A 57,671-nucleotide genomic window follows, 5' to 3' on the forward strand; every position below is an offset into this window, starting at 1 on the left:
CGCGCCGATCAGCGGCACGGAGATCCGGGCCCTGGACATCGACGTCTACCGCCCCGGCGACGACAGCGACGGCGTGATCCGGGTCGGCGAGCCGTCCCGCGGGACGGCGACGGCAGGACGGCGGACGGCAGGACCGCCGGACGACTCACGACTCCTCGGCCGGCTCCGGCAGCAATTCGGGCTCACCCAGCCACTGCTCGGGGCCGGCCGGCGCGTACGCGGCGTAGCTCTCCTCCTCGCGCAGCCGCCGGGCGGTGCCCAGCACGAACACGTCCGGGGCGTGGTCGAGCACCCCGCCGGAGGGGTCGTCGCTGCCGTCCCAGCGGACCGGGTCGCGGTCCGGGTAGAGCGCGTCGCGGACGACCAGGGCGACCAGGTAGAGCGTGCCGATCAGGTGCAGTCCGATCGCGAAGTGGTACCAGGCCTGGCCGATCCCGTGCTGCTTGGGCCCGGTGACGAAGCCCAGGTGGGACCAGATGCCGAGGGTGTAGAGCACCTCGCAGGCCTGCCAGATCAGGAAGTCCCGCCAGCGCGGCCGGGCCAGCACCGCGAGCGGCAGCAGCCAGAGCGCGTACTGCGGCGAGTACACCTTGTTGACCAGCACGAACAGCGCGACCACCAGGAAGGCCAGCTGCGCGAGGCGCGGGCGGCGCGGCGCGGAGAGGCCGAGCCACGCTATGGCCAGGCAGCCCAGCACCATCAGCACGCCGACGTAGAGGTCGAGGTCGGCCAGCGCGACGCCGCGGATCTGCATCAGGATCAGCCAGAACGAGCCGTAGTCCTCGCCGCGGTGCTTGCTGAACACGTAGAAGGTCGACCAGCCCTGCCAGTTGGCGAGCATGATCGGCAGGTTGACCACCAGCCAGGCGCCCAGCGCGCCGCCCAGCGCCACCCGGAACTCGCGCCACTTGCCGGCCCGCCAGCAGAGCACCAGCAGCGGGCCGATCAGCAGCAGGGGGTAGAGCTTGGCGGCGGTGGCCAGGCCGATGAAGACGCCGGCCCAGCCCGGCCGGGAGCCGGCCCACCAGGCCATCGCCACGGCGGCCAGCGCGACCGCGAGCAGGTCCCAGTTGACCGTGCCGTTGAGCAGCAGGACGGGCGCCAGCGCGAACATCAGCGCGTCCCAGGGGCGGCGGCGGTGGGTGCGGGTGAGCGCCACGACCGCGATCACCGCACAGGCCATGAGCAGCCCCGCGTTGACCGCCCAGAACCACTGCTCCTGGCTCCGCTGGTCGCCCCCGCCGGGCGTCAGCCAGGCCGCGACCTGCATGAACAGGCCGGTCAGCACCGGGTATTCGAGGTACTGCAGATCCCCCGAGGAGCCCGGGACGCGGTCCACGTACGGGTGCAGCCCGGCCGCGAAGCCGCGTCCGGAGAACAGGTGCGGGATGTCGCTGTAGCAGGCGTGGATGTACTGCGGCGAGCCCGGCTGGAACCAGGCCTGCTGGTAGCAGGGCAGCTTCTGCGCCATGCCGAGCACCGAGACCACGATCACCGCGAGCGCCAGGAAGCGCGCCGGGATCCACCAGGAGACGCCGAGCAGCGCCCGGCGCCCGGGCGGCCCGCCGATCACCTCGCTGCCGGCCGCCGCCACCGGGTCCTCGTCGGCCGGGACGACCACGGTGTCGGCCGGCGGGGCGGCCGTGGCGACGGCTGCCGGGGTGGGCCCTGCGGCGGCGCCGGGCCCTGCCGGGCCGGCGGTTTCGTCACGATCGCTCGACGTCATGCCGGACATCCTGCCGCACCATTCCCGCCGGGACGAGGAGGACCCCGCAACGGTCTGCGGAGGTTCCGGGGGCGACTCGGTCCGGGCGGGTCCGCGAACCGTGACGAAAACGGCGGTGGCGGCCCTCCGAGGAGGACCGCCACCGCCGTTGTCGCTTCAGCACTGTTGCCGCTGCACCGCCGGGGTCGCTAACCCGCGAATCCCGGTGGGCCGGGGGTGGAGCTCTGCGTCGGCTTGCCGCTCGGGCCGCCGCCCGGTGTCGTGGGGCCCGTCGTGGTCGGCTGCGGCGACGGGCAGCCGGGCAGCCCGGGCACCAGCAGACAGCTGTTGGTCGGGTGCGGGGGCCTGCTGGTCCTCGTCGGGGTCGGCTGCGGGTCGCCCGGGCAGTCCACTCCCGGCACGCAGGCCGGGGTCTGGGTCGGCTGCGGCTGGGCCGGCTGCGTCGGCTGCTGGGTCTGCGCCGGGGCCGACGGGGCGTCGGTCGTGGTCGGCGTCGGAACGGCCGTGACCGTGGACGGCGCACCGGAGGAGTCGACCTCGCTGCCGACCGGCTGCGGGGTCGGGAAGTCCAGCTTCTTCTCGTTGGCCAGCGCGGCCTTCATGTACCGGGTGAACACGTCGGTCGGAATGTCACCACCGTGGATGGACGCCTTGCCGCCGGTGCCGTTGAGCGACTGCCGCTCGTGCTTGGACGGGTCCTCGCGCCACATCGCGACGCTGGTGACCAGCTGCGGGGTGTAGCCGACCCACCAGGCCGACTTGTTCTGGTCGGTGGTACCGGTCTTGCCCGCCACCGGGCGGCCCAGTGCGAGGGTCTTGGTACCGGTGCCCTTCGCCGCCACGTTCACCAGGACGTCGGTGACGTTGTCGGCGACCGCCGGCTCCAGCGCGACCTTGGGGTCCTTCTTGCCGAAGCCCGGGCGCTCGACGCCGTTCAACTCGACCTTGGTGACCGAGTACGGCTCGGACTCCTTGCCGCTGGCCGCCAGGGTGCCGTAGGCGGTGGCCATCCGGATCGGGCTGATGGTGGAGGTGCCGAGCGGGAAGGTCGCGGTCTTCGGGTCCGCGAGGCTCTCCTTCCGGACACCCATCTGCACCGCGATGTCGGCCACGTTCTGGCCGCCGACGTCCTGGTTGAGCTGGACGAACGGGACGTTGTACGAGTACTGCATGGCCTGCCGCAGCGAGACGTAGCCGTGCTTGCTGGCGTCCTCGTTCTTCTGGTGGTACGGCTTGCCGTCGTCGCCGATCACCAGCGAGCCGTCCGGCTTGCGGATCTCGGACATGTCGTCGGCCAGGTAGCGGCTGTCGGCGTTTATCCGCTTCGGCTTGCCGTCGTCGCCCTTCGCGGTCTGCACGCCGACCTGCATGGCGGTGGCCAGCACGAACGGCTTGAAGGTCGAGCCGACCTGGACGCCGGAGGCGTCGGCGTTGTTGTCGAAGTGGCCGTTCTCCACGCCGTCGCCGCCGTAGAGGGCGACGATCGCACCGTCGCCGGGGCGGATGCTGGCGGAGCCGAACTGGATGTTGGTGTCGTTGTCCGGGCGCTTCTGCGGGTCGAGGTTCTCGGCCTTGACGTCGTCGACGGCCTTCTTCAGGGCGTCGACCTTGTCCTTCTCGAAGGTCGTGTAGATCTTCAGGCCGCCCTTGTCGATCACCTGCTGGGTGATCGTCTTGTCGCTGTTCATCACGTACTTGTTGGCGGTGTCGACCAGGTAGCTGATCTCACCGTTCATGTTGGAGCTGGGCTTCAGCGGGATCGGGCCCGGGAAGGCGCTGCACTTGGCCCGCTCCTCCGGGGTGACGGCCTTGATCTTCACCATGTTGTCGAGGATCCACGACCACCGCCCCTCGGCCCGCTCCTTGTTGGCCGGGTTGGTGGGGTCGTAGTAGGCCGCGCCCTTGAGCAGGCCCGCCAGCATGGCGCTCTGGCAGAGGTTGAGGTCCTTGGCGTCCACCCCGTAGTACGCCTGGGCGGCGGCCTGGGCCCCGTTCGCGCCGCGACCGAACCAGCTGGTGTTCAGGTAGCCCTTGAGGATCTCGTCCTTCCCCTGCTTCTGGTCGATCTTCAGCGTGATGAAGAACTCCTTCACCTTGCGGCTGAGGGTCTGCTCCTGGCTCAGGTAGGCGTTCTTCACGTACTGCTGGGTGATGGTCGAGGCGCCCTGGGTCTCCCCTCCCTTCGCCATGTTGTAGACGGCGCGGAGCATGCCCTTGGGGTCGATGCCGTGGTCGGTGCGGAAGTCCTGGTTCTCCGCCGCGATCACGGCGTTCTGCAGGTTGGGGCTGATGTCCGGGAGCTCGACGATCTGACGGTTCGTCTGGCCCTTGCGGGTCATCTCGGAGCCGTCGGCCCAGTAGTAGATCGTGTTCTGACCCTGCACCAGCTTGTTCAGCTCGGGGATCTGGGTGACCTGGTACAGGTAGAACACCAGGCCGACGAAGCAGGCGAAGACCAGCAGGAAGCCGCTCAGCCACTGCTTCCAGGACGGCAGCCAGCGCCGGAACCCGGTCTTGCCGAACCTCGGGTAGTCGATGAAGCGCTTCTTGCCGGGCCCGGCGGCCGCGGTCGCAGTCGCGGCGGCACCGCTCCGGCCGCCCCCCTTGCCCTTCTTCTGCGCGGCCTTGCGCATCTCCGCCCGGGTCATCCGGGGCTGCTGAGCCGTCTCCCGAACGCCCGGCGGGCGCCGACGACCGATTCCGGACGAGCTCAGCTCGTCCGGATCCGGCCCTCCCCGACGGTCACCGCCTCCCGGGGGCTGCTGCCCGTCACCGCCCGGGTCGGGCGTCCTTCGCCGTCGATCGCTCATCTTCCAGCCACTCCTCGCCAGGCGTCTCCAGCCTGAAGGCAGGGTTCACGTCGGATGCCCGCAAACCGCCCTGACTCCCGGAGGTGGTCCTCGTGCACACGCGACAGCGTACGCAGCACGGAAATACAACTAATCGGGCATCAGTCGCCAATAACCACAAAACGGCGACAGATCATTACACGGCCGTTGCCAAGCTCACCCGCGCGTCGGCTTGTGATCACATTCACGCGCGCCCCCCTTGCTCGTTCCGAAGGCCGGGTTTACTGTTCTCGATATATCGAGCCGATACATCGAAGCGGAATACCGCCGGATGCACCGGCCGGACGAAGGCCGAGAGGGAGGAGGACCGCGGCAGTGGGCAGGCGCTCAGGAGTGCTGGAGTTCGCCGTTCTCGGCCTGCTCCATGACGCTCCGATGCACGGCTACGAGCTGCGCAAACGGCTCAACATCCTGCTCGGCACGTTCCGGGCGCTCTCCTACGGAACGCTCTACCCCTGTCTGAAGAGCCTGGTCGCCCAGGGTTTCCTGGTCGAGGACAACCCGGACGTCGAGTACGTCCCGGCCACCGCGCTCAACGGCAAACGGTCCAAGATCGTCTACCGGCTCTCCGCCGAGGGGAAGCAGCGCTTCGAGGAGCTGCTCGCCGACTCCGGCCCGGACGCCTGGGAGGACGAGCACTTCGGCGTCCACTTCGCGTTCTTCGGCCAGACCGACCGGGCCGTCCGGATGCGCGTCCTGGAGGGGCGCCGCAGCCGGCTGGAGGAACGTCTGGAGCGGATGCGCAACTCACTGGCCCGCGCCCGCGAGCGGTTCGACGACTACACCGTCGAGCTCCAGCGGCACGGACTGGAGTCGGTGGAGCGCGAGGTCCGCTGGCTCAACGAGCTGATCGAGACCGAGCGGTCCAACCGCACCGGCCGGCCCGGTCCCGCCACCGGCGGCAACCCAGCCGCCGGACCCCCCCACACTTCGGACGGCCGTGGCCAGGAGACCGGGTCCCCGGACCCGTCCGGGCCACCGTACGACCGCCCGGGGCGCTCCGCCCAGGAGCGCTGACACCGCGCCAGCCCTGTGCCGCGCGGCAGGAGTGGGCGCCTCGCGCCCTTACACAAGCAGTCATCGAAGATGCAGGACGAGTGCCGCCGGTCACGGCGGCCCTCATGAGATCACAGGGAGCAACCGGAATGGGTTCGGTTCGCGTAGCCATCGTGGGCGTCGGCAACTGCGCCGCGTCGCTGGTGCAGGGTGTCGAGTACTACAAGGACGCCGACCCGGCCGGCAAGGTCCCCGGGCTGATGCACGTCCAGTTCGGTGACTACCACGTCCGTGACGTGGAGTTCGTCGCCGCCTTCGACGTCGACGCCAAGAAGGTCGGCTTCGACCTGGCCGACGCCATCGGCAACAGCGAGAACAACACCATCAAGATCTGCGACGTCCCGCCGACCGGCGTGACCGTCCAGCGCGGCCACACCCTCGACGGCCTGGGCAAGTACTACCGGGAGACCATCGAGGAGTCGGACGAGGCCCCGGTCGACGTCGTCCAGGTCCTCAAGGACCAGCAGGTCGACGTCCTGGTCTGCTACCTGCCCGTCGGCTCCGAGAGCGCGGCCAAGTTCTACGCCCAGTGCGCCATCGACGCCAAGGTCGCCTTCGTGAACGCCCTGCCGGTGTTCATCGCGGGCACCAAGGAGTGGGCGGACAAGTTCACCGAGGCCGGCGTGCCGATCGTCGGTGACGACATCAAGTCGCAGGTCGGCGCGACCATCACGCACCGCGTGATGGCCAAGCTCTTCGAAGACCGCGGTGTCATCCTCGAGCGCACCATGCAGCTGAACGTCGGCGGCAACATGGACTTCAAGAACATGCTCGAGCGCGAGCGCCTGGAGTCCAAGAAGATCTCCAAGACCCAGGCCGTCACCTCGCAGATCCGCGACCGCGAGCTGGGCGCCAAGAACGTCCACATCGGTCCCTCGGACTACGTGGCCTGGCTGGACGACCGCAAGTGGGCCTACGTCCGCCTGGAGGGTCGCGCGTTCGGTGACGTCCCGCTGAACCTGGAGTACAAGCTGGAGGTCTGGGACTCCCCGAACTCCGCCGGTGTCATCATCGACGCCGTCCGCGCCGCGAAGATCGCCAAGGACCGCGGCATCGGTGGCCCGATCCTGTCGGCCTCCTCGTACTTCATGAAGTCCCCGCCGGTCCAGTACTTCGACGACGAGGCCAAGGAGAACGTCGAGAAGTTCATCCGCGGCGAGGTCGAGCGCTGAGCACCGACCGCTGAGCACCGAGCGTCGGACGCCGAGCGTTGAGCGACTGATCGCCCGATGACTCCGCGGAATGGCCCACGATCACCGGATCGTGGGCCATTCGCCTTTTCCCGGCCAATGTTTCACGTGAAACAGCTGCCGGTTCCATGGCACTCTGGGCGGGTGGCGATCACCGAGAACGGCAGCACCCACCAGTCCGCGCACCGCGCCACGCTCCTCGACCTGCTCCGGGGCCGCGACTTCCGGCGGCTGCTGACCGCCCGGGTGCTCTCCCAGCTCTCGGACGGGGTCTTCCAGGTCTCGCTCGCCGCCTACGTGGTCTTCTCCCCCGAGAAGCAGTCCTCCCCCGCCGACATCGCCTCGGTGCTGGCCGTGATGCTGCTGCCGTTCTCGGTGATCGGCCCGTTCGCCGGGGTACTGCTGGACCGCTGGCGCCGCCGCCAGGTGCTGTACTTCGGCAACCTGGCCCGCTTCGGGCTGGGCCTGGTCACCGGCGCGCTGCTGCTGGCCGAGGCGCCGACCGAGCTGTTCTTCGCCTCGGCCCTGTTGGTCACCGCGCTCAACCGGTTCATCCTGGCCGGCCTGTCCGCCGCCCTGCCCCGGGTGGTGGAGCAGGACCAGCTGGTCACCGCCAACGCGCTCTCCCCCACCCTCGGAACGGTCGCCGCCGCCTCGGGCGGATTCATCGGCTTCCTGCTGCACCAGGTGACGACCCCCGGGCCGAAGGCGGACGCCGCGCTGGTCACGGTCGCCTCGCTGCTCTACCTGTCGGCCGCGCTGGCCGCCCGCCGGATGGACCGCGACCTGCTCGGGCCGGAACAGCACGGCGACCGCCCGGCGCTCGGCCAGGCGCTGGTCCGGGCCGCCGTCGAGCTCGGCGCCGCGGTGCGCCACCTGGTGCGGGACTGCCGGCCCGCCGTGCACGCGCTGGCCGCCGTCACCGCGGCCCGGTTCTGCTACGGCGTGCTGATCGTGGTCGTGGTGATGCTCGCCCGGTACACCTTCAACGACCCGGCCGACCCCGCGGCCGGACTGGTCACCCTCGGCCAGGCCGTCGGCCTCTCCGCCGCCGGCTTCTTCGTCGCCGCGGTGGTCAGCCCCTGGGGCACCCGGAGGTTGGGCCTGACCGGCTGGATGACGGCCTGCCTGGTCGCCCCGGTGGTCTTCGTCCCGGCCCTCGGCCTGAGCTTCACGCTGGTGCCCTGCCTGATCGCCGCCCTGCTGCTCGGAGTCGTCACCCAGGGCACCAAGATCTGCGCCGACACCGTGGTCCAGGAGTCGGTCGAGGACGAGTACCGCGGCCGGGTCTTCGCCATCTACGACGTGCTGTTCAACGTCGCCTTCGTGGCCGCCGCCCTGGTCACCGCGCTGGTGCTGCCGCTGTCCGGCCGTTCCGGCGCGGTGGTCGTCGGCGTCGCCGCGGTGTACGCCCTCACCGCGGTCCTCTACCTGCGCGCCGCGCGGCGCGGCTCGCTCGCCTGACCCGGCCTCACGGATCTCCCGGACTCGGGCCCGACGGCGTCCGACCGGGTCGCTAAGGTGTCAGACCTGTCGGAGCGACAGCACTCTGTCTCGGGGGACGAACTGATGAGCACACCGCCCAATCCGTACGGGCCGCCGCAGCCCGCTCCGGCCGGGCCGTCCGCCGGCTCCCCGTACGGTGCGCCCGTTCCCCCGCCGTCCGTCCCGTACGGACCGCCGCCCGGCTACGGGGCGCCGCCGCAGCCCGCCCCGGCCGGTTTCGGACCGCCGCCGTCGTACGGGCAGGCGCCGACGGCACCGCCCGCCAAGCGCAGCGGCCTCTCCAGGCTGAGGACGGTCGGCCTGGTCGGCGGTGGACTGGCCCTGGCGGTCGGGTACTTCGTCGCCGGACCGAGCGCCAGCAGCGCCAAGCCCGGCGACTGTGTCCGGGTGAGCGGCACCCGCAACGTCGAAATCCTCAAGTGCAGTGATGCCAAAGCGAATTACCGCGTACTGTCGAAGTTCGAAGGCACCGGTGACGTGACCCGCTGCCGACAGACGCCGCAGACCACGAGCACCGTCGCGGGCAAGAGCGGCCGCCGCTGGAACACCAAGCGGTACGTGCTCTGCCTCGGTCCGCTGGCACCCGCCACCACCGGTGTCCCGCCGGTGAAGAAGTCCTGAACCTTCCGCCACCCAGTCCACGGGGGACCACTTGTCCGTTCCGCCTCCGCCTCCGCCTCCGCCCCAGCCGCCGTACGGTCCGCCGCCGGGCGAGGGCAACCCGTACTCCTCCGGCGGTGCCTACGGCGCTCCGCCCCCGCCCGGTCCACCCGGCCCCCCCGGATACGGCTACGGCCAGGGCTACGGCCAGGGCTACGGCTACCCGAGCGCCCCGCCGCCCGAGCAGCCGTACGGCTACCCGCACCCGCAGCCCGCACCCGGCTACGGGTACCCGCCGCAGGGCCCGGCGGAGGGCCTGACCTGCCGGTTCTGCGGCGGCTACCCGGCGGTGAACGCCACCGTCCGCGGCCACCAGGGCCTGATCCTGGCCTACCGGATGCTGCGGATGTCCGGCCCGTTCTGCCGCACCTGCGGCACGGCCGCCGTGCGCGACATGTCCGCCCGGACGCTGGTCCAGGGCTGGTGGAGCCCGGTGTCGTGGCTGCTCACCCCGATCACGCTGCTGATGAACCTCGGCCCGCACGGCCGCTTCGGCCGGCTGCACCCGCCCGTCCCGGGCAGCCACGGACCGCAGCTCGACCCGGGCGCCCCGCTGACCCGCCGCCCGCACCTGGCGATGCTGCTGGTGCCGGTCTCGCTGGCGGTCGCCGTCGCCCTGGCCGCCACCGGGGTGCTCGGCCCGTCGACGAACGACCCGACCGACCCGATCACCGCGGCGCCGTCGCCGTCCGTCTCCACCGTCACGCCCTCGCCGACGCCGGCCTTCCCCTCGCCGGTCTTCCCGTCGCCGACCTTCACGATGCCGGTGGTGCCGAGCATCACCCTGCCGCCGGTCACCACCCCGACCGACGACACGGACAGCGTGGACACGGCCAAGGCGGGCGACTGCCTGCGCAACGAGAACGGCCTGGTCGGTGCGACCGCCGACACCCACCCGAAGGTCTCGGTGCTGCCCTGCACCGACACCACGGCGCAGTACAAGGTGATCTACAAGTACCTCGCCACGTCCGACGAGAAGGTCTGCGAGAAGCAGTCGAAGGCGGACACCTGGTACACCCGCACCTACACCAACTTCCCGTCGCTGAACTACGTGCTCTGTCTGAAGAAGCTCAAGTAGCCCGCCGCACGCGCGAGGGGTGGCCCCGGCCGAGTGCCGGGACCACCCCTCGCGTCGCGTCCGGAACCGGAACGGGACCGGGACCGGGACCGGGAACCGAAGCCGGTTCCGGCACCGGACCGGGCGTCAGCCCTGCTGCCCGGCCCACCAGGCGCGCAGCGCCGCGACCGCCTCGTCGTGCTCCATCGGGCCGTGCTCCAGCCGGAGTTCGAGCAGGTGCTTGTACGCCTTGCCGACCTGCGGACCGGGCTTGAGGCCGAGCAGTTCCATGATCTGGTTGCCGTCCAGCGCCGGGCGGACGGCGTCCAGCTCCTCCTGCTCCTTCAGCTCGGCGATCCGCGTCTCCAGACCGTCGTAGGTGCGCGAGAGCGTGGCCGCCTTCTTCTTGTTGCGGGTGGTGCAGTCGGAGCGGGTCAGCTTGTGCAGGCGCTCCAGCAGCGGCCCGGCGTCGGTGACGTAGCGGCGCACCGCCGAGTCGGTCCACTCGCCGCCGCCGTAGCCGTGGAAGCGCAGGTGCAGCTCGACCAGGCGCGAGACCTCCTCGGTGAGCTCCTTGGAGTACTTGAGCTCGCGCATCCGCTTGCGGGTCATCTTGGCGCCGACCACCTCGTGGTGGTGGAAGGAGACCCGGCCGTCCGACTCGAAGCGGCGGGTGCGCGGCTTCCCGATGTCGTGCAGCAGCGCGGCCAGCCGCAGGGTGAGGTCCGGGCCGTCCTGCTCCAGGGCGATGGCCTGCTCCAGGACGGTCAGCGAGTGCTCGTAGACGTCCTTGTGCCGGTGGTGCTCGTCGCGCTCCAGCCGCAGCGCGGGCAGTTCGGGCAGCACGAACCCGGCCAGGCCGGTGTCGACCAGCAGCCGCAGGCCCTTCACCGGGTGCTGGGCCAGCAGCAGCTTGTTGAGCTCGGCCTGCACCCGCTCGGCCGAGACGATGGTGATCCGCTCGGCCATCGCGGTCATCGCGGCGACCACCTCGGGCGCCGGTTCGAAGTCGAGCTGGGCGGCGAAGCGGGCGGCCCGCATCATCCGCAGCGGGTCGTCGGAGAAGGACTCCTCCGGGGTGGCGGGGGTGCGCAGCACCCGGGCCTCCAGGTCCGCCAGGCCGCGGTGCGGGTCGACGAAGCCGCGGCCGGGCAGGTCGACGGCCATCGCGTTGACCGTGAAGTCCCGGCGGACCAGGTCCTGCTCGATGGTCTCGCCGTAGCTCACCTCGGGCTTGCGGGAGGTGCGGTCGTAGGCCTCGGAGCGGTAGGTGGTGATCTCGATCAGGAAGGAGCCCTCGGGGGTGTCCTTGCGGGCGCCGACCGTGCCGAAGGCGATGCCGACGTCCCAGACCGCGTCCGCCCAGCCCTTGACCAGCTTGAGCACCTGCTGCGGGCGGGCGTCGGTGGTGAAGTCCAGGTCGTTGCCGAGCCGGCCGAGCAGCGCGTCCCGGACCGAGCCGCCGACCAGCGCCAGCCGGTGACCGGCCGCCTGGAAGCGGCGGGCGATCTCGTCGGCGACCGGCGACACCCGCAGCAGCTCTTGCAGGCCCAGGGTCTGGGCCTCGCTCAGGCCTGGTACGGCCCGGGCGGCGGTGCTGGGACGGTCGGTGCGCGTGGTGGGCTCATTGGCAGTGGACACGGCTCACAAGGGTACGTGCCCCGACAGGTCAACCGCCCGCGCGTTTTGGGCGTCTCACCCCACAGCCCGCAACACTGCACCGCAGGCCGCATCGTTACCATGCCGGTGGACGAGTCTCGGGCACCGGACAGGGGATGCGGTGTCGCGTGCCGCCACGGCCCGCGGCGTTCCCGCGGCAGCGGTGCGGCGACGGCGTCGGGCGAACGGGTCCAAACGTTTCAAGAATGTCAAGAGCTCCAAGCGAAGAACGTCGGGCGGACCGCGCCGGACGGGACGAACAGCATCAGCAGCAAACGATCGAGAACGGCGAGGGCGAAGCGAGTGAGTGAGCCGGCACGGCACTCGGGCCTGGGGGCGCACCGACAGCCTGGACGGGCCGAACGCCCCGCCGGGGGACGTCATCCGGTGCGCCGGGCGGGCCTGCGCCTCGCCGCCGCCTGCGCGGCCGCCCTGACCCTCTTCACGGCCGCCCCGGCCGGTGCGCTGCCGTCCGGCGGCAACCCCCGGCTGGCCGCGGACTCCACCGCCTCGGCCGAGTACCCGGTGGTCCTGAGCATCGAGTCGCTGGCCCCGCAGGTGGCCGTCCCCAACGGCGCCGTGACGATCACGGGGCACGTCACCAACGCCGGCAAGTCGGCGCTCAAGGGCGCCCACGCGGCGGTCCGCAAGCCGTACTCCGGCAAGCCGCTGGACCGGCGCAGCGACCTGGCCAACGTGGCCGGCCGCACCTCGCCGATCGGCTCCGACGGCGTGGAACTGGACAGCCCGCAGTACGCCCTGCCGGAGCTGAACCCGGGCCAGACCCTGCCGTACACGCTGAGCGTCGCGGTGAACGACCTCGGGCTGTCCTCCAGCGGCGTGTACGAGCTCGCGGTGGACGCCTGGGGCTCGACCGCCGACAACTCGCACGACCGGGCCCTGGGCATCGCCCGGAGCTTCCTGCCGTACAACCCGGGCGGCGCCGAGGCGCAGCCGACGAAGGTCACCACGCTCTGGCCGCTGGTGCACGCGCCGGTGCTGGCCGCGCAGACCGTCGCCGACAGCAGCGAGCAGTCCACCTCGGTGCTGCGCGACGACAGCCTGGCCGCCGAGTTCGCCCCCGGCGGCCGGCTGTACGAGCTGGTCGACACCGGTTCCAAACTGCCCGGCCTGACCTGGGTGATCGACCCGGACCTGGTCGACGCCGCGTTCGCGATGACCAAGCCGTACCGGGTGCAGAACCCGGGCACCGAGTCCGCGGGCAAGCCGGCCAGGGACGACAACACCGTCCCGGGCACCGGCACGGCCGCCGCCACCGCCTGGCTGGACAAGCTGCGGGCCGCCGTCGCCAAGCCGGAGAACCAGGTGGTCGCGCTGCCGTACGCCGACCCCGACCTCGCCTCGATCGCGCACAACGGGGCCGACCTGCCCGGCATGTCCACCGCGCTGAACAAGGCCGCGACGGCCGGCCGGCTGACCGTCGAGGGCCGGCTCTCGGTGGACACCCGCTCCGACGTCGCCTGGCCGTACCAGGGCTACGTCGACCAGCAGATCACCGGTCTCGCCCAGCAGGCGGGCAGCGGGCTGGTGCTGGCCAGCGGGGCGAGCATGCCGGAGCCGGACTCACTGAACTACACCCCGACCGCGGTGCGCCCGATCGGCAACGGGCAGAACGCGGTGGTCGCCGACGAGACGGTCTCCGGGCTGTTCCAGCGGGACCTGAGCTCCGCGAAGGACCAGACCGAGGCGACCCAGCGCTTCCTCGCCGAGACCTTCGCGATCACCCACGAGCAGCCGCAGAACCCGCGCGGGCTGCTGGTCATGCCGCCGCGCGAGCTGAGCGTCGCCACCGCCAAGGTGCTGGCGAACGCCCTGCAGACGGCGGCCGGCAAGTGGATCGCCCCGGCCAGGCTGGACGCGGTGGCCCAGTCCTCGCCCGACCCGAAGGCCGGCACCGGCGTCCCGGCGGCCGCCGACTACCCGACCCAGGCGCGCGCCTCGGAGCTGTCGGCCGCCGACCTCAGCGGCACCGACCGCATCCAGTACGACCTGGACACCCTGATGCGGGTGCTCACCCTGCCGCAGCGGGTGCGCGGCCCCTTCAACGCCGCGATGGTCCGCTCGCTGTCCACCGAGTGGCGCAGTCAGGCCCCGGCCGGCAGCGCCTACCGGCAGGGCGTCAAGATGTACCTGCAGGAGCTGACCAAGGCCGTCCAGGTGCCGCCGAAGCGGGTGGTCACCCTGGCCGGCGACACCGGGCAGCTCCAGGTCAGCGTCCGCAACGACCTGACCCAGACGGTCACCAACCTGAAGCTGGTGCTCACCTCGACCCAGCCGAACAGGCTGCGGGTGGGCAAGGAGGAGGAGCTGGTCCTCCCGGCCTCGCAGAGCGCCACCCTCCGCTTCCAGGCCGAGGCGCACAACAACGGGCCGGTCACCATGACCGCCCAGCTGTGGACCACCGGCCCGAACCCGCGGGCGTACGGCGAGGCCCAGACCTTCACCGTCGAGGTCACCTCGGTGACCAACGGGGTGCTGTACGTCTTCGCGGGCGCCGGCGTCCTGCTCCTGCTGGCCGCGCTGCGCTTCATGCGCCAGCGCAAGCGGCGGGACGGCCGGCCGCACGAGGACGGCGACCAGCCGGTCGGGGACGCCCCGGCGGCGGGCGGCGGGGCCGCCGCCGCGGAGCCGGCGCCGGACCGGGCCGACCGAGCGGGCGGGTCCAGCGGGTCCAGCGAGTCCGACGGTTCCGACGGGGACGGGCCGACGGACGATGCCGCTGGTGACGGTCCCGCGCGGACACCGCGCGGCAGCAGCCCGGATGGCCGGGATCGGGCCGCCAGTGATGAGAAGGTTGGTCCTTGATACCGCCGACCCCCCGCGATGCCGGGTCGGTCTCCCCCCACGACAGCGAAGAGGTGACATGACCGGGCGCAGCGAGGAGCGGCCCCCGGGCCGCGGTGAGAGCCGGCCGGGTGCCGAGTCGCCGTCCGGCGACTGGTACGTGGCCGACACCTACGCCCAGGACCCGTACGCGGCCGACGCGTACGGGACCCCGCAGGACGGCCGGGACCCGTACGGCCTGCGGGCCGGCCGGCCGGCCGAGCCCGAGCAGCAGGCCGCCGCGTACGACGTGCCGCCGCAGCTGCCACCACAGGGCGGCGGCTACCCGACGCCGGTGCCGCCGACCCCGTACCCGGCGGCGGAGCAGTTCTCGCCCCCGGTGCCGCCGACGCAGCCCGGCTGGGACACCCCGCCGCAGGCCGCCTGGCAGCCGGAGCAGACCCCGGCCCCGGCCCCGGCCCCGGCCGGCGGCCGGTGGGGCGGTGCCGAACAGCCGCAGCAGCCGCAGCAGCAGTGGGAGCCCGGCCCGGCGCACTCCGCCTGGGACACCGAGACCACCGAGTACGTCGGGGTGGACGCGCTGTTCGGCGGCCGGCAGGCGCAGGCCGCGGCACCGCCGCCGGTCCCGCAGCCCGCCCCGGCCCCGCAGACCGCGCAGCCGAGCTCCCCCGGAGCCGTGCCGCCCGGCGCGCAGGGCGGCCCCGGGCCGTACCCGCCGGTGGTCGGCCGCCCGGGGCAGCCGACGCACGGCGGTCCGACCGGGCAGCGCCCCTTCGTGCCGCCGATCGAGTTCGACCCGCCGCTCTCCGAGGAGGAGGCCACCATGCAGGTGGCCGCCGTCGCGGTGCCCCCGGCGGTCGAACCGCTGGCGGACCTCGCCGCCGAGGAGCACGCCGCGCAGCCGCAGCCCGCGGCCGCCCCGGCGGCCGGTGGCGGCGGGGGCGGCAAGGTCGCGAGCCTGCTGAACTCCAGCGCGATCATGGCGGCCGGCACCCTGGTCTCCCGCGGCACCGGCTTCGTCCGGACCATGGTGATCACCCTGGCCATCGGCGTCGGCGTGATGGGTGACTCGTACAACGCGGCGAACACCCTGCCGACCCTGCTGTACATCCTGATCGGCGGTGGCGCGCTGAACGCGGTCTTCGTGCCGCAGCTGGTGCGCAGCATGAAGAACGACGAGGACGGCGGCACCGCGTACGCCAACCGGCTGCTCACCCTGGTGATGGTCGGGCTCGGCGGCGTGGTGTTCCTGGCGGTGCTCGGGGCACCGGTGCTGGTCCAGCTGATCGCCCACCCGATGATGGTGAACCCGGAGCGGGCCGACACCACGGTGGCGCTGGCCCGCTACTGCCTGCCCACCATCTTCTTCATGGGCATCCACGTGGTGATGGGCCAGATCCTCAACGCCCGCGGCCGGTTCGGCGCGATGATGTGGACCCCGGTCCTGAACAACATCGTGGTGATCTTCACCTTCGCCGCCTACTTCTGGGTCTACGGCGGGTTCGGCACCACCCACGTCAAGCCGGAGGACATCTCGCCCGAGGGCGTCCGGCTGCTCGGCCTCGGCACCCTGATCGGCCTGGTCGTCCAGTCGCTGGCGATGATCCCGTACCTGCGGGCGGCCGAGTTCCGCTTCCGGCCCCGCTTCGACTGGCGCGGCCACGGCCTGGGCAAGGCCGCCCGGCTGGCCAAGTGGACGTTCTTCTTCGTGCTCGCCAACCAGGCCGGCTACCTGGTGATCACCCAGCTGTCCACCAAGGCCGGTGACGCCGCCGCAGCGGCCGGCCACAGCGGCGTCGGCCTGTCCGCGTTCTCCAACGCCCTGCTGATCTGGCAGCTGCCGCAGGCCGTGATCACCGTCTCGATCATGAGCGCGGTGCTCCCCCGGCTGTCCCGGGCGGCCGCCGACGAGGACGCCGGAGCCGTCCGGGACGACATCTCCTACGGTCTGCGCACCACCGCGGTGGCGGTCGTCCCGGCCGCGTTCCTGTTCCTGTCGCTCGGTCCGGTGATCGGCCGTTCGATCTACGCGGTCGGCGGCAACGAGTCCGTCCTGAGCGACGCCACCAACATCGGCCTGATGCTCTCCGCGTTCGCCCTGGGCCTGATCCCCTACTCGGCCCAGTACGTGATGCTGCGCGGCTTCTACGCCTACGAGGACACCCGGACGCCGTTCTCCAACACCGTCTGGGTGGCGGCCTGCCAGGCCGTCTTCTCGCTGCTGTGCTGGCTGCTGCTGCCCGCGCAGTGGACGGTGATCGGCATGGCCTTCGGGTACGGATTCGCCTACGCCATCGGGGTGATGGTGGCCGTGCCGAAGCTGAAGAAGAAGATCGGCGGGCTGGACACCAAGCGGATCGGAAAGACGTACAGCCGGCTGGCCGCCGCCTGCGTCCCGGCCGCGCTGGTGGGCCTCGGCGCCAGTCTGGCGGTCCAGCGGGTGCTCGGCGGCTGGGCCGGGAGCCTGGCCGGCCTGGTCGTGGCCGGCGGCCTGCAGCTGGCGGTCTTCGTGCTCGTCGCGAAGCGCCTGCGGATCGAGGAACTGAACGCCATGCTGGGCATGGTCCGCGGCCGACTGGGCCGCTGACCGTCCTTTCGACGGCCGGACGAGCGGGCGCCCTGACCGGGCGTCAACCGGAGCGAACAGCTCCGCCGCTCGTCCGGCCGACTGCTGGGCCGCCAGCCGCGCCGGGCCCTCCCGGCAGTGAGATGGCGACCCGGTGTCCTATCTGCACCACATCTCTCCACCCCTGGGCAACCGAGCAGGCCCCTCAGAGGTCGTACCCGGGGGAGAAGAGTGGGCACAATTGTCCTGGAGCACGGGGCCACCGACCCACGGGCTCCAGCGACTCTCTCGGCCGGGGCGACACAAGGGGAGGCAGGACCACGGTGGCTGATGGCACCAAGGCGGTCGTCGACACGTCGGCAGCTGACACGGCGGCGGACGAAGCCGCGCTGGCCGCGGCGATCGACGGGCTCGCCGTCGCGGAGGACGCCGACGGGCGCGCCGGTGCCGACGGCGGCAAGGACGCCTCCACCGCTGCCGCCGTTCCCGGGAAGAGCGCCGGGGACGGCGCCGGGAGCACCGGCACCCGTGCCGGCTCCGGCGCGGCCTCCGGAAGGTCCGGCGGCTCCGGCGCGGCCTCCGGGAGCACCGACGACGCCGGCGACGGCTCCGACGGAGACGCCGCCGAGGACGCCGACCCGGCGACCTCGGTCAGCGAGGAGACCTCGGAGATCACCGCCCCGCTCTCGGTCCAGGAGATCGCCGCCGAACTGGCCGCCGGCTCCGCCCGGAAGAAGCCGGCCACCGCCCCCGGGCAGGCCACCGCCAAGCGCCGTCCCACCGATCCGCAGCCCACGGTCGACCCGCGCGACACCGCGACCCTCCCGCGCACCCTCCCCGCGCCGCAGCGCCGCAGCGGCGACATGATCGGCCACCGGTACCGGCTGGAGGAGTGCATCTCCGAGACCGACACCTTCAGCAGCTGGCGCGCCGTCGACGAGAAGCTGCGCCGGGCCGTCGGCGTCCACCTGATGGCCTCCGGCCACCAGCGGGCCCGCAAGGTGCTGGCCGCCGCCAAGTCCGCCGCCCTGCTCGGCGACCCGCGCTTCGTCCAGGTCCTGGACGCCGTCCAGGAGGGCGAGCTGGTCTACGTCGTGCGGGAGTGGCTGCCGCACTCCTCCGACCTGGCCAAGCTGCTGGCGAACGGCCCGCTGGAGCCGCACGAGGCGTACCAGATGGTCCGCCAGGTCGCCGACGCGGTCGCGGCCGCCCACCGGCGCGGCCAGGCCCACCTGCGGCTCACCCCGCGCTGCGTGCTGCGCACCGACAGCGGCCAGTACCGGATCAACGGCATCGCGGTGGACGCCGCCCTGCGCGGGCTGCCCGTCGAGGGCACCGCCGAGGACGCCCAGCGCTCCGACACCCGCGCGATCGGCGCCCTGCTGTTCGCCGCGCTCACCCACCGCTGGCCGTACCCCGAGGACCGCTACGACCTCCGGGGCCTCCCGAAGGGCCTCCAGAACGTCGCGCCGGACCAGGTCCGCGCCGGGGTCCACAAGGGCCTGTCCGAGCTCGCCGCCCGCGCCCTGTTCGACCACCCGCCGCACCACGCCGAGCCGATCACCACCCCGGAGGAGCTGGTCCGGGCGATCGCGCAGCTGCCCCGGATCCGCCAGCCCGAGCCGGAGCTGCCCGCCTACCCGGCACCGCCCCGGCACAACACCCACGCCCTGCCCACCGCGCCCAACCCGACCCGGGTCGCGGACCCGGCGGTCGTGCCACTGCCCGTCTCCTCCCGCCCGGCCTCGACCCACCGCACCCGGCGCCGGCTGCGCCGGGTGGCCAAGGCCACCGCCTGGACGGTCGCCCTGGGCGCGATCGGCGTCGCCTCCTGGCAGTTCGTCGACAACCTGCGCCACAACAACGGCGCCGTCGCCTCCCCGCTGCCCTCGGCCACCAGCGCCGCGCCCACGACCGCGCACCCGACGACGCACACGCCGGTGCCGATCGCCATCAAGGAGGCGCAGTCGTACAACCCGCTGGGCGACGGCCCCGAGGGCACCGAGACCATCGGGAAGTCCATCGACGGCGACCCGAACACCTCCTGGACCACCGGCTGGTACTTCGACCAGTTCGGTCCCAAGGCGCCCGCCCTCAAGTCGGGCACCGGCCTGCTGATCGACCTCGGCTCGCCGCAGTCGGTCTCCACGGTGAACGTCCAGTTCAGCGGCGGTGAGCAGACCGCGGAGCTCCGCCTGCCCACCCCGGCCGCCGCCGCCAACCCGATGCAGGCCAGGCCGGACGGTTTCACCGTCGTCGGCAAGAAGAGCGGGACCAACGTCGAGTACACCCTCGACAACCCGATCACCACCCGCTACCTCTTGATCTGGCTGACCAGCCTGGCCAAGGATTCCGACAGCAAGTTCCGCGGCCACGTCGCCGAGGTCAAGGTCTCCGGCTGACCCGACCACCGGGGCCCGGCCATCGGACGGGACGGACCGTCGGACGGGGCCGGCCATCGGGGGGCCGGGCCGGGCGGCGCACGCGCACGGCGAGGACGAAGAGGTGGCGGTGACGGACAGCGTGGACCGGACGGACGACGACGCGGCGCTGCTCGCCCGGCACGTGGCGGGCGACCGGGAGGCCTTCGGCCTGCTGGTGAACCGCCACCGCGACCGGCTCTGGGCGGTCGCCCTGCGCACCCTCGGCGACCGCGAGGAGGCCGCCGACGCGCTCCAGGACGCCCTGGTCTCCGCCTTCCGCGCCGCCGCCGGCTTCCAGGGCCGCTCGGCCGTCACCACCTGGCTGCACCGGATCGTGGTCAACGCCTGCCTGGACCGCGCCCGGCGCAGCGCCACCCGCCGCACCACCCCGCTCGACGAGGACCCGCAGCGGCTCGACACCCTGGTCGGCGCCGCCGAGCCGGCCGATTCCCCGGTGGTCCGCGCCGAGCTGCACCGCGAGGTGACCGCGGCGCTCGACGAGCTGCCCGCCGAGCAGCGGGCCGCGCTGGTCCTGGTCGACATGCAGGGCTACCCGGTCGCCGAGGCCGCCGAGCTGCTGGGCGTCCCGGTGGGCACGGTGAAGAGCCGCTGCGCGCGCGGCCGGGCCCGGCTGCTCCCGCTGGTGCGGCACCTGCGCGAGAACGACGCCGGGCCGGATGTTTCACGTGAAACACCGGGCGCACCGGGCGCGACCCCACCACGGCGGGGAGCCCCGGGGAACCCGACGGCTCCCCGCGCCGTCACAGGGACGAGCCCGAACACCGGTCGGACGGTTCTGGAAGGAGACGCGAGCACACGATGACCGCCCCCCTCCCCTCCCCCGATCCCGCCGGGGACCACCCCTCGGTCGACGCCCTCGCCGACCTCGCCGAGGGACTGGTCGAGTCCCCCGCGGCCGTCACGGCGCTGCGCCGGCACCTGGACGGCTGCGCCGAGTGCCGGGAGACCGTCGACGCCCTCGCCGAGGTCCAGGCGCTGCTCGGCGACGTCGACACCCCGCCGATGCCCGCCGACGTCGCCGACCGGCTGGACGCCGCGTTGGCCCGGGCCGCGGCCGAGGCCGACTCCGCGGCCGCCCCCGAGAGCTCACCCGAGAACTCACCCGCGGACTCCTCCGGAGCCTCCTCCGCGGGCGCCGCGGCCACCCGTCGGCCCGGCACCCCGGCCCCGCCCGCGCGCGCGGTCGCAGGGCCCTCCGCGCCGCCCTCCCGGCCCTCCGCCGCCACCGGCCCGGGCCGCTCCCGCCCCCGGCGGCGGTTCGCCCTGCTGCTGGGCACCGCGGCCGCGCTGGCCGCCCTCGGACTCGGCGGGGCACTGCTGCTGCACCCCGGCGACCGGGCCGGCGGCCCCGCCGTCACCGCGGGCGCCCCGGCGGACAGCACCGCCGCCGTGGGCCAGAACGCCCGCAGCCCGCAGCCGGCGGGCGCCGGCACCGTCTACCGTGCCGACCAACTCGCCGCCCAGGTCCAGCAGCTGCTGGCCCGCGCGGAGACCCCCACGGGGTCGCGCCCGACCGGACTGGCCAAGCCCGACAGCATCCTGCCCGCCCAGGGCGCCCGGCCGGAGCCCTCCTCCCCCGCCGCCTCCCCGACCCCCGCGCCGTCCTGCCCGGCCCCGGCCGCCGGCACCCCGCTGGCCACCGACCGGGGCAGTTACGACGGCGCCCCGGTCGACGTCCTGGTCTACCCGGTGCCCGGCCGGACCGATCTGGTCGACGTCTACCTGCGGTCCCCCGACTGCGGCCCGATCGTCCTGCACCGGAACGTTCCCAGCCGCTGAGCAGTGGTTCCCATGCGATCCACGCCCAGCGCGGCACGCCGCTCCCGGAGTTCGGCCGCCTGGTACTGATCCGCCTGGGAATGCGAGACACTGGTCAGTCGTTGTCCCGGGCGGCGGAGCAGGACCGCCCTCCCCGCAGCAAACGCGGGTCGCGATGCGAACCAGGAGAAGCAGTGAGCGACGTCCGTAACGTGATCATCATCGGTTCCGGCCCGGCCGGGTACACGGCTGCGCTCTACACGGCCCGTGCCTCCCTCAAGCCGCTGGTCTTCGAGGGGGCCGTCACCGCCGGTGGTGCGCTCATGAACACCACCGAGGTCGAGAACTTCCCGGGCTTCCGGGACGGCATCATGGGCCCCGAGCTGATGGACAACATGCGGGCCCAGGCCGAGCGCTTCGGCGCCGAGCTGATCCCCGACGACATCGTCGCGGTCGACCTCACCGGTGACATCAAGACCGTCACCGACTCCGAGGGCAACGTGCACCGGGCGCGCGCCGTGATCGTCACCACCGGCTCACAGCACCGCAAGCTCGACCTGCCGAACGAGGACAAGCTCTCCGGGCGCGGCGTCTCCTGGTGCGCCACCTGCGACGGCTTCTTCTTCCGCGACCAGGACATCGCGGTGGTCGGCGGCGGCGACACCGCCCTGGAGGAGGCGACCTTCCTCTCCCGCTTCGCCAAGAGCGTCACGATCATCCACCGCCGGGACACCCTGCGCGCCTCCAAGGCGATGCAGGAGCGCGCCTTCGCGGACGAGAAGATCCGCTTCGAGTGGGACAGCGCGGTCGAGGCCATCCACGGCGACCCGAAGCTGAGCGGCGTCACCCTGCGCGACACCACCACCGGGGAGACCCGCGAGCTCGCCGTCACCGGTCTGTTCATCGCGATCGGCCACGACCCGCGCACCGAGCTGTTCAAGGGCCAGCTGGACCTCGACGCCGAGGGTTACCTCAAGGTCGAGGCCCCCTCGACCCGGACCAACATCCCGGGCGTGTTCGGCGCCGGCGACGTCGTGGACCACACCTACCGCCAGGCCATCACCGCCTCCGGCACCGGCTGCTCCGCCGCGCTGGACGCCGAGCGCTACCTGGCCGCGCTGGACGACCTGGAGGCCAAGGCCGCCGCCGTGGCGGTCTGACCCCCGGGCCACCGACCCACCGACCCACCGACCCACCCCCGCGGGGGGAGTGTTCCCCCTGACGCACCCCCCGCCCCGGCCGGGCAGAAACAGAACGGGCCCACCCGTTGTTCTCCTGGCAGCAGCCCCCTCCGTCCGAACCCGAGGAGTTCCCGTGGCCGGCGCCACCACCACCGTCACCGACGCGACGTTCAAGTCCGACGTCCTGGACAGCGACAAGCCCGTCCTGGTCGACTTCTGGGCCACCTGGTGCGGCCCGTGCCGCCAGGTCGCCCCGATCCTGGACGAGATCGCGGCCGAGCACGCCGACAAGCTGACCATCGCCAAGCTCGACGTGGACGCCAACCAGGCGACCGCCGCCCAGTACGGCGTCATCTCGATCCCGACGCTGATCCTGTACAAGGGCGGCGAGCCGGTGAAGTCCATCACCGGTGCCCGTCCGAAGGCCGCGCTGCTGCGCGAGCTGGACGGCTTCATCTAGGTCGTCGGACCGTCGACCGCACGGCGGCGGGGCTCCCCACCCGGGGAGCCCCGCCGCCGTCTTTCGTCCCGCTCCCGTGCCCGCGACCCCTGCCCGGGGCCCGCTCAGAACGGCCGCAGCGCCGGCTCCTTGCGCCCGCCGCCGAGCAGCCGCTCCAGCGCCCCCTCCACGTCCCCCCGCCAGGAGAGCGTGGTCCGCGCCTCCAGCCGCAGCCGCGGGTAGCGGACGTGCGGCCGGACGGTCTTGAAGCCCACCGCGAGCAGGTGGTCGGCCGGCAGCACGCAGTCGGTCGGCAGCCGTCCGGCCGAACCGAAGGCCTCGATCGCCCGCACCCCGCGCCCGATCAGGTCCTTGGCCACCGTCTGCACCAGCACCCGGCCGAGTCCCTGGCCCTGGTAGCCCGGCAGCACCCGGCTGACCATCAGCTGCACGGCGTCCGGCGACACCGGACTGGTCGGGAAGGACTGCGAGCCGGGGACGTAGGCGGGCGGCGCGTAGAGCACGAAGCCCGCGGGCTGGTCGTCCACGTAGACGATCCGACCGCAGGAGCCCCACTCCAGCAGGACCGTGGAGATCCACCCCTCCTTCGCCAGCTCCGGCTTCCCGGAGTCCACCGCCTCCCTGGCACTGACCGGGTCCAGCTCCCAGAACACGCAGGAGCGGCAGCCGGCCGGCAGGTCCCCCAGGTTGTCCAGCGTCAGCGGAGCGATCCGGCGTCCCATGCCCGTACCTCCTCCTCCACCTCACGGTCGAGTGTTCCCCCACGAACACCGATGGGTGCATGTTTCACGTGAAACAGCGCCCACGTGAAGCATGCACCCATCGGTCCGGTGCCCTCGGCCCCGAAGCCCGGCCCGGCCCCGGAGCCCGACCCGGCCCCGGAGCCCGGCTCAGCTCTGCGACAGCCGCAGACCGTCCTCGCCGGGGGCCATGCTGTCCAGGATCCGGTTCAGGTCCTCCACCGAACCGAACTCCAGCACCACCTTGCCCTTGCCCAGCTTGCCCCCGCGCTGCGAGACCTCGACCTTGACCCGGGTGTCGAAGCGGTCCGACAGCCGGCTCGCCAGGTCGTTGAAGGCCGGGGAGATCAGCTTGCCCGCCTGGGGAGCCTGGCGCTTGGGCTTCTTCCCCTCCTCCGGACGCATCAGCAGGACGATCTCCTCGACGTTGCGCACCGTGAGGCCCTCGGCCACGATCCGCGCGGCCAGCTGCTCCTGCTGCGCGGCGTCCGGCACCCCGAGCAGCGCCCGGGCGTGCCCGGCCATCAGCGTTCCGGCCACCAGCCGGGTCTGCACGGACGGCGGGAGCTTCATCAGCCGCAGGGTGTTGGAGACGTGCGCGCGCGAGCGGCCGATCCGGTCGGCCAGCTCCTCGTGGGTGCAGGAGAAGTCCCGCAGCAGCTGGTCGTAGGCGGCGGCCTCCTCCAGCGGGTTCAGCTCGGCCCGGTGCAGGTTCTCCAGGAGGGCGTCCAGCAGCAGCTTGTCGTCCTCGGTGGCCCGGACGATCGCCGGGATCCGCTCCAGCCCGGCCTCCCGGGAGGCGCGCCAGCGGCGCTCGCCCATGATCAGCTCGAAGCTGTCCGCGCCGACCTGGCGCACCACGATCGGCTGGAGCAGACCGACCTCCTTGATGGAGGTGACCAGCTGGCCCAGCTTGTCGTCGTCGAAGACCTCGCGCGGCTGGCGCGGGTTCGGGGTGATCGCGTCCAGCGGCAGCTCGGCGAAGTAGGCACCGGCCGGCTGCGCCTGCTCGGCCTGCTTCTCGGCGGCCGCCCGGGCCGCCACCGTGCCGCCGCGGCCGCCCGCCGGCGGCGGCACCGGGCCCGGCGAGGTCGTGCCCGCCACCACCGAGGCCGGTACGGGCGTGGCCGTCGCCGGCTGCGCCGCCGCCCCGCCGTCCACCGGCGCGGCGGGGCGGATCAGCGCCTCCAGCCCTCGACCCAGACCCCTGCGAGCACTCACTGATGACCCTCCGTCGTACCGTGCTGTGCCACCGGGGCGCCGTGCCCCTGCTGGCCGTCCCGCTGCTGGCCCACCACCCCGGCGCCCTGGCCCACCGCACGCAGCGCGAGCTCGCGGGCGGCCTCCAGGTAGGAGAGCGCCCCGGTCGAGCCCGGGTCGTAGGTGAGCACCGTCTGCCCGTAGCTGGGCGCCTCCGAGATGCGCACCGAGCGGGGGATCGCCGTGCTCAGCACCTCTTGCTGGAAGTGGGTCCGGACCTCCTCGGCGACCTGGGCGGCCAGCCTGGTCCGGGCGTCGTACATGGTGAGCAGGATGGTCGACACGTGCAGCGCGGGGTTCAGGTGGGCGCGCACCAGCTCGACGTTGCGCAGCAGCTGGCCGAGGCCCTCCAGCGCGTAGTACTCGCACTGGATCGGGATCAGCACCTCCTGGCCGGCGACCAGGGCGTTGACCGTCAGCAGGCCCAGCGAGGGCGGGCAGTCGATCAGGATGTAGTCCAGCGGCTGCTCGTAGGCGGCGATGGCGCGCTGGAGCCGGCTCTCCCGGGCCACCAGGGAGACCAGCTCGATCTCGGCGCCGGCCAGGTCGATGGTGGCGGGGACGCAGAACAGCCCCTCGACGTCGTGCACCGGCTGCACCACGTCGGCCAGCGGCTTGCCCTCCACCAGGACGTCGTAGATGGACGGCACGTCGGCGTGGTGGTCGATGCCGAGCGCCGTGGAGGCGTTGCCCTGCGGGTCGAGGTCGACGACCAGGACGCGCAGCCCGTGCATGGCCAGCGAGGCGGCCATGTTCACGGTGGTGGTGGTCTTGCCCACCCCGCCCTTCTGGTTGGCGACCACGATCACCCGGGTGGCGGCGGGTCGGGGCAGTCCCCCTCCCGCTCGGCCGATCGCCTGAACCGCAGCCTGGGCAGCCCGCGCGATGGGCGTGTCATCGATCTGGTCGATGGTCTCCGAGTCCTGCATGGTGGTCAGTGTTTCACGTGGAACCGGAGCGGCAACAGTCGCAGCCCGGAAGAGGCCGAGCCCGCGGCGGAGCCGCACATCGAGACTGTCCGAGAGCAAGGGGCGACGTTTCACGTGAAACACCATGCCCGCTTTGCCGGAAATCTGACGTTGCGACACTCCGGCGCCCGGGGGTACCTCCCGGCCGGAGATCCGGGGAAACGCCGCTGGCCCGGGAGAGTCGGCGCCGCCTGGCCCCCGGACGACGACGGGCGGACGCCCCTCCCGTGCAGGAGGCCCGTCCGCCCGTCTCCGTACCTGTCGACGTTCACCCGGCTCAGCGGGTGCGGCGCCGCCCACCCCGTCCGCGCTCGCCGTTGCGGGCGCTCGCGGTGCGGCCCGCCCGGGCCGCCTTGGCCCGCCGGGTCGCGGCCTTCACCCCGCCGGGGCTCTCCCCCGCCTTGACCTGGACCACCCGGGTCGAGGTCTCCAGGGTGCCCTCGCCCACCGAGATGACGGTCCACTCGACCGCGCCCAGCTTGGCCAGCCCGGCCCGCGAGTCGGCCAGCTCCTGCTCCGCGCTGTCCCCCTTGAGTGCCAGCATCTGGCCGTGCGGACGCAGCAGCGGCATGCCCCAGCCGGCCAGCCGCTCCAGCGGCGCCACCGCCCGGGCGGTCACCACGTCCACCGCGAGCTTGCCGACCATCTCCTCGGCGCGGCCGCGCAGCACCGTGACGTTGTCCAGCCCCAGCTCCCGGACGACCTCCTCCAGGAAGGTGGTCCGGCGCAGCAGCGGCTCCAGCAGCGTCACCGAGACGTCCGGCCGGGCCAGCGCCACCGGGATGCCGGGCAGACCGGCACCGGAGCCGACGTCGCACAGGGTGATGCCGCCGGGCAGCAGCTCGGCCAGCACCGCGCAGTTGAGGACGTGGCGGTCCCAGAGCCGGGGCACCTCACGCGGCCCGATCAGCCCGCGCTGGACGCCCGCGGTGGCCAGCAGCTCGGTGTACCGGACCGCGGCGTCGAAGCGGTCGCCGAAGACCTCCCGGGCGACGGCCGGCGCCTCGCCCGGCCCGGTCTCCTCGCCCGGCGCGGTCACCTCGTCGGCCCGCCCCTCGGCGGCCGGGTCCACGTCCTCCCCCGGCCGGCCGGCAGCCGCGTTCTCCGTGTCCATCTCGACCTCTCCGATCCCCGGATCCACCGACCCGCTCAACGCACTGTTTCACGTGAAACGTCTACCGCCGGGTCGTTCCCCGCGGAAGGGACGACGACCCCGCCCGCACGAGGCGGACGGGGTCGCGTCCGGTGAAGCTCTCCGGCCGCCGTGGCGGCCGGTCATCGACCTGCCGGCCTCAGGCCGGCAGTACGACCACGCACCGCTGGGGCTCTTCGCCCTCGGACTCGCTGCGCAGACCGGCCGCGGCGACCGCGTCGTGGACGACCTTGCGCTCGAACGGCGTCATCGGCCGCAGCTTGACCTGCTCGCCACTGCTCTTCGCCTGCTCGGCGGCCTCGGCACCGAGCGTGGCCAGCTCGGTGCGCTTGCGGGCCCGGAAGCCGGCAATGTCCAGCATGAGGCGGCTGCGTTCGCCGGTCTCCCGGTGGACAGCCAACCGGGTCAGCTCCTGCAGGGCCTCCAGCACCTCGCCGTCCTGGCCGACCAGGCGCTGCAGCGCGCGGTCGTTGCCGTCGCTGACGATGGAGACCAGGGCGCGGTCGCCCTCGACGTCCATGTCGATGTCACCGTCGAGGTCCGCGATGTCGAGCAGACCCTCCAGGTAGTCCGCCGCGATGTCGCCCTCCTGCTCCAGGCGGGAGACGAGGTTCTCGTCGGCGCTGGCGGCGGCCTCGGCCTCGACGGCGGAGGTGGTGCCTTCCGTCACTGATGGACTCCTTCGGAGATGGGCCCGTCGAGCGGGCCGGGAACGAAGCTCTTCGCGGCTGTCAGGCCCGGGGCCCGGTCAGGACTTCCGCTTCGGCCGCTGGCCGCCACCGCGCTTCGGCTGCTGCCGGGTGCCCTGCTTGGTGCCGGTGGGCTTGGTCGTGCCCTGCTTGGCGGCCGCCGGCTTGGTCTCCGGCTCGGCCGGGACGGCGTCGGCGGGTTCCTCGGCCGTGACGTCCTTGCCCGGCTCGGCGCCGGGCTGTCCGGCGGCGCCGTGCTGGCGCTGCGCCTTGGACTGCCGACGGGGCTGCTGGCGGCGGGCGTGCACCGACTCCTCGACCACCGCGGACGCGGCGGACGCGGCGCTGAGCGCCTCCTTGGACGGGGGCAGGATCCCCCAGAGCGCACCCTTGATCTCCGTGCCGTCCGGACGCAGTCGGCCGGCCTTCTTCAGCCGGGCCTGGCGCTCCTCCCAGGCCTTGCTGCCCGGGGTCGGGTTGTTGTGGATGACGATCAGCTGCTGGCCCATCGACCAGACGTTGGTGGTCAGCCAGTAGACCAGGACACCGACGGGGAAGTTGATGCCCATCACGGCGAACATGACCGGGAAGACGTACATCAGCATCTTCTGCTGCTGCATGAACGGCGTCTTCACCGTGAGGTCGACGTTCTTGGTCATCAGCTGGCGCTGGGTGACGAACTGCGACAGCGACATCATGATGATCATCACCGCGGTGACGATCTTGACGCTGGTCTCGCTGCTGCCGAGGAAGGTCGCGGAGAGCGGGGCGCCGAAGATGTGCGCCTTGCCGGCGCTCACCAGCAGGTCACCGTGGATGACGCCGATGTCCTGGCCCTTGGCGACCTTGGCGAGCACGCCGTAGAGAGCGGTGAAGAACGGCGCCTGCACGAGGATGGGAAGGCAGCTGGAGAACGGGTTGGTACCCGCCTCCTTGTACAGCTTCATCATCTCTTCGGACTGGCGCTGCCGGTCGTTCTTGTAGCGCTCCTGGATGGCCTTCATCTTCGGCTGGATCGCCTGCATGGCCCGGGTCGCCTTGATCTGCTTCACGAAGAGCGGGATCAGGCAGATCCGGATGACGACCACCATCGAGGCGATGGACAGACCCCAGGCCCAGCCACCGTCCGGGTTGAAGACGTGGCTGTACAGCGAGTGGAACTGGACGATGATCCAGGACACCGCTGTGTACAGGGGATTCAGGAAGGAGAAGGTCACCGGTCAGGCTCCTTGGACAGGTGGATCGGCCGTGCGGGGCCAATGGGCGCCGGGCCCTCGGGGTCCGGACCGGCGGAGGTGGCGGTCACCGGATCTCCGGTGGCGGACCGGCTCTTCAGCCAGTCTCGCAACCGCCGGTGCCACACCGGGTGCTTGCGCGGCGGAACGTGATCGACCCCGCCGGGCGTCCACGGATTGCAGCGCAGGATGCGCCACGCGGTCAGTCCGCCGCCCTTGACCGCCCCGTGCACCTTCACGGCCTCGTAGCCGTAGTGCGAGCAGGAGGGGTAGTAACGGCAGACCGGACCGAGCAGTGGGCTGATCGTCCACTGGTAGACCCTGATCAGACCCATCAGCAGGTACTTCATCGCCCTGCTCCCGTCGGCGCCGTGGCGGCGGGCTCAGCCCTCAGCAACCGCTTCAGCGCCGCGTCCAGGTCACGTTCGAGGTCCTGGTACGAGGCGGACGCGGCCTGGGGCAGCGCACGCACCACTATCAGGCTACCGGCGGGCAGCCTGGACAGACGATCACGGATGAGATGGCGCAACCGGCGCTTGACCAGGTTGCGAACGACCGCCGGGCCGACGGCCTTGCTCACGACGAAACCCGCACGCGCCGAAGGAGTCCCCTCGGCGACGTGCGGGCGGGAGTCGCTGGTCCGGTCGGTCTGCCCCTGCGGGTCGCCGTCTCTGTTGAGATGGACGACCAGGAGGGGCCGGCCGGCCCGACGACCGCGTTTCACCGCGGTCGCGAAGTCCTGGCGCCGCCGCAGCCGATTCTCGGAGGGCAGCACAACAGACTCTGGCGCGGATCAGGCGGACAGGCTGGCGCGGCCCTTGCCACGGCGGGCGGCCAGGATGGCGCGGCCGGCGCGGGTACGCATCCGCAGCCGGAAGCCGTGGGTCTTCGCGCGACGACGGTTGTTCGGCTGGAAGGTGCGCTTGCTCACTCGGGGGCTCCTGAGGTGAATCGTAGGATGACGGGGGGTCGCTTGGCCGTCACCGTGCGTCCGCGTGATCTCCCCTGATTCGGAAATCCGGCCCATCGCCCCAGTTCGGCTGGGGTCTGAGGCAATCCACGGCGCCCGTGCTGCGCGCCTTATGGAGCGGGTGGACCCGCGGACATGCGGCAGCGGCCATCGACAACTCGACCTGGTTACGGTACGCGGGACGGGGTCCGAGGGTCAAACCGGCTGCCTTCGACCCGCTTTACCCACAGCCTGTGGACAACGACTTGATCCGGCTCTGTTCGCTGACTACCGTTGCAGAACTTGTCTGGTTTGTTCTTGGAAAGCGTGCACCAGTGGCTGATGTCAACAGCGACCTCGTCCCGGTCTGGGCCAGGGTCGTCGAGCGGCTGGTCAGCGACCCCGATGTCGGGGAGATGGACAAGCAGTGGGTGCAACGCACCCAGCCGATGTGGATGATGCACGACACCGCCCTGCTGGCGACCCCGAACGAGCGGGCCAAGCAGGTGCTGGAGGGCCGGCTGCTGCCGCAGCTCACCGAGGCGCTCAGCCGTGAGCTCAACCGCCCGGTCCGGATCGCCGTGATGGTCGACGCCAACGCCGTGCCGACCACCCCCGCACCCGCCCCCCAGACCCCCGCCGAGCCGTACCCGGGCCCGGCCGAGGACACCGGCGGCTACGGCGGCCAGGACTACCAGCAGTCCTACGAGCAGGACCAGCCGTACGAGCAGCGTCAGCCGTACGAGCAGGACCAGCCCTACGGCCAGGACTACGAGCGCCCCCGCTACGACACCGGCGGCTACGAGCAGCGCCCCGCGCCCTACGGCGGCCCCTCCGCCGGCCCGCAGGGCTGGCCGGGCTACCCGGAGCAGGCCGGCCGCTACGAGCCCGAGGAGCCCGCGTCCCGTCCGGCGCCGCGTCCCGTCCCCGGCCCGCCCTCGACCACCCAGGGCGACCTCTTCGGCGGCGCCTACGGCCCCGGCCCGAACGAGCAGCCCCGCGGCGGCGCGGGCCGCCGGGCGGCCGGCTCCCGCCCCTCCGGCGGCCGCCCGGCGGAGAAGGCCGCCCCGGAGCGCTCCGCCGTCCCCGGCGTGCCCGCCCCGCCCGGCGCTCCCCCGGCCGGCGGCTCGCGCAAGGACGAGCCGGCCGCCCGGCTGAACCCCAAGTACCTCTTCGACACCTTCGTGATCGGCGCGAGCAACCGCTTCGCGCACGCGGCGGCGGTGGCGGTCGCCGAGGCACCGGCCAAGGCGTACAACCCGCTCTTCATCTACGGCGAGTCCGGGCTGGGCAAGACCCACCTGCTGCACGCCATCGGGCACTACTCGCGCAGTCTCTTCCCGGGCACCCGGGTGCGCTACGTGTCCTCGGAGGAGTTCACCAACGAGTTCATCAACTCGATCCGGGACGGAAAGGCGGACGCCTTCCGCCGCCGCTACCGGGACATGGACATCCTGCTCGTGGACGACGTGCAGTTCCTGGCGAGCAAGGAGTCCACGCAGGAGGAGTTCTTCCACACCTTCAACACCCTGCACAACGCGAACAAGCAGATCGTCCTTTCGTCAGACCGGCCGCCCAAGCTGCTGACCACGCTGGAGGACCGGCTCCGCAACCGCTTCGAGTGGGGGCTGATCACCGACGTCACCCCGCCGGAGCTGGAGACCCGGATCGCGATCCTGCGCAAGAAGGCGATCCAGGAGCAACTCAACGCTCCCGCCGACGTGTTGGAGTTCATCGCGTCCCGGATCACCCGCAACATCCGGGAGTTGGAGGGCGCGCTGATCCGGGTCACCGCCTTCGCCAACCTCAACCGGGCGCCGGTGGACCTGGAGTTGGCCGGGATCGTCCTCAAGGACCTGATCCCCGGCGGCGACGAGGACGCCGGTCCGGAGATCACCGCACAGGTCATCATGCAGCAGACCGCCGCGTACTTCGGCCTGGGCGTGGACGACCTCTGCGGATCCTCGCGCAGTCGCGTGCTGGTGACGGCCCGTCAGATCGCGATGTACCTGTGCCGGGAGCTCACCGACCTGTCGCTGCCGAAGATCGGCGCGCAGTTCGGCGGCCGCGACCACACCACGGTGATGCACGCGGACCGCAAGATCCGCTCGCTGATGGCCGAGCGCCGCTCGATCTACAACCAGGTCACCGAACTCACCAACCGCATCAAGAGCTAGCACCGGCCGCGCAGGTGGCCGAAAAGGGCGTCAGGAGCGATCCTGACGCCCTTTTCGCGCATCCACAGGTGTGTGCCGCGCGGCGGCTGGGCAGGGATCCGGTCGACGGACGACGTGCCAGTCCACAGCCAGCGCCGAACACATGACCGGTGATTCGAAAACCCGGGGCGCGCAAGGCCGTTGTCCACAGGAAGGGCGCCTTCCCGGTCGTCCACAGGCCGGGGTGCCCGGAGTTATCCAGAATTCGTCCACAGGCCCGTCACCGCTACGCTCTTCCGCGCAGGTCAGGTGCCTGTGGACTTGTGCACAACGGTTATCCACAGGGTGTGGACAATTGACGGGCCACCAGTGGGCCGTCCGGGTTATCCACCGGTTGTCCCCAGGCGCGGGCCGGTTATCCCCAGGTTATCCACAGCTGCGTCCACAGTTCGACAACCGTGTGCCCGCGTTCATACCCTGGTGTGAAAGGCGTCACGAAAAGTTGACCGGGGCCCGTGGATAACCGGGCCCGGATCTGGGGATAGCCCTGGGGATAACCTGTGGATACGCTGCGTGCCCTGTGGGTAACGCTCGGCTGTCCACAGCGCGGCCTGCCCGTCCACAGCCGCCGTCCACAGCCACTGTGGACAAAATTCGGGCTCTGACCTGCGGAAACGGGGTTATCCACGGTTTCCACAGGCCCTACTACTACCACTACACAGTTAGACCGTGGACTTGCTTTCAAAGTGGGTGGGCCCCGAATCTGTGGACAACGCGACCGGCCGTGGGACCCGACACCTGTTCGGGTTGCTTCCGCCCGTCTGCCCCGTCTGTCGGCGGAGTACGTCAGACTGTCCTTGCGACTGGAAGCGGAGTGAGCAGAGCTCGGTGGACAGCCGAACCGACGATCAAGACAGACGAACCAGAGTGCGAGCGGGAGCGCTCGATCCAGGAGGCGGTTACCGGTGAAGTTCCGGGTGGAGCGTGACGTCCTCGCGGAGGCGGTGGCCTGGGCTGCCCGCAGCCTCCCGGCACGGCCGCCGGTGCCGGTGCTGGCCGGCCTGCTGCTGACGGCGCAGGAGGGCAGCCTGGCGCTGTCCGGCTTCGACTACGAGGTCTCGGCCCGGGTCGAGCTGGAGGCGGACGTCGAGGAGGCCGGCACCGTCCTGGTCTCCGGCCGGCTGCTGAACGACATCTCCCGCAACCTCCCCAACCGGCCGGTGGAGATCTCCACCGACGGCCAGCGGGTCAGCGTGGTCTGCGGCAGCTCCCGCTTCACCCTCCCCACCCTCCCGGTGGACGAGTACCCGGCGCTGCCCCAGATGCCGACCGCCACCGGCACCGTCTCCGGGGACGTCTTCGCCTCCGCCGTCAGCCAGGCCGCGGTCGCCGCCGGCCGGGACGACACCCTCCCGGTGCTCACCGGCGTCCGGGTCGAGATCGAGGGCGACCGGATCACCCTGGCCGCCACCGACCGCTACCGCTTCGCCGTCCGCGAGCTGCTGTGGAAGCCCGAGCAGTCGGACATCTCCGCGGTCGCCCTGGTCCCCGCGAAGACCCTGCAGGACATCGCCAAGTCCCTGGGCAGCGGCGACAACGTCTCCATCGCGCTCTCCTCGGGCGGCGCGGGCGAGGGCCTGATCGGCTTCGAGGGCGCCGGCCGCCGGACCACCACCCGGCTGCTGGAGGGCGAGTTCCCCAAGTTCCGCAGCCTCTTCCCGACCGAGTTCAACGCGATCGCCGCGATCCAGACCCAGCCCTTCCTGGAGGCGCTCAAGCGCGTCTCGCTGGTCGCCGAGCGCAACACCCCGGTCCGCCTCAACTTCGAGGAGGGCGTGCTGACCCTGGAGGCCGGCTCGGGCGACGACGCCCAGGCCACCGAGCGGATCGACGCCTCCCTGGAGGGCGACGCCATCTCGATCGCCTTCAACCCGGGCTACCTGGAGGAGGGCCTCAAGGCCATCGACTCCCCCTACGCCCAGCTCAGCTTCACCACCCCGACCAAGCCCGCGCTGCTCAGCGGCAAGGTCTCGGTGGACGCCGAGGAGGACAAGGCCTACCAGTACCTGATCATGCCGGTCCGCCTCTCCGGCTGATGCCCGGGAGCGGCATGATCCCGGGGGCGTGGGGGTCGCCCCCCACCGGGTGGAGCATGCCGGTCCGCCTCTCCGGCTGATCGCCCTCCCGTCGTACGCGACCCGTCCACAGGCTGTGCACACCCGTTGTGCACAGCCTGTGGACGTCTCCCCCGGTCGGCCCGACCGCAGGCGGGCCCCGGTGGTACAGCGCGTAGGCTCAGGGAGTGCGGCAACGGCGCCGCCGGCAGGCACGTCACCACAGGTAAGGACTTGGTCATGGAGCTCGGCCTCATCGGTCTCGGCAAGATGGGCGGCAACATGCGCGAGCGGATCCGCCGCGCCGGCCACACCGTCATCGGCTACGACCGCAATCCGGACATCTCCGACGTCGAGAGCCTGCAGGAACTCGTCACCAAGCTGCAGGGCCCGCGCGTGGTCTGGGTCATGGTCCCGGCCGGCGCCGCCACCCAGGCGACCGTCGACGAGCTCGCCGAGCTGCTCTCCCCCGGCGACGTGGTGGTCGACGGCGGCAACTCGCGCTGGACCGACGACGTCAAGCACGCCGAGGCGCTGGCCGCCAAGGGCATCGGCTTCGTCGACTGCGGTGTCTCCGGCGGCGTCTGGGGCCTGGAGAACGGCTACGCGCTGATGTACGGCGGCGACGCCGAGCACGTCGCCCGGGTCCAGCCGGTCTTCGACGCCCTCAAGCCCGAGGGTGACTTCGGCTCGGTGCACGCGGGTGCGGTGGGCGCCGGTCACTTCGCCAAGATGGTCCACAACGGCATCGAGTACGCGATGATGCAGGCCTTCGCCGAGGGCTGGGAGCTGCTGGAGGCCGCCCCCGAGGTCACCGACGTGCGCGAGGTCTTCCGCAGCTGGCAGGAGGGCACCGTCATCCGCTCCTGGCTGCTGGACCTGGCCGTCCGGGCGCTGGACGAGGACGAGCACCTGGCCAAGCTGCGCGGCTGGGCCGCCGACTCCGGCGAGGGCCGCTGGACCGTCGAGGCCGCGATCGACCACGCCGTGCCGCTGCCGGCGATCACCGCCTCGCTGTTCGCCCGCTTCGCCTCCCGGCAGGACGACTCGCCGCAGATGAAGATGATCGCCGCGCTGCGCAACCAGTTCGGCGGCCACGCGGTCGAGTCGAAGTAATCCCCACCCGGGGCACCGTCCCCGCCCGGGGCGCGAGCCCCGGTCCATCCACAGAAGGCGGGCGCAGTCCACAGCCATGCACGTCGCGCATCTGTCGCTCGCCGACTTCCGGTCGTACGCCCGGGCCGAGGTTCCCCTCGACCCGGGCGTGACGGCCTTCGTGGGGCCCAACGGCCAGGGCAAGACCAACCTGGTCGAGGCGATCGGCTACGTCGCCACCCTGGGCAGCCACCGGGTCGCGACCGACGCCCCGCTGATCCGGCTGGGCGCCGAGCGGGCGGTGATCCGCACCTCGGTGGTGGACCGCGGCCGCTCCACCCTGATCGAGCTGGAGCTCGCCCCGGGCAAGGCCAACCGGGCCCGGATCAACCGCTCCGACAACGTCCGCCCGCGCGACGTGCTGGGCCTGCTGCGCACCGTGCTGTTCGCGCCCGAGGACCTCAGCCTGGTCAAGGGCGACCCGGGCGAGCGCCGGCGCTTCCTGGACGAGCTGCTGACCGCCCGGGCGCCCCGGCTGGCCGGCGTGCGGCAGGACTACGAGCGGGTGCTGAAGCAGCGCAACGCCCTGCTGAAGACCGCCGCGATGGCCCGCCGGGCCGGCGGCGGCAAGGGCGCCGACCTGTCCACCCTGGAGGTCTGGGACGGCCATCTGGCGCGCGCCGGTGCCGAGTTGACTGCCTTCCGGATCCAGCTGGTGGCCGCCCTGCAGCCGCTGGTGACGGCCGCCTACGGGCAGCTGGCCCCCGGCGGCGGCGAGACCGCCCTGGAGTACCGCAGCTCCTTCGAGGGCGAGCTGCCGACCAGCCGCGAGCAGGCCGAGGAGCAGCTGCTGCGGGCGCTGCAGGCGGTCCGCAAGCAGGAGGTCGAGCGCGGCCTGACCCTGGTCGGCCCGCACCGCGACGAGCTGCTGCTCAGACTCGGCCCGCTGCCCGCCAAGGGCTACGCCAGCCACGGCGAGTCCTGGTCGTACGCGCTCGCGCTGCGGCTGGCCTCGTACGAGCTGCTGCGTTCCGACGGCGGTGAGCCGGTGCTGATCCTGGACGACGTGTTCGCCGAGCTGGACGCCGCCCGCCGGGACCGGCTGGCCGAGCTGGTGGCCGGCGGCGAGCAGGTGCTGGTGACAGCGGCGGTCGCCGAGGACGTGCCGAAGGCCCTGGCCGGCGTCCGGTTCGCGGTGGCCGACGGGGCCGTGGACCGCGTCGACACCTGACCGGGCCGACACCTGACCGCGGCGCCGCCCGAGCACCGGGCCACCCCCGCGGGGCCATCGCACGACCACCGCACGAGCACCACCGCGATCCGCGGCGTCCGGGCGCTCCCGTACGCTGGAGGGCTCGGCGGGCGTGCGACCGCGACCGTTGTCCACAGGCTGGGGAAAGGAGATCGCCGTGAGCGAGCCGGCGGAGGCCGATCCCTCCCGCCCCGGGCCCGGCGCCCCCGAGCCGACCGGTGCCGACCTCGCCCGCTCCGTGCTGCGGGCGGCCCGCGCCCAGGCCCGCCAGCGCGGTGAGCAGGTCCAGCAGAAGCGCGAGGCCAAGCGGTACGGGCTGCGCAGCGGCGCCCGCTCGGACGGCCGCGACCCGGTCCCGCTGGGCGCGGCGCTGAACCGGCTGCTGACCGAGCGCGGCTGGGAGTCCTCGGCCGCCGTCGGCGGGGTGATGGGCCGTTGGCCGCAGATCGTCGGCCCGGACATCGCCGCGCACTGCCACCCCTCCTCCTACGACGAGGCCGCCGCGGTGCTCACCGTGCAGTGCGACTCCACCGCGTGGGCCACTCAACTTCGTTGGCTGGCAAGACAGTTGGTGGCACGTCTGAACCACGAGCTGGGCCACGGCACGGTCCGGACCATCAAGGTGTTGGGCCCTGCGGCACCCGTCCGCGGCTACGGCCGGCTGCGCGCGCCGGGCAGCAAGGGGCCGGGCGACACCTGGGGGTGATCGGAGCGCCGGACCGTCGCCGGCGGTGCCGATCGGACGGCGATCTTCCGGAACCCCTGACAGCCCTCCCAGGCGCTCTGTGGCCCCCGGGCGAGTATCGGGACACGTGCAGAGGGGATTCAGGGCGGCGTATCTGCCTTCAAGGGCTGCCAAACGCCCATCTCTGTCAGTCGTACCGGTAGACTGAGAGCCAAACACTGTTGCTAGTGGCAACCGAGTCGAAACGCCGTGGTCGCACGCTCGCCCGCACGGGGCGGGAATGCGACCCGTGCTGTGCCAGAGAGGGCGCTTCGTGGCCGATTCCGGCAACCCCAGCCAGACCCCAGACCAGTCCGACCAGGCTTCCTACACCGGTAGCAACATCCAGGTGCTGGAAGGCCTCGACGCCGTCCGCAAGCGCCCCGGCATGTACATCGGTTCCACCGGCGAGCGCGGCCTGCACCACCTGGTGCAGGAGGTCGTGGACAACTCCGTCGACGAGGCGATGGCGGGGTACGCCGACACCATCGACGTCACGATCATGGCCGACGGCGCGATCCGCGTCGTCGACAACGGCCGGGGCATCCCGGTCGACATCGTCCCCGGCCAGGACAAGCCGGCCGTCGAGGTCGTGCTCACCGTCCTGCACGCCGGCGGCAAGTTCGGCGGCGGCGGCTACGCCGTCTCCGGCGGTCTGCACGGCGTCGGCGTCTCCGTGGTGAACGCGCTGTCCACCAGGCTCTCCGTGGAGATCCACAAGGACGGCAGCGTCTGGACCCAGGACTACAAGATGGGTGCCCCGGCCGCCCCCCTGGCCAAGGGCGAGGCGACCGACCGGACCGGCACCACGGTCACCTTCTGGGCCGACGGCGAGATCTTCGAGACCACCGTCTACTCCTTCGAGACGCTCTCCCGGCGCTTCCAGGAGATGGCCTTCCTCAACAAGGGCCTGTCGATCTCGCTGACCGACGAGCGCCCGGAGCACGTGGACGAGGAGGGCAAGCCGCTCACCGTCACGTACAAGTACGACGGCGGCATCGCCGACTTCGTCGCCCACCTCAACTCCCGCAAGGGCGAGCCGGTCCACCCCTCGGTGATCGACTTCGAGGCCGAGGACAAGGACAAGGCGATCTCGGTGGAGATCGCGATGCAGTGGAACTCCTCCTACACCGAGGGGGTCTACAGCTTCGCGAACACCATCCACACGCACGGCGGCGGCACCCACGAGGAGGGCTTCCGCGCCGCGCTGACCGGCCTGGTCAACCGCTACGCGCGGGACAAGAAGCTGCTCCGCGAGAAGGACGACAACCTCTCCGGCGAGGACATCCGCGAGGGCCTGACCGCGATCATCTCGGTCAAGCTCGGCGAGCCGCAGTTCGAGGGCCAGACCAAGGACAAGCTCGGCAACACCGAGGCGAAGACCTTCGTCCAGAAGGTCGTCCACGAGCAGCTCAACGACTGGCTGGACCGCAACCCCAACGAGGCCGCGGACATCATCCGCAAGTCCATCCAGGCCGCCACCGCGCGCGTCGCCGCCCGCAAGGCCCGCGACCTGACGCGCCGCAAGGGCCTGCTGGAGTCCGCCTCGCTGCCGGGCAAGCTCTCGGACTGCCAGTCCAAGGACCCGTCCGAGTGCGAGATCTTCATCGTCGAGGGTGACTCCGCAGGCGGCTCGGCCAAGCAGGGCCGCGACCCGCGCACCCAGGCCATCCTGCCGATCCGCGGCAAGATCCTGAACGTCGAGAAGGCCCGGATCGACAAGGTGCTGCAGAACACCGAGGTCCAGGCGCTGATCTCGGCCTTCGGCTGCGGCATCCAGGAGGACTACGACGAGGCCAAGCTCCGGTACCACAAGATCGTCCTGATGGCCGACGCCGACGTCGACGGTCAGCACATCCGCACCCTGCTGCTCACCCTGCTGTTCCGCTTCATGCGGCCGCTGGTCGAGTCCGGGTACGTCTACCTCGCCATGCCGCCGCTGTACAAGATCAAGTGGGGCAAGGACGACTTCGAGTACGCCTACTCCGACCGCGAGCGCGACGCCCTGGTCGCCGCCGGCGTGGAGGCCGGGCGCCGGCTCCCCAAGGACGACGCGATCCAGCGCTTCAAGGGTCTCGGCGAGATGAACGCCGAGGAGCTCCGGGTCACCACCATGGACGCCGAGCACCGACTGCTGCTCCAGGTCACCCTGGAGGACGCCGCCCGCGCCGACGAGCTGTTCTCCGTGCTGATGGGCGAGGACGTCGAGGCCCGCCGCTCCTTCATCCAGCGCAACGCCAAGGACGTCCGCTTCCTGGACGTGTGACGCCTGCACCCCAGGCCCCGCACGTACCAGTCCGCGTGAAAGGAAACTGACCACCAGTGGTCGACGACAACCGTCCCGAAGGCGAACAGCCCGAGACCCCCGAGGCCGCCGAGGCCACCGCCCAGGCGACGATGCGGATCGAGCCGGTCGAGCTCGAGACCGAGATGCAGCGCTCGTACCTCGACTACGCGATGAGCGTGATCGTCAGCCGTGCGCTGCCCGAGGTCCGCGACGGCCTCAAGCCGGTGCACCGCCGCGTGCTCTACGCGATGTACGACGGCGGGTACCGCCCCGAGAAGGGCTACTACAAGTGCGCCCGCGTCGTCGGCGACGTCATGGGCAACTACCACCCGCACGGTGACACCTCGATCTACGACACCGTGGTCCGCCTGGCCCAGCCGTGGTCGATGCGGATGCCGCTGGTGGACGGCAACGGCAACTTCGGCTCCCCGGGCAACGACCCGGCAGCGGCGATGCGCTACACCGAGTGCAAGATGATGCCGCTGGCCATGGAGATGATGCGCGACATCGACGAGGAGACCGTCGACTTCGCCGCCAACTACGACGGCCGTTCGCAGGAGCCGACCGTCCTGCCGGCGCGCTTCCCCAACCTGCTGGTCAACGGTGCCACCGGCATCGCGGTCGGCATGGCCACCAACATCCCGCCGCACAACCTCCGCGAGGTCGCCTCCGGCGCGCTCTGGTACCTGGAGAACCCGGAGTCCTCCAACGAGGAGCTGCTGGAGGCCCTGATCGAGCGGATCAAGGGCCCCGACTTCCCCACCGGCGCGCTGATCGTCGGCCGCCGCGGGATCGACGACTACTACCGCACCGGCCGGGGCTCGGTCACCATGCGCGCCGTGGTCGAGGTCGAGGAGATCCAGGGCCGCCAGTGCCTGGTGATCACCGAGCTGCCCTTCCAGGTGAACCCGGACAACCTCGCGCTGAAGATCGCCGACCTGGTGAAGGACGGCCGGGTGGCGGGCATCGCGGACGTCCGCGACGAGTCCTCCTCGCGGACCGGCCAGCGTCTGGTGGTCGTGCTCAAGCGCGACGCGGTCGCCAAGGTGGTGCTGAACAACCTCTACAAGCACACCGACCTGCAGACCAACTTCGGCGCCAACATGCTGGCGCTGGTGGACGGCGTGCCGCGCACGCTCTCGATCGACGCGTTCATCCGGCACTGGGTGAACCACCAGGTCGAGGTCATCGTGCGGCGCACCCGGTTCCGGCTGCGCAAGGCCGAGGAGCGGGCGCACATCCTGCGCGCACTGCTCAAGGCGCTGGACGCGATCGACGAGGTCATCGCGCTGATCCGGGCCTCGGCGAGCGCGGACGCCGCCCGCACCGGCCTGATGGGCCTGCTCGACATCGACGAGCTCCAGGCCAACGCCATCCTGGAGATGCAGCTGCGCCGGCTGGCCGCCCTGGAGCGCCAGCGGATCACGGACGAGCACGACGAGCTGCAGCGCAAGATCGACGAGTACAACGCGATCCTGGCCTCGCCGACCCGCCAGCGGGAGATCATCTCCGAGGAGCTCGCCGCGATCGTCGAGAAGTACGGCGACGAGCGGCGCTCCACCATGATCCCCTCCGACGGCGACCTCTCCATCGAGGACCTCATCGCCGAGGAGGACATCGTCGTCACGATCACCCGTGGCGGCTACGTCAAGCGGACCCGCTCCGACCTCTACCGCTCGCAGAAGCGCGGCGGCAAGGGCGTGCGCGGTGCCCAGCTGAAGCAGGACGACATCGTCGACCACTTCTTCGTGACGACGACCCACAACTGGATCCTGTTCTTCACCAACAAGGGCCGGGTGTACCGCGCCAAGGGCTACGAGCTGCCGGACGCCGGCCGCGACGCCCGCGGCCAGCACGTCGCCAACCTGCTGGCCTTCCAGCCGGAGGAGCACATCGCCCAGGTGATGGCCGTCCGGACGTACGAGGACAAGCCCTACCTGGTCCTCGCCACCCGGGCCGGCCTGGTGAAGAAGTCCCCGCTGAAGGACTACGACTCCCCGCGCTCCGGCGGCCTGATCGCGATCAACCTGCGCCAGGACGAGGAGGGCCGGGACGACGAGCTGATCGGCGCCGAGCTGGTCTCCTCCGAGGACGACCTGCTGCTGGTCTCCAAGAAGGCCCAGTCGATCCGCTTCACCGCGACCGACGACGCCCTGCGGCCCACCGGCCGCGCCACCTCCGGCGTCAAGGGCATGGCCTTCCGCGAGAACGACGAGTTGCTCTCGATGAACGTCGTCCGTCCGGACACCTACGTCTTCACCGCCACGGACGGCGGGTACGCCAAGCGCACCGGGGTGGACGAGTACCGTGTCCAGGGACGCGGCGGCTACGGCACCAAGGCGGCGAAGATCGTCGAGGGCCGGGGCTCGCTCGTCGGCGCACTCGTGGTCGACGAATCCGACGAGATCATGGCGATCACCCTCTCGGGCGGGGTGATCCGCACAAGGGTTTCCGAGGTTCGTGAAACCGGACGTGACACGATGGGCGTCCAACTGATCAACCTCGGGAAGCGCGATGCGGTCGTGGGCATGGCCCGCAACGCGGAGGCCGAGGACGAGGAGACGGTGGAGGACGAGGTCGCTGGCACCGAGTCCACCGAGACCACCGAGACGGCCGAGGGTGCGGAGACGGCGGTCGGCGGAGACGTCGAGGCCTGAACCGAACCGCAGACCGGTGCCGCCGCGTCCACAGAGAGGACGCGGCGGCACCGGACGCCGACCAGTTCCGGGCAATCCCGCCGGGCGCTGGATGACGAGTGACGTAGCAGGGCGGCGGCGCCGTCCCTGGTGGGAAGTGCGGGAGGACCAGGTGAGTGGAGCCACGGGTGCTGCGGGAGGAACCTCCGGCGGCCGTCCGGGCGCGCAGGGCGGGGGGGCGTACGGCGGTGTACCGCAGCCGCCGACCGAGCACTCGGCCGCGTCCACCTCGCTGATGCCGCCGGTCGGCGGCGCGGGCCAGAGCGGCGCGACCTACGGGGGCCAGACGCCCCCGCCGCCGCCGGGCGCCGCGGCGCCCGGTTCGGGGGGCTTCTCCCAGCCGACCACCTACGCCAAGGGGCAGCCGACCCCGGCCCGGGGCACCCGGACCGCCGGCAACACCCCGCCGGGCGGCACCCCCGTCCCCGGGGCGGCCCGCCGCCCCGCCGGCGTGCCCGCGGCGGCCGGGGCCGGCCTCGGCCGGACCCGCAAGGCCCGGCTGCGGGTGACCAAGGTCGACCCGTGGTCCGTGATGAAGGTCAGCTTCCTGCTGTCGCTGGCCGTCGGCATCATCATCATCGTGGCCTCGGCCGTGCTGTGGATGACGCTGGACTCGCTCGGCGTCTTCGACTCGCTGACCAAGACCCTCAAGGACGTCACGGGCTCCGACAGCACCGGCGGCGTCAACCTGATGGACTACATCGGCTTCGGCAAGGTGATGACCTTCACCACGCTGATCGCCGTGGTCGACGTCGTCCTGCTGACCGCGCTGTCCACCCTCTCCGCGTTCATCTACAACGCGGCGGCCGGCTTCACCGGCGGCGTCGAGCTGACCCTGGCCGAGGAGGACTGATCCCGGCCGGATCCTGACGCACGCTCAGCTTCCCGTCCCCGGACGGAATGCACGGGCCCCACCGACTGTTGCAGCGGTGGGGCCCGTCGGCATTCGGGTGACAGCCGGCACCCCGCGGCGTGCCGCCCGGAAGCCGGTCGGCCGCGGTGGGATTAGCTGGGTGGCGCCCGTTCCGCGCCCGGGAGTGCCGTCGGCCGCCCCCGGTCCGCCCGACCGGGCCGGGCGGGGTTCAGCAGGACGACTGGACGGAGGCGCGCGGTGGCGAAGCTCGCAGGTCAACTGGTCGAGGCCCTGGACGGGCTGCTGGGAGTTCCGGTGCCGCTGCGGGTGCGCGCCTGGGACGGCAGCGTCGCCGGGCCGCCGGGGGCACCCACCGTGGTCCTGCGCAACCGCCGGGCCCTGCGCCGGGTGCTCTGGCAGCCGGGCGAGCTGGGCCTCGCCCGCGCCTACGTCGCGGGGGACCTGGAGATCGCCTCCGGCACCGACCTCTACGAGGTGCTGTCGGCGGTCGGCCGGTTCGCCGAGCGGCCGGAGATCCGCACGCTCGACCTCGGGCCGCGCGAGGTCCTCGGGGCCGGGGGCCGCCGGGTCCTCGCGGCCGCCCTGCGGGCCGGCGCGCTCGGCCCCGAACCGGCGCCGCCCCGGGAGGAGGTCCGCAGGGCCGCGGGCCGGCTGCACAGCCGCAACCGGGACCGCGCGGCCATCAGCCACCACTACGACGTCGGGAACGACTTCTACGGCCTCGTGCTCGGCCCCTCGATGGTCTACTCGTGCGCCTACTGGACGCCGGAGGCGAAGAGTCTGGAGGCCGCCCAGGAGGCCAAGCTCGACCTGATCTGCCGCAAGCTCGGCCTGCGGTCCGGGGTGCGGCTGCTGGACGTCGGCTGCGGCTGGGGCTCACTGCTGCTGCACGCGGCGAAGCACTACGGGGTCACCGCGGTCGGCGTGTCCATCTCCACGGAACAGGTCGCGCTGGCCCGCACCCGGGTCGAGCGGGCCGGCCTGGCCGACCGGGTCGAGGTCCGGCTCCAGGACTACCGGGAGATCACCGACGGGCCGTTCGACGCGATCTCCAGCGTCGGGATGGCCGAGCACGTCGGCTCCGAGCAGTACCGCACCTACGCCGAGGGCCTGTACCGGCTGTTGGCCCCCGGCGGCCGGCTGCTCAACCACCAGATCGCCCGCCGCCCCGACCACCCCGGCGAGCCGCACCGCACCAGCCCCTTCATCGACCGCTACGTCTTCCCCGACGGCGAGCTCTCCCCGATCGGTTCCACCGTGGCCCGGCTGGAGGAGGCCGGCTTCGAGGTCCGTGACGTGGAGTCGCTGCGCGAGCACTACGGGCTGACCCTGCGCGAGTGGGTGGCCAACCTGGAGGCGCACTGGACGGAGGCGGTCCGGCTGGTCGGCCGCGGCCGGGCCCGGGTCTGGCGGCTGTACATGGCGGCCTCCGCGCTCGCCTTCGAGCAGAACCGGATCGGGGTCAACCAGGTGCTCGCCGTCCGCGGCACCGAGGAGGGCGCGGCGGGCCTGCCGCCGACCCGCGAGGAGTGGCTGCTGCGCCCCGCCGCCCGTGCGCCGCGGCTGGTCGCGGGGGTCGCCGCCGCGGCCCCGGCCGACCCGGATTTGGGAGATCGGCCGTCGGTCCGCTAATCTTTCAGTGCGGCGAGGGCCTATAGCTCAGACGGTTAGAGCGCTTCCCTGATAAGGAAGAGGCCACAGGTTCAAGTCCTGTTAGGCCCACCACCGCGAAGGCCCCGGAGTGATCGACTCCGGGGCCTTCGACGTTTTCGCGGATCGGGAGGATTCCGGTACGCTTTCTGTTCGGCGAGGGCCTATAGCTCAGACGGTTAGAGCGCTTCCCTGATAAGGAAGAGGCCACAGGTTCAAGTCCTGTTAGGCCCACCTCCCCGAAGGCCCCGGAGTGATCCACTCCGGGGCCTTCGACGTTCCCGCCCCGCTGAGGCGGGGGGAGCGGAGGAGGATCGGAGGGGGTGCGGGGAGGTGCGGGCCGGGCCCGGCCGGGGTTTCCCCGGGCCGGTCGTGCGCGGGCGGGACGGCCGCCAGGAGGTGCTGCGTCAATCCTCGGACCGGACCGCCGGGTTGGCCGTACCGGTGGCTGGTCACGATTGGGACACCGGTGTGTATCATCGGCCGCAAGGGCGGTCTGGCACCCGGTCGCCCGTTCGCGCTCGAAACACAACTGGACTCGTCGGCCCGGTCAGTCCGGCCGGATCCGGCTCTTGAGTCCACCAACGCAAGAAGGACGAGGTCCCGCGGTGAAGAAGCTTCTCCTGGTCGCCCTGGTCGCCCTCGGCGGCTTCTTTGTCTACCGTCAGGTCCAGGCGGACCGCGCCGAGCAGGACCTGTGGACCGAGGCCACCGACCCGGTCCCGGCCGGTCGCTGAGCCCCGGGCGATCTGACGATCGACGGTCTTCGGAGGCGCCGACCCGCGCCTCCCGGGCCGGCCGGCCCGGTCGACCGACCGGACCGGCCGCACCCGGGGAACGGCACTGCCTACGGGGGGACGGCGCTGGGAATCGCGCCGGGACCCGGTACGCTAGTGCCCGTCGGCACGCGCGGTGCCGTCGAGGGGCATTAGCTCAGTTGGTAGAGCGCTGCCTTTGCAAGGCAGATGTCAGGAGTTCGAGTCTCCTATGCTCCACAGTTCGTAGCAGTCGTCGAGCGGCCGCCGACCGGGATCCCGGTCGGCGGCCGCCGGCGTTTCCGGGCCGTTCCGCGTCTTCCGCGCGGTCAGTTCGGCGCCGGGCCATCGCCGTCGGGCCCGTCGGGCTCTGCCGCGTCGGCCTCGGGGCCGGAGCCGTTCACCGGGGCGGCGGGTGCGTCGCCGGGCCGCGGCCCCTGCGTGGCCGGGGGCTCGACCAGCCACTCCGGGTTGCTGTGCCGGCGCCACCACTGCCAGGCCACCAGTCCGCTGCCGATCGCCACCAGGCCGGCCACCACGAGGCCGGTGGACCAGCCCCGGCAGCGCTGCTTCCGGGCGTTCCGGGCGGCCAGCTCGCTGATCTCGGCGGAGCTGACGTTGCCCTGCAGGGCGGTCAGTGCGGCGGCGCCCCGGTGCTGGGCCTCCTGGGCGACCGGGGTGACCACGGCGCGGGCGTCGTCGACCGCCTGGGCGACCCTGGGGCCGACCGTGGTGCGCGCCTGGTCCGCAGCCCGGGCGGCGGAGAGACGGGCCGCCAGAGCGGCCTCCTGGGCCCGGTGGAGGGCCTTCAGGACGTTCTGCTGGGCCTCCGGCGGCAGGCTGGCGAAGGCCTGGCCGAACTGCGGCGCGAGGTGCTTGTCGTACTGGACGCGGAGGGTGTGGGCGGCCTGGGTGGCCATCGGGCCGAGGGAGTCCAGGGCGGGGCCGAGGCGCTGCTTGGCGCCGTCCGCGAGGTGCGCGGCGGTGTCCCGGGTCCTGGTGGCCGTCTCACGGGCTGAGTCCGAAAAGCTCACGAGTCTCTCCTCCTGGGTGGCGTCCTTTGTGCACCTGTCCACCTGAATGCCGATCATCCATCCCGATTCGTCCACCGGCACCCGGGGTGGGCCGTACGCGGGGTTCCGGCGGGCGCCCGGGTGGGGCGGGACGGGGGGAGCGGCGCCGTGGGGCGGTGGTGCGGCAGTAGGCTGGCTGCTTCGAAGCCGTGCACGGGAAGGGGACCCGCTGATGCTCCCGGACGATCCGCGGTCGTCGGCCGACCGGTTCCCGGAGGCCGGGCTGCCCGACTGCTACCGCCACCCCGGGACCCCCACCGGGGTCTCCTGCACCCGGTGCGAGCGGCCGATCTGCCCGCAGTGCATGGTGACCGCCTCGGTGGGCTTCCAGTGCCCCGAGTGCGTCGGCGCGGGACACGCCGGGACCCGGCGGGCGACCACCCGGTTCGGCGGCGCGCTGGGCGCCGACGGCGGGCTGGTCACCAGGCTGCTGATCGGGGTCAACGTCCTGGTCTGGCTGCTGGCCGCCTATGTGCTGACACCGCAGCTGGGCCAGACCTGGTCGCTGTTCAGCACCGGGCGGGAGACCAGCGGCGGCCCGGCGGGCATCGCGGACGGCCCGGACCAGTGGTACCGCCTGCTGACCGCCACCTTCCTGCACCTGCAGTGGTGGCACGTCGGGCTGAACATGCTGGTGCTGTTCTGGCTCGGCCCGCCGCTGGAGGCGGCGCTCGGCAGGCTCCGCTTCCTGACCCTCTACCTGGTCTCCGGCCTGGGCGGGAGCACCTTCGCCTTCCTGGTGGCCGGCGACTGGATGCTCTCGGTGGGCGCCTCCGGGGCGATCTTCGGGCTGATCGGCGCCACGATCGTGATGCAGCTGCGGAACAAGGGCCCGGTGGGCCCGGCGATCGCGTTCCTGGTCTTCAACCTGGTCGTCACCTTCTCGCGCCCCACCATCGACTGGCGCGCGCACCTGGGCGGGCTGGTGCTGGGCGGGCTGACCGCGGCCGGCCTGATGTACGCCCCGCGCGAGCGCCGGGGGCTGGTCCAGGGGCTGGCGGTGGCGGGGGCGGTGGCCGTGGAGGCGGCGATGCTGTTGGTCGGGATGTCCCTCTACGGCGCCTGAGGATCCGGGCGTTTGTCCACAGCGGGTGCGGGGTTGTGCACAGGCTGTGCACCGCCCGGGTTGCGGACTGCTGTTCTACGCGTGTCCTGCTGTGCGGTTATCCCGCCCCTGGCGGGTTGTGCACAGCTGTGGACGGGCCCGGCCGGGAAAGTTATCCACAGGCTGGGGGGACTTTTCCCCAGTGTGGATAACCATGTGGATAAGCATGAAAGTCAGATGGTCGGGATGGCTGGCCGGACGACAGCCGCCACCCGGGCCGGGTCCGGGCCGCGCCCGGGCACGCCTGACCGCCGCCCCGGGACGAGCGATCCGGAGCGGCGGGAATCGGCCCGGGACCGGGCCTCAGGACGAGCGGGTCGTCACTTCCACTGGGTGGAGACGCCGAACCCGGCGGCGATGAAGCCGAAGCCGACCAGGATGTTCCAGTTCCGCCAGCCCTCGACCGGGTAGGTGCCACTGGTCACGTAGTAGGTGACGATCCACACCAGGCCGATCAGGAACAGTGCCAGCATCAGTGGCGCGACCCAGCCGCGGCCCGAGCTGATCTTCACCGTGGCCGTGGTCGGCGGGGTGTAGTCGGACTTCTTGCGGAGTCGAGACTTCGGCACGAGGGGTTCTCCTGTCGATGCGCTGTGAGACCGCGCAGAGGTGCAGCGGGTGGGTCGGGTGCTGGTCGGCCGTGGAGAACGTCCTGGGGGACCGCTCCGCACATGCCACCGGCGTCCGTTAGCGTAGTGGCTCGGCGGGTCTTGAGGAGATAAGGGTACGGTGACTAATTTGTCGATTCCCCCTGAGCCGGCCCGTACCCGCCGCTCCGGTACCCGAATTGTCGGACGTGCCCTGACCTGCGCCGTCTTCGCGCTCGCCGGACTGCTCTTCTACATCAGCGCGCAGACCGCCCGCGGCACCGACCTGCGGACCGACAACTCGCTGCTGAGCCTCGGCGACGTGATCCGCCAGCGCAGCGCGCAGAACCAGCAGGCGCAGTCCCAGCTCGCCGACCTCCAGTCCCGCGCCCAGGACCTCACCGAGCAGCGGGGGCACAGTCCCGCCGACGCCGCGCAGCTGGACGGCCTGCGGCAGGACGCCGCCCTGGAGCCGCTGCAGGGCGGCGGCCTGACCGTCACCCTCAACGACGCCCCGCCGAACGCCACCGCGCGCATCCCCGGCGTCCCCGAGCCCGGCGTCAACGACCTGGTCATCCACCAGCAGGACATCCAGGCCGTGGTCAACGCGCTGTGGCGGGGCGGCGCGGAGGGCGTGCAGGTGATGGACCAGCGGCTGATCTCCACCAGCGCCGTCCGCTGCGTCGGCAACACCCTGCTGCTCCAGGGCCGGGTCTACTCCCCGCCGTACGTGGTCAGAGCGGTGGGGAAGACCGACGCGCTGCGCTCCGCCGTCGACGCGGACCCGACGATCCGCAACTACCTGCAGTACGTCCAGGCGTACGGTTTGGGCTGGAAGGTCCAGGAGAGCGGCGACCTGGCCCTGCCGGGGTACTCCGGCACCACCGAGCTGCGGTCGGCGGGCGGACAGCAGTAGCGGACCGGCCTCGCGGCCGTGGGGCCGGGTCTACTCTTGACCCAGCCTGCTACGACGAGGGAGCACCATGTACGGCTTCATCTGGCGTCACCTCCCGGGGAACATCCTGGTCAAGGCCGTCATCTCGGTGCTCCTCATCCTGGGGATCGTCTACCTGCTCTTCACCTACGTCTTCCCGTGGGCGGAACCGTTGCTCCCCTTCGGCGACGTCACAGTGGATGGCGGCGACGGCGCCGCGACCGGCTGAACCCGGCGGCCCCGGCACTTCCACCCAGCACCGCATCCCACGGAGACCACGCGCGCATGACCACCCAGTCGAACCCGCCCCGCATCCTGGTGGTGGACAACTACGACAGCTTCGTCTTCAACCTGGTGCAGTACCTGTACCAGCTCGGCGCCACCTGCGAGGTGGTGCGCAACGACGAGGTGACCGTCGAGCACGCCGTCCACCGCGCCGGGGCGGAGGGCTTCGACGGGGTGCTGCTCTCCCCCGGGCCCGGCGCGCCGGAGGAGGCCGGGGTCTGCATCGAGATGGTGCACCACTGCGCGCGGATCGGGCTGCCGGTGTTCGGCGTCTGCCTGGGCCTGCAGTCGATCGCGGTCGCGTACGGCGCGGTGGTCGGCCGGGCGCCGGAGCTGCTGCACGGCAAGACCTCGCCGGTCGAGCACGAGGACGGCGGCGTGTTCGAGGGCCTGCCCTCGCCGCTGACCGCGACCCGCTACCACTCGCTCGCGGTCGAACCGGCCACCGTGCCGGCCGAGTTGGTGGTCACCGCGCGGACCGGAAGTGGAGTGATCATGGGCCTGAGGCATCGTGAACTGCCGGTCGAGGGCGTGCAGTTCCACCCCGAGTCGGTGCTCACCGAGGGCGGGCACCGGATGCTCGCCAACTGGCTCGCGGAGTGCGGCTTCCCCCAGGCCGTGGACCGGTCGGCCGGGCTCGCCCCGGTGATCGGCCGGGGCTGAGCGGCGTGACCACGCTGCGTCCGGAGGGGCGTTACCAGCCGGAGGCGGACCAGTACGGCGGCGCGCGGCAGTTCGACGGCGCCCGGTCGTACGGGGGGCCGCAGTACGGCGAGGGCACGATCGGTGCCCCGTACCAGCAGACGACCCCGGTGCAGACCGTGCCCGAGGACGCCTGGGGCGTGTACGAGCAGGCCGAGGAGCCCCTCCCGGCCGGGCCCGAGTACCCCTGGCTGCCCGACCAGACCCTCCAGTTGCGGCTGCCGGTCGGGGCCGGAGTGCCGGACGCCGAGTCGGTCGCGCCCACCGGCGGCCGGGCCGAACGACGGCGGGCCGCCCAGGGCCGTACGGCGATCCGCTCGGGCAACGGACGGCGTCGGGCGGGCGGCCGGGCCGCCGGACGGGTGCGCCCCAAGGAGTCCGCGGTCGTGGTGGCCGCCCGGGCGGTCGGCGAGCTGTGCATCACGCTCGGCCTGGTGATGCTGCTCTTCGTCGCCTACCAGCTCTGGTGGACCAACGTGCAGGCCGACGCGGCCGCCGACGGGGCGCGCAACAAGCTGGAGCAGCAGTTCGACGCGGCCCCGCCCGCCCAGCCGGGGCAGCCCGCCCCGGACCCGAACAAGCCCGAGGTGTTCGAGCCGGGCAAGGGCTTCGCCATCATCTACCTGCCCAAGCTGGGGCTGAAGTTCCCGATCGCCGAGGGCACCTCCAAGTCGGCGGTGCTCGACAAGGGCCTGGTCGGCCACTACCCCGGCACCGGGATGCCCGGCGACAAGACCGGCAACTTCGCGCTGGCCGCCCACCGCAACACCCACGGTGAGCCGTTCCGGTACATCAACCAGCTCTCCAAGGGCGACAAGGTCGTGGTGGAGACCGCCGCCGGGTACTTCACCTACGAGATCACCGGGGGCATCCCGGAGACCTCCCCGAGCAACGTGAGCGTGATCAAGCCGGTGCCGAACGGCGCCGGGTACGCCGGCCCCGGCCGCTACATCACGCTGACCACCTGCACCCCGGAGTTCACCTCGAAGTTCCGTCTCATCGTCTTTGGGAAGATGATCGAGGAGCGGCCGCGCAGCCAAGGCAAGCCGGCCGCGATCACGGGCGGGTAGCCGTCCGGACGCCCGGCCCTGAGGGGGAGCACCACAGATGCAGGACGACGGGGCCGCGCAGTCGGCCGAACCGGGGCAGGACGCCTTTCCCCCGCCCGGGCGACCGCCCGGGCGCGGGCGGAGCCGGGCGCTGGCCGCGCTCGGGGTCTTCGGCGAGCTGCTGATCACCCTGGGCCTGGTGCTCGCCCTGTTCGTGGCCTACTCGCTGTGGTGGACCAACGTGCAGGCCGACCGCTCCGCCTCGGCGGCCGCCGACCGGCTGCGCGGCGCCTGGGCGGCCGGCCCGACCGCCGCCCCCTCGGGCACGCCCGGCGGCACCTCCGCCCCCGGCGCCCCGCCGGCGCCGAAGCAGTTCGCGGCCGGGGACGACGTCGGCTTCCTGCACGTCCCGGCGATGGGCAGGGACTTCCAGGTGCTGATCCGGATGGGCACCTCCACCGAGGTCCTGGACGAGGGCGTGGCGGGCGTCTACGAGCAGCCGTACAAGGCCGCGATGCCCTGGGACCAGGCGGGCAACTTCGCGCTGGCCGCCCACCGCGACGGCCACGGCGCCAAGTTCCACGACCTGGACGCCGTCCACAAGGGCGACGCGGTTGTCGTCGAGACCAAGGACAAGTGGTACGTCTACCAGGTCGACAGCACCCTGCCGGAGACCTCCAAGTTCGACACCGGCATCGTGGCCCCGGTACCGGCCCGCTCCGGGTACGCCGCCCCCGGCCGCTACATCACCCTGACCACCTGCACCCCGGTGTACACCTCGCGGTACCGGATGGCGGTCTGGGGGAGCCTGGTGCGGGTGGACGACATGGACGCCAAGCGCACCCCGCCCCCGGAGCTGCGCCGCTCCTGAGCCCCGCGCGCGGCCTCCTGAGGGGCCGGGCGGAGGAGAGAACGCCCGAGGGCCCGCCGCATCCGCTGCGGCGGGCCCTCGGGCGTGCTGACCGGTGTCACCGGGCTCCGGGCCCCGGGTTCAGCCGAACCAGGGGAAGATCGGAGGCTTAGTTGTTCCCTTTGGGGGGTGTGGTGGTGGGGTCGCCTCCTTTGGGCGGATCGGCCGGCTTCGTGAAGAGCTGGACCTGGGTGTTCGGGTCCAGCGTGGTGCCGGCCGGCGGGTTGGTCATCTGGACGATCGCGTTCGGGTCCTGCGGGCCCGACACGGTGTAGCCGAGGCCCGCCTTGGTCAGCTGGGCGATGGCGTCCGACAGCTTCTGGTTCTGCAGCGGCGGGACGGTGGCCTTGTCCGGCGCCTTGTAGATCGTCAGCGCGATCTTGGTGTTGGCCGCGACCTTGGTGTTGGGCTGGACCGACTGGATGGCGACGGTGTTGACCTTGGTCGGGTCGTTGGTCTGCGTGGTCTTCGAGGCGTCGACCTGGAAACCGGCGGTCTGCAGCTGGTTCGTCGCGTCGTCCTTCTGGAGGCCGACCACGTTCGGGACGTTGATCTTGGTCTTGCCCTGGGAGACCGTCAGCTTGATCGGCGCGGTCGGGTCCGCCGTCTGATTGGCCGCCGGGTCCTGGGCGGTGACGGTGTCCTGCGGCGCGGTGTCGTCGTCCTTGTACTCGGGGGCGCCGACGTTGGTGAAGCCGGCCGCGGCCAGCGCCTGCAGCGCCTGGTCCTTGGTCTTGCCGACCACCGGCGGCACGGTCGCCTTCGCCGGGCCGGAGGAGATCTGCACCGTGATGGTCGCGGTCTCGGCGACCTGGTTGCCGGCCGTCGGGGTCTGGGTGCAGACCTGGTCCTTCTTGACGTTCGCGTCCGGGCAGGCGATCTTCTCGCCCTCGGCCACCACGAGCTTGGCGCCGGCCGTCGCGGCGGCGGTCTTGGCGTCGGCCAGGCTCTTGCCGACCAGGTTCGGCGCGGTGACCTTCGCGGCCTCCTTCTGGCCCTTGTTGTCGAACATCGCCTGGGCCACGAAGAAGGTGCCGACCAGGACCAGGACGGCGGCCACCGCCAGCACGATCCAGGAGGTGTTGCTCTTCTTCGGCTGGTTCTCCCCGCGCCGGCCGGCGCGGCCCTGGCCGTCGTCGTAGCCGTCGTTGCCGCCGCCCGCGGCCTGGCCGTAGCCGTCGTTCCCGTAGCCGCCCTGCTGGCCGTACCCGGGCTGCCCGGAGGCCTGCGGCAGGAGGGTGGTCGGGCCGCCGCCGGGCTGCTGCGGCAGCACGTTGGTCTGGCCGTACGGGTCGTGCTGCTGCGGGTAGCCGTTCTGGTCGTAGCCGTAGCCGGCCGCGCCCATGCCGTAGGCGGCCTGCTGGGCGGCGGCCACCGGCAGGCCGTCGAGGAAGCGCTCGATGTCGTCGCGCATCTCGTCGGCGCTCTGGTAGCGGTAGTCGCGCTCCTTGGCGAGGGCCTTGAGCACGATCGCGTCGATCTCGGGGCGCACCTCGGGGTCGAAGACCGACGGCGGCTGCGGCTCCTCCCGGACGTGCTGGTAGGCCACCGCGACCGGCGAGTCGCCGACGAACGGCGGGCGGACGGTCAGCAGCTCGTAGAGCAGGCAGCCGGTGGAGTAGAGGTCGGAGCGGGCGTCGACCTGCTCGCCCTTGGCCTGCTCGGGGGAGAGGTACTGGGCGGTGCCGATGACGGCCGAGGTCTGCGTCATGGTCATCCCGGCGTCACCCATCGCACGGGCGATGCCGAAGTCCATCACCTTGACGTTGCCCTGCCGGGTCAGCATCACGTTGGCGGGCTTGATGTCGCGGTGCACGATGCCGGCCCGGTGCGAGTACTCCAGGGCCTGGAGGATGCCGATGGTCATCTCCAGCGCGCGCTCGGGCAGCAGCCGGCGGCCGGAGTGCAGCAGCTCGCGCAGGGTGGACCCCTCGACGTACTCCATCACGATGTACGGGATGGAGATGCCGTCGATGTAGTCCTCGCCCGTGTCGTACACGGCGACGATCGCGGGGTGGTTCAGGGACGCCGCCGACTGTGCCTCACGGCGGAAGCGGGCCTGGAACGACGGATCCCTGGCCATGTCGGCCCGGAGCGTCTTCACGGCGACGGAACGGCCGAGCCGGGTGTCATGGCCGAGGTAGACCTCGGCCATGCCGCCGCGTCCGAGGACGCCGCCGAGCTCGTACCTGCCGCCTAGGCGACGAGGCTCTTCCATAGTTCCGACCCTCTCCCTCACCCGCCGGTGAGGTTGTGACGTAGGTGTCCCCGCACGCTCTGGGTGACGCCGCGCGGTTCCCGACCGGTTCTCCGGCCGGGCCGTCGGTGCCTCGCGGGCGGCAACGGGCACACCCGCTGCTGGCGGATACGCTACCGGTCGCACCCCATCGGACCGGAGTCAGCCGTAGGCCGATATCAGACCGGTATCCGGACGGGGGTGCCGATCGTGACATTCCCCTCACCCCGAAGCCCGGCTGCCTACTTGCCGAGCGCGGCCTGCATCACCGCCTTGGCGATCGGGGCCGCGAGCCGCCCGCCGCTGATGCCGTCGCGGTTCTGCGAGCCGTCCTCGACGACCACCGCGACCGCGACCGACCGGCCGTCCGAGGCCTTGGCCCAGGAGGTGAACCAGGCGAAGGGCAGTCCGGCGTTGTCCTCGCCGTGCTGCGCGGTGCCGGTCTTGCCGCCGACCTGGAGGCCGGGGATCTTGGCGTTGGTGCCGGTGCCGTTCTCGACCACCGAGACCATCAGGTCCTGCATCTTCTGCGCGGTGGCCGGGCTCATCGGCTGGGAGAACTGCTTCTCGGTGTGCTTGGAGATGGTGGTCAGCGAGGCCGAGCGCTCCTGGTCGACCAGGTACGGCTGCATCAGGCTGCCGTTGTTGGCGATCGCGGCGGAGATCATGGCCATCTGCAGCGGGGTGGCGCGGGTGTCGTGCTGGCCGATCGAGTCCTGGGCGGTGCCGTCCAGGCTGGGGCTGTCCGGGAAGACGCTCTTCTCGGAGCGGACCGGGATGTCGACCGTGCTGTTGAAACCGAACTTCTCGGCCTGCGCCCGCATCTTCTCCTTGCCGAGGTCGGCGCCCATCTTGGCGAAGACCGTGTTGCAGGACTGGTCCATGCCGGACTTCACGGTGGCGTTCTCGCAGCGCTCGGTGGGGCTCTCGTTCTTGAGCTGCGTGGTGGTGCCGGGCAGGGTGTACGGCTCGGGGGTCGACGTGGCGTCGTCGACGTTCTGGTAGAGGCCGTTCTCGAACGCGGCGGTCGCGGTGACCAGCTTGAAGGTCGAGCCGGGCGGATAGGTCTCCTTCAGCGCCCGGTTGAGCATCGGCTTGTTCGGGTCCGCGTTGAGGTCCGTCCAGGCCTTGGAGTCGGCCGCGTCGCTGCCGGAGAAGGTGCCCGGGTCGTAGGACGGGGTGGAGACCAGGGCCAGGATCGCGCCGGTCTTCGGGTCGATCGCGACCGCCGCGCCCTTCTTGTTGCCCAGACCGTCGAAGGCGGCCTTCTGGACCTTGGCGTCGATGGTGGTGACGACGTCGCCGCCGCGCTTCTGCTCGCCGGTCAGCATGTCCAGGGTGTTGCGGAAGAACAGCCGGTCGTCGGTGCCGGAGAGGACGCCCTCCTCCAGGTTCTCCAGCTGGTTGGAGCCGAAGACCTGGGAGGAGTAGCCGGTCACCGGGGCGTACATCGGGCCGTCGACCCAGGAGCGCTTGTACTTGTAGCGCAGGCCGTTGACGAAGTCGGACTTGGTGACCGGCTGACCGCTGACGATGATGTTGCCGCGCGGATGGGCGTACCGGTCGTAGATCTGGCGCTTGTTGTTCTTGTTGCCGGCCCAGGAGTCGGCCTGGACGCCCTGCACCCAGTTGGTGCGCACCATCAGGGCCAGGATCAGCACGAGGCAGAAGATCGAGACCCGGCGGATCGGCTTGTTCATCGGGCTGGTCCTCCCTGGCCCTCGGTGACCGGGGCCGGTTCGACCCCGGGTCGGCGGGCGCTGTCGCTGATCTTCAGCAGGATCGCGACCAGCGCCCAGTTGGCGACCACCGACGAACCGCCCTGCGCGAGGAACGGCATGGTCATACCGGTGAGCGGGATCAGCCCGGTCACACCGCCGGCCACCACGAACACCTGCAGCGCCATCGCCGAGGCGAGGCCGACGGCGAACAGCTTGCCGAAGGGGTCGCGGGCGGCGATCGCGGTGCGCAGGCCGCGCTGCACCAGCAGCGCGTACAGCAGGAAGATCGCCATCATGCCGGCCAGTCCGAGCTCCTCGCCGAAGGAGCCCAGGATGAAGTCGCTCTTCGCGGCGAAGTTGATCAGCCAGGACCGGCCCTGGCCGAGGCCGGAGCCGGTGGCGCCGCCGGAGCCGAGCGCCATCAGCGACTGGCCGATCTGCTCGGTCGCGCCCGGCGGGGGCTTCGGGCCGAAGGCGGCCATCGGGTCGAGCCAGGCGTTGATGCGGACCTTCACGTGGTTGGCGGTCGAGGCGACCGCGACCGCGCCGCCGACCGACATCAGCAGGCCGAACAGGATCCAGCTGGTCCGCTCGGTGGCGACGTAGAGCATCACCACGAACAGGCCGAAGAACAGGAAGGACGTGCCGAGGTCGTTCTCGAAGATCAGGATCAGCAGGCTGAGCAGCCAGATCACCACGATCGGGCCGAGGTCGCGGCCGCGCGGCAGGTACAGGCCCATGAAGCGGCGGCTGGCCAGCGCCAGGGCGTCCCGCTTGACCATCAGGTAGCCGGCGAAGAACACCGTCAGGACGATCTTGGCGAACTCGCCGGGCTGGATGGAGAAGCTGCCCACCCGGATCCAGATCTTGGCGCCGAAGTCCTCGGCCCGGGCCGGGAAGAAGGCCGGCGCGGCGAGCAGGACCAGGGCCACCACCATCGAGATGTAGGTGTAGCGCTGGAGCACCCGGTGGTCCTTCAGGAAGACCATCACCCCGATGAAGCCCGCGATCCCGAGGGCCGACCACATCAGCTGGTTCTGGGCCGCCGGGAAGTTGCCGCTGAGCAGCTTGCCGGCCTTGTCCAGCCGCCAGATCATCACCACCCCGAGGCCGTTCAGCAGGGTGGCGATCGGCAGCATCAGCGGGTCCGCGTACGGCGCGAAGCGGCGTACCAGCAGGTGCGCGACCAGCGCCAGGGCGCCCATGCCGAGGCCGTAGCCGAGCATGCCGCTGGGCAGCTTGGAGTCCATCGCGAGGCCGACGTTGGCGTACGCGAGGACCGGCAGCAGCACCGCGAAGAGCAGCAGGGCCAGCTCGGTGTTGCGCCGGTTCGGTGCCTCCTGCAGGGAGATGGTGGTGTTGCTCCGTCGGCGGGGGACGGCGCGTTCGGCCGACGCCCGCCGCCGGCCGGCCCGGCCGGTGTCTTCGCTCAGGTGGTAGCTGCTCACGTGGTGACCGCTCCCTGACGGCCGGCAAGCCCGCGCGGGGCGGTCCTATGTCGGATCACGGACGTCACTGCTTCGGGCAGGAGTTGGCCCGGCTGAGTTCGTCTTCG

General features: G+C 71.9%; 46 protein-coding genes and 3 tRNA genes (1 of these 49 running past the window's edge). 31 read left to right on the forward strand and 18 right to left on the reverse strand.

Annotated elements, in window-relative coordinates; genetic code table 11:
* Positions 1-145: 145 nt before the first annotated feature.
* Both AB0Q99_RS24380 and AB0Q99_RS24385 read right to left on the reverse strand, forming a co-directional pair.
* Positions 146-1,726 carry a glycosyltransferase 87 family protein gene (locus AB0Q99_RS24380; protein ID WP_363575140.1) on the reverse strand — a complete coding sequence of 527 codons (1,581 nt, stop codon included), beginning with the start codon at positions 1,724-1,726 and terminating at the stop codon, positions 146-148.
* A gap of 188 nt (positions 1,727-1,914) precedes the next feature.
* Positions 1,915-4,374 carry a transglycosylase domain-containing protein gene (locus AB0Q99_RS24385; RefSeq protein WP_363575142.1) on the reverse strand — a complete coding sequence of 820 codons (2,460 nt, stop codon included), beginning with the start codon at positions 4,372-4,374 and terminating at the stop codon, positions 1,915-1,917.
* A 516-nt stretch (positions 4,375-4,890) separates the two neighbouring features.
* Between AB0Q99_RS24385 and AB0Q99_RS24390 the strand changes: the two genes are divergently transcribed.
* The 5 genes from AB0Q99_RS24390 to AB0Q99_RS24410 all read left to right on the forward strand — a co-directional run bounded on the left by AB0Q99_RS24390 (position 4,891) and on the right by AB0Q99_RS24410 (position 10,065).
* Positions 4,891-5,592, forward strand: coding sequence for a PadR family transcriptional regulator (locus AB0Q99_RS24390; RefSeq protein ID WP_363575144.1), 702 nt, complete (start codon positions 4,891-4,893; stop codon positions 5,590-5,592).
* 128 nt (positions 5,593-5,720) lie between these two features.
* Entirely contained in the window at positions 5,721-6,803 is a 1,083-nt protein-coding gene (locus AB0Q99_RS24395; protein WP_363575146.1) for an inositol-3-phosphate synthase, read from the forward strand.
* 162 nt (positions 6,804-6,965) lie between these two features.
* Positions 6,966-8,285: an MFS transporter gene (locus AB0Q99_RS24400; protein ID WP_363575148.1), complete on the forward strand. Its 1,320-nt coding sequence runs from the start codon at positions 6,966-6,968 to the stop codon at positions 8,283-8,285.
* A gap of 105 nt (positions 8,286-8,390) precedes the next feature.
* Positions 8,391-8,948: a hypothetical protein gene (locus AB0Q99_RS24405; protein WP_363575150.1), complete on the forward strand. Its 558-nt coding sequence runs from the start codon at positions 8,391-8,393 to the stop codon at positions 8,946-8,948.
* A 31-nt stretch (positions 8,949-8,979) separates the two neighbouring features.
* Positions 8,980-10,065 (forward strand): hypothetical protein, encoded by a 1,086-nt coding sequence (locus AB0Q99_RS24410; RefSeq protein ID WP_363575152.1) that lies wholly within the window; start codon positions 8,980-8,982, stop codon positions 10,063-10,065.
* A 126-nt stretch (positions 10,066-10,191) separates the two neighbouring features.
* Here AB0Q99_RS24410 and AB0Q99_RS24415 read toward each other — a convergent pair whose 3' ends face one another.
* Complete coding sequence (locus tag AB0Q99_RS24415) at positions 10,192-11,616, reverse strand: CCA tRNA nucleotidyltransferase (RefSeq protein ID WP_363575276.1); 1,425 nt, start codon at positions 11,614-11,616, stop codon at positions 10,192-10,194.
* Positions 11,617-12,090: 474 nt separating this feature from the next.
* Here AB0Q99_RS24415 and AB0Q99_RS24420 point away from each other — a divergent pair, with 474 nt between their 5' ends.
* The 7 genes from AB0Q99_RS24420 (at position 12,091) to trxA (ending at position 22,917) form a co-directional block, all read left to right on the forward strand.
* Entirely contained in the window at positions 12,091-14,529 is a 2,439-nt protein-coding gene (locus tag AB0Q99_RS24420; RefSeq protein WP_363575154.1) for a DUF6049 family protein, read from the forward strand.
* A 58-nt stretch (positions 14,530-14,587) separates the two neighbouring features.
* A complete protein-coding gene (gene murJ / locus AB0Q99_RS24425; RefSeq protein ID WP_363575156.1) occupies positions 14,588-17,095 on the forward strand; it encodes a murein biosynthesis integral membrane protein MurJ in 2,508 nt (835 codons plus the stop codon).
* Positions 17,096-17,397: 302 nt separating this feature from the next.
* Positions 17,398-19,476 carry a protein kinase family protein gene (locus AB0Q99_RS24430; RefSeq protein ID WP_363575158.1) on the forward strand — a complete coding sequence of 693 codons (2,079 nt, stop codon included), beginning with the start codon at positions 17,398-17,400 and terminating at the stop codon, positions 19,474-19,476.
* 109 nt (positions 19,477-19,585) lie between these two features.
* On the forward strand, positions 19,586-20,320 hold the full coding sequence (gene sigM, locus AB0Q99_RS24435; RefSeq protein ID WP_363575159.1) for an RNA polymerase sigma factor SigM: 735 nt from the start codon (positions 19,586-19,588) through the stop codon (positions 20,318-20,320).
* On the forward strand, positions 20,317-21,297 hold the full coding sequence (locus AB0Q99_RS24440) for a hypothetical protein (protein WP_363575161.1): 981 nt from the start codon (positions 20,317-20,319) through the stop codon (positions 21,295-21,297). Before sigM ends, AB0Q99_RS24440 begins: the two co-directional genes overlap by 4 nt.
* A 173-nt stretch (positions 21,298-21,470) precedes the next feature.
* Positions 21,471-22,436 (forward strand): thioredoxin-disulfide reductase, encoded by a 966-nt coding sequence (trxB, locus tag AB0Q99_RS24445; protein WP_363575163.1) that lies wholly within the window; start codon positions 21,471-21,473, stop codon positions 22,434-22,436.
* Between the two features lie 154 nt (positions 22,437-22,590).
* The gene (gene trxA / locus AB0Q99_RS24450; protein WP_363575165.1) at positions 22,591-22,917 is read left to right on the forward strand and encodes a thioredoxin; all 327 of its coding nucleotides are present in this window, start codon (positions 22,591-22,593) and stop codon (positions 22,915-22,917) included.
* 104 nt (positions 22,918-23,021) lie between these two features.
* On the opposite strand, the gene AB0Q99_RS24455 is transcribed toward trxA, so the two are convergent.
* From AB0Q99_RS24455 to rpmH, 9 genes are all read right to left on the reverse strand, one after another.
* Positions 23,022-23,639, reverse strand: a complete 618-nt coding sequence (locus AB0Q99_RS24455) for a GNAT family N-acetyltransferase (protein WP_363575167.1) — start codon at positions 23,637-23,639, stop codon at positions 23,022-23,024.
* 168 nt (positions 23,640-23,807) lie between these two features.
* The gene (locus tag AB0Q99_RS24460) at positions 23,808-24,878 is read right to left on the reverse strand and encodes a ParB/RepB/Spo0J family partition protein (protein WP_363575168.1); all 1,071 of its coding nucleotides are present in this window, start codon (positions 24,876-24,878) and stop codon (positions 23,808-23,810) included.
* Positions 24,875-25,846 (reverse strand): ParA family protein, encoded by a 972-nt coding sequence (locus AB0Q99_RS24465; protein WP_363575170.1) that lies wholly within the window; start codon positions 25,844-25,846, stop codon positions 24,875-24,877. The genes AB0Q99_RS24460 and AB0Q99_RS24465 overlap by 4 nt, the downstream gene beginning before the upstream one ends.
* Positions 25,847-26,162: 316 nt before the next feature.
* Positions 26,163-26,999, reverse strand: a complete 837-nt coding sequence (gene rsmG / locus AB0Q99_RS24470) for a 16S rRNA (guanine(527)-N(7))-methyltransferase RsmG (protein ID WP_363575172.1) — start codon at positions 26,997-26,999, stop codon at positions 26,163-26,165.
* A gap of 178 nt (positions 27,000-27,177) precedes the next feature.
* Positions 27,178-27,708, reverse strand: a complete 531-nt coding sequence (locus AB0Q99_RS24475) for a R3H domain-containing nucleic acid-binding protein (RefSeq protein WP_363575174.1) — start codon at positions 27,706-27,708, stop codon at positions 27,178-27,180.
* A gap of 78 nt (positions 27,709-27,786) precedes the next feature.
* Positions 27,787-28,944, reverse strand: a complete 1,158-nt coding sequence (yidC, locus tag AB0Q99_RS24480; RefSeq protein WP_363575175.1) for a membrane protein insertase YidC — start codon at positions 28,942-28,944, stop codon at positions 27,787-27,789.
* Positions 28,941-29,312: a membrane protein insertion efficiency factor YidD gene (gene yidD, locus AB0Q99_RS24485; RefSeq protein WP_363575177.1), complete on the reverse strand. Its 372-nt coding sequence runs from the start codon at positions 29,310-29,312 to the stop codon at positions 28,941-28,943. The genes yidC and yidD overlap by 4 nt, the downstream gene beginning before the upstream one ends.
* Complete coding sequence (rnpA, locus tag AB0Q99_RS24490) at positions 29,309-29,737, reverse strand: ribonuclease P protein component (protein ID WP_363575179.1); 429 nt, start codon at positions 29,735-29,737, stop codon at positions 29,309-29,311. The genes yidD and rnpA overlap by 4 nt, the downstream gene beginning before the upstream one ends.
* 18 nt (positions 29,738-29,755) lie before the next feature.
* Complete coding sequence (rpmH, locus tag AB0Q99_RS24495; protein WP_030059672.1) at positions 29,756-29,893, reverse strand: 50S ribosomal protein L34; 138 nt, start codon at positions 29,891-29,893, stop codon at positions 29,756-29,758.
* A gap of 353 nt (positions 29,894-30,246) precedes the next feature.
* On the opposite strand from rpmH, the gene dnaA reads away from it, so the two are divergent.
* The 13 genes from dnaA to AB0Q99_RS24560 all read left to right on the forward strand — a co-directional run bounded on the left by dnaA (position 30,247) and on the right by AB0Q99_RS24560 (position 45,754).
* Positions 30,247-32,088, forward strand: a complete 1,842-nt coding sequence (gene dnaA, locus AB0Q99_RS24500) for a chromosomal replication initiator protein DnaA (RefSeq protein ID WP_363575181.1) — start codon at positions 30,247-30,249, stop codon at positions 32,086-32,088.
* A gap of 944 nt (positions 32,089-33,032) precedes the next feature.
* On the forward strand, positions 33,033-34,163 hold the full coding sequence (gene dnaN / locus AB0Q99_RS24505; RefSeq protein WP_363575183.1) for a DNA polymerase III subunit beta: 1,131 nt from the start codon (positions 33,033-33,035) through the stop codon (positions 34,161-34,163).
* A 258-nt stretch (positions 34,164-34,421) separates the two neighbouring features.
* On the forward strand, positions 34,422-35,297 hold the full coding sequence (gene gnd / locus AB0Q99_RS24510; RefSeq protein WP_350526571.1) for a phosphogluconate dehydrogenase (NAD(+)-dependent, decarboxylating): 876 nt from the start codon (positions 34,422-34,424) through the stop codon (positions 35,295-35,297).
* 76 nt (positions 35,298-35,373) lie between these two features.
* Entirely contained in the window at positions 35,374-36,507 is a 1,134-nt protein-coding gene (gene recF, locus AB0Q99_RS24515) for a DNA replication/repair protein RecF (RefSeq protein WP_363575185.1), read from the forward strand.
* Positions 36,508-36,685: 178 nt separating this feature from the next.
* Positions 36,686-37,234, forward strand: a complete 549-nt coding sequence (locus AB0Q99_RS24520) for a DciA family protein (protein ID WP_363575186.1) — start codon at positions 36,686-36,688, stop codon at positions 37,232-37,234.
* A gap of 268 nt (positions 37,235-37,502) precedes the next feature.
* The gene (gene gyrB / locus AB0Q99_RS24525) at positions 37,503-39,518 is read left to right on the forward strand and encodes a DNA topoisomerase (ATP-hydrolyzing) subunit B (protein WP_363575188.1); all 2,016 of its coding nucleotides are present in this window, start codon (positions 37,503-37,505) and stop codon (positions 39,516-39,518) included.
* Between the two features lie 56 nt (positions 39,519-39,574).
* Complete coding sequence (gene gyrA, locus AB0Q99_RS24530; protein WP_363575190.1) at positions 39,575-42,196, forward strand: DNA gyrase subunit A; 2,622 nt, start codon at positions 39,575-39,577, stop codon at positions 42,194-42,196.
* A 151-nt stretch (positions 42,197-42,347) separates the two neighbouring features.
* Positions 42,348-43,088, forward strand: coding sequence for a DUF3566 domain-containing protein (locus AB0Q99_RS24535; RefSeq protein ID WP_363575192.1), 741 nt, complete (start codon positions 42,348-42,350; stop codon positions 43,086-43,088).
* A gap of 258 nt (positions 43,089-43,346) precedes the next feature.
* The gene (locus AB0Q99_RS24540) at positions 43,347-44,741 is read left to right on the forward strand and encodes a cyclopropane-fatty-acyl-phospholipid synthase family protein (RefSeq protein ID WP_363575193.1); all 1,395 of its coding nucleotides are present in this window, start codon (positions 43,347-43,349) and stop codon (positions 44,739-44,741) included.
* Positions 44,742-44,757: 16 nt separating this feature from the next.
* Positions 44,758-44,834: transfer RNA gene (locus tag AB0Q99_RS24545), tRNA-Ile, on the forward strand.
* Positions 44,835-44,919: 85 nt separating this feature from the next.
* A tRNA-Ile gene (locus tag AB0Q99_RS24550) sits at positions 44,920-44,993 on the forward strand.
* Positions 44,994-45,367: 374 nt separating this feature from the next.
* A complete protein-coding gene (locus AB0Q99_RS24555) occupies positions 45,368-45,496 on the forward strand; it encodes a DLW-39 family protein (protein WP_014137031.1) in 129 nt (42 codons plus the stop codon).
* A gap of 185 nt (positions 45,497-45,681) precedes the next feature.
* Positions 45,682-45,754, forward strand: a tRNA-Ala gene (locus AB0Q99_RS24560).
* 89 nt (positions 45,755-45,843) lie between these two features.
* Here AB0Q99_RS24560 and AB0Q99_RS24565 read toward each other — a convergent pair.
* Positions 45,844-46,548 (reverse strand): DUF5324 family protein, encoded by a 705-nt coding sequence (locus AB0Q99_RS24565; RefSeq protein ID WP_363575195.1) that lies wholly within the window; start codon positions 46,546-46,548, stop codon positions 45,844-45,846.
* A gap of 211 nt (positions 46,549-46,759) precedes the next feature.
* Here AB0Q99_RS24565 and AB0Q99_RS24570 point away from each other — a divergent pair, with 211 nt between their 5' ends.
* Positions 46,760-47,653: a rhomboid family intramembrane serine protease gene (locus AB0Q99_RS24570; protein ID WP_363575197.1), complete on the forward strand. Its 894-nt coding sequence runs from the start codon at positions 46,760-46,762 to the stop codon at positions 47,651-47,653.
* A gap of 359 nt (positions 47,654-48,012) precedes the next feature.
* Here AB0Q99_RS24570 and crgA read toward each other — a convergent pair whose 3' ends face one another.
* Positions 48,013-48,261, reverse strand: coding sequence for a cell division protein CrgA (crgA, locus tag AB0Q99_RS24575; RefSeq protein WP_363575198.1), 249 nt, complete (start codon positions 48,259-48,261; stop codon positions 48,013-48,015).
* Positions 48,262-48,436: 175 nt separating this feature from the next.
* Here crgA and AB0Q99_RS24580 point away from each other — a divergent pair, with 175 nt between their 5' ends.
* The 5 genes from AB0Q99_RS24580 to AB0Q99_RS24600 all read left to right on the forward strand — a co-directional run bounded on the left by AB0Q99_RS24580 (position 48,437) and on the right by AB0Q99_RS24600 (position 52,120).
* Entirely contained in the window at positions 48,437-49,195 is a 759-nt protein-coding gene (locus tag AB0Q99_RS24580; RefSeq protein WP_363575278.1) for a DUF881 domain-containing protein, read from the forward strand.
* A gap of 67 nt (positions 49,196-49,262) precedes the next feature.
* Complete coding sequence (locus AB0Q99_RS24585) at positions 49,263-49,442, forward strand: hypothetical protein (RefSeq protein WP_363575200.1); 180 nt, start codon at positions 49,263-49,265, stop codon at positions 49,440-49,442.
* A 56-nt stretch (positions 49,443-49,498) separates the two neighbouring features.
* Positions 49,499-50,161, forward strand: coding sequence for an aminodeoxychorismate/anthranilate synthase component II (locus AB0Q99_RS24590; protein WP_363575202.1), 663 nt, complete (start codon positions 49,499-49,501; stop codon positions 50,159-50,161).
* A 5-nt stretch (positions 50,162-50,166) separates the two neighbouring features.
* On the forward strand, positions 50,167-51,270 hold the full coding sequence (locus AB0Q99_RS24595; RefSeq protein WP_363575204.1) for a class E sortase: 1,104 nt from the start codon (positions 50,167-50,169) through the stop codon (positions 51,268-51,270).
* 37 nt (positions 51,271-51,307) lie between these two features.
* Entirely contained in the window at positions 51,308-52,120 is an 813-nt protein-coding gene (locus AB0Q99_RS24600; RefSeq protein WP_363575206.1) for a class E sortase, read from the forward strand.
* 148 nt (positions 52,121-52,268) lie between these two features.
* Here AB0Q99_RS24600 and pknB read toward each other — a convergent pair whose 3' ends face one another.
* The 4 genes from pknB to AB0Q99_RS24620 all read right to left on the reverse strand — a co-directional run.
* Positions 52,269-54,377, reverse strand: a complete 2,109-nt coding sequence (pknB, locus tag AB0Q99_RS24605; RefSeq protein WP_363575208.1) for a Stk1 family PASTA domain-containing Ser/Thr kinase — start codon at positions 54,375-54,377, stop codon at positions 52,269-52,271.
* Positions 54,378-54,637: 260 nt separating this feature from the next.
* Positions 54,638-56,095: a penicillin-binding protein 2 gene (locus AB0Q99_RS24610; RefSeq protein WP_363575210.1), complete on the reverse strand. Its 1,458-nt coding sequence runs from the start codon at positions 56,093-56,095 to the stop codon at positions 54,638-54,640.
* Entirely contained in the window at positions 56,092-57,468 is a 1,377-nt protein-coding gene (locus tag AB0Q99_RS24615; protein ID WP_363575280.1) for an FtsW/RodA/SpoVE family cell cycle protein, read from the reverse strand. Before AB0Q99_RS24615 ends, AB0Q99_RS24610 begins: the two co-directional genes overlap by 4 nt.
* A 160-nt stretch (positions 57,469-57,628) precedes the next feature.
* Positions 57,629-57,671 carry the end of a protein phosphatase 2C domain-containing protein gene (locus AB0Q99_RS24620; protein ID WP_363575212.1) on the reverse strand. The gene runs 1,598 nt beyond the window's last position, so the window shows 43 of its 1,641 coding nt (coding positions 1,599-1,641); its start codon lies beyond the right edge, outside the window; it ends in the stop codon at positions 57,629-57,631.

It is taken from the genome of Kitasatospora sp. NPDC086791 (assembly GCF_040685975.1).
GTDB lineage: Bacteria > Actinomycetota > Actinomycetes > Streptomycetales > Streptomycetaceae > Kitasatospora.

Bases quoted from the DNA above. Each gene is read 5' to 3' on its own strand.
- AB0Q99_RS24380 (WP_363575140.1), bottom strand. From the start codon at position 1,726: ATGACGTCGAGCGATCGTGACGAAACCGCCGGCCCGGCAGGGCCCGGC.
- AB0Q99_RS24385 (WP_363575142.1), bottom strand. From the start codon at position 4,374: ATGACCCGGGCGGAGATGCGCAAGGCCGCGCAGAAGAAGGGCAAGGGG.
- AB0Q99_RS24395 (WP_363575146.1), top strand. From the start codon at position 5,721: ATGGGTTCGGTTCGCGTAGCCATCGTGGGCGTCGGCAACTGCGCCGCG.
- AB0Q99_RS24405 (WP_363575150.1), top strand. From the start codon at position 8,391: ATGAGCACACCGCCCAATCCGTACGGGCCGCCGCAGCCCGCTCCGGCC.
- murJ (WP_363575156.1), top strand. From the start codon at position 14,588: ATGACCGGGCGCAGCGAGGAGCGGCCCCCGGGCCGCGGTGAGAGCCGG.
- AB0Q99_RS24440 (WP_363575161.1), top strand. From the start codon at position 20,317: ATGACCGCCCCCCTCCCCTCCCCCGATCCCGCCGGGGACCACCCCTCG.
- AB0Q99_RS24455 (WP_363575167.1), bottom strand. From the start codon at position 23,639: ATGGGACGCCGGATCGCTCCGCTGACGCTGGACAACCTGGGGGACCTG.
- AB0Q99_RS24465 (WP_363575170.1), bottom strand. From the start codon at position 25,846: ATGCAGGACTCGGAGACCATCGACCAGATCGATGACACGCCCATCGCG.
- rsmG (WP_363575172.1), bottom strand. From the start codon at position 26,999: ATGGACACGGAGAACGCGGCTGCCGGCCGGCCGGGGGAGGACGTGGAC.
- yidD (WP_363575177.1), bottom strand. From the start codon at position 29,312: ATGAAGTACCTGCTGATGGGTCTGATCAGGGTCTACCAGTGGACGATC.
- gnd (WP_350526571.1), top strand. From the start codon at position 34,422: ATGGAGCTCGGCCTCATCGGTCTCGGCAAGATGGGCGGCAACATGCGC.
- recF (WP_363575185.1), top strand. From the start codon at position 35,374: ATGCACGTCGCGCATCTGTCGCTCGCCGACTTCCGGTCGTACGCCCGG.
- AB0Q99_RS24570 (WP_363575197.1), top strand. From the start codon at position 46,760: ATGCTCCCGGACGATCCGCGGTCGTCGGCCGACCGGTTCCCGGAGGCC.
- AB0Q99_RS24585 (WP_363575200.1), top strand. From the start codon at position 49,263: ATGTACGGCTTCATCTGGCGTCACCTCCCGGGGAACATCCTGGTCAAG.
- AB0Q99_RS24590 (WP_363575202.1), top strand. From the start codon at position 49,499: ATGACCACCCAGTCGAACCCGCCCCGCATCCTGGTGGTGGACAACTAC.
- AB0Q99_RS24600 (WP_363575206.1), top strand. From the start codon at position 51,308: ATGCAGGACGACGGGGCCGCGCAGTCGGCCGAACCGGGGCAGGACGCC.
- pknB (WP_363575208.1), bottom strand. From the start codon at position 54,377: ATGGAAGAGCCTCGTCGCCTAGGCGGCAGGTACGAGCTCGGCGGCGTC.
- AB0Q99_RS24610 (WP_363575210.1), bottom strand. From the start codon at position 56,095: ATGAACAAGCCGATCCGCCGGGTCTCGATCTTCTGCCTCGTGCTGATC.